We start from the raw sequence: 57,671 nt of genomic DNA on the forward strand, positions 1-57,671 counted from the left end.
GTGCCCGACCGGATATGAGGTGATGCGGCAATGCCGCTCAAAACGTAAACGAGGCCATCCTGTGCGAAGCCTGACGATCACAACCAAACCAAAAGGAGTTCCACCTTGACAACGAGACTCCCATATGAGGGTTGGGGTGGGGGGCTTGGTTTTGGCGTCCCCGCCAAACCTTGCGACCAATCCACTGTGGTCCCCTGTGGGATCGCTGAGAAGCGCGTTCGCCACTGGGCGGACCGGAAGCATGGCTTCCGGTCCGCCTAGCTGCGGCCCCCCCTAAAACGCCTGCTTGCCGGTCTTGGGATCGGGGGCGGAGGCGCGAAAGGCGTCTTCGAGATCGAAGATGGTCAGCACCGGCTCGCCCCAGTCGTAATCGAGATCGACTAGCTGGCCGGGCTGGTCGCAGCTCTCGACCATTTCCAGGGCGTGGACCAGGACCTCTCGTTGCAACTCGACTTCACCGGGCCGCCCGAAGGGGTTGCCCATGGGGTGGTTGATGAAGACCGAGCGCGGCGGCCGCACGTTGGCAGTCAAGTCGCGGCCGGTGGAGACGTTGACGGTGGCGATGCCGCGTTCCTCGACCACCCGGGAGACCAGACCCACGGTCTGGTGGTCAAGGGGTCAGGCCGGCACCATGACGACGACGTCGACCTCGTCGCGCTGGAGTTCATCGGCGAAAGCGGGTGCCGCCACCTCGACGACATGGCCGCGTTTGTAGGTGCGGCCCATGAAGCCGCTCCAGAGCCGTCCGGCTACGCTGCCAATGACGCCATCGCTAGCCAGTTCGCGCAGCCGCTCGAGCGGAAAAATAACATTGATGTCCTTGCGCCCATCACGCGGGTCGTAGTAGGCGTCGTTGATCTGAAAGCCCTCGCCGTCGGTATCCCAGGCGATCTCGTCGAGGCGAAAGTCGTCCTTGGCGATGGGATTGAAGGGCTCGGCGTGGGTATACGAAATGCCGCCGCTGGTCAGCATCGACACCCGGCACTCGGCCAGCGGTTTCGAGAGCCGGCTGAGCGGTGCGTCCTGGTTGACCGTCCAGTCGTAGGCGGGAAAGCCTTTGGACTGGTAGTAGTTGTCGATCAGCGGAACAAAATCGATCGGGTCCATGGCGACACCTCCTTGGCCCATCATAGCACCGGAGAGCCGGCCGCCCAAACCGATTGCCCTCTCTCCGCCAAGCGCCGACAATTGCCGCAATCAGGCCAAAACAGGAGAATCCGCCATGGACTTCCAGGGCTACAAGACGATGCGTTTCGAATACCGGGGCCGTGTGCTGCGCGTCATCCTCGACGGCAACGGGCCCATGAACCCGGTTGACCAGGACCTGCATGACGAACTGGCCCGGGTTTTTGCCGAGGTGGATCGCGACCCCGACAGCGACGTCATCGTGCTGACCTCGGAAAACCGTGCCTTCTGCGCCGGCGGCGACATGGAGTGGTTTCAGGAGATGATCGACCGGCCCGAGGGCTTTCGCGCCATCGCCCACGAGGCCAAGCGCATCGTCTTCGGTCTGTTGGAGATGGAAAAGCCCATCGTCTGCCGCCTCAACGGCGCCGCCGCCGGCCTGGGCGCCACCATCGCGCTCTTGTGCGACATCATCGTGGCCGACGAGAAGGCGCTGATCGGCGATCCCCACGTGCGCATGGGCATCGTCGCCGGCGACGGCGGCGCGGTGATCTGGCCTCAGCTCATCGGCTTCGCCCGGGCCAAGGAATTTCTCATGACCGGCGACATGATCCCGGCCAGCCGGGCCGCCGAGATGGGGCTGGTGAACTACGCCGTGCCGACGGCGGAGCTCGACGCCAAGACCGACGAGATCGTCGACAAGCTGGCCGGCGGGGCGCGCTGGGCCATCCGCTGGACCAAGACGGTAACCAACATCACGCTGCGCGAGATCGCCCACAAGCTGATGGACGCCTCGCTGGCCTACGAGATGATGACCAATCTTACGGCCGACCACCAGGAAGCCGTCAGCGCTTTCAAGGAAAAGCGGCCGCCCAAGTTCAGCGGCGAATAGAGAAGGAGAAGGCAATGTATTTCGCCGATGAGCCCGAACATATTCGGCTCTTGCGCGACAGCATGCGCCGCTTTGCGGAGCGCGAAATGCCGCCCGAGGCCGTGCGGCGCTGGGAGCGCGAGGCCACTTCGCCACCCGAGCTTTTCGCCAAGCTGGCCGAGACCGGCGTCTGCGGCCTCACCGTGCCTGAGGAATTCGGCGGCGCCGGGCGCGACATCGTGGCCGCGGTGGCGGTCATCGACGAGCTCTCGCAGCACGGCACGGCGGCGGCCGGACCCTTCATCCACTGCGCCTTCTACGGCGGCTTGAACATCTCGGAAAACGGCAGCGAGGCGCAGCGCCACGAACTGCTGCCCAAGCTGGCGCGGGGCGAATTGCTGATGGCCTACGGCCTTTCGGAACCGAATGTCGGCGGCGATCTGCCTTCGGTGGAAACTACAGGACGGCGGAGCCGCGACGGCCAAAGCGTGGTCATCAACGGCACCAAGCGCTGGTGCACGGCGGCCCGCATCGCCGATTACATCATCTGCCTGTTGCGCTCCGACGCCGAGGCGCCCCGCTACCGGAACCTCAGCCTGGTGCTGGTGCCGACCGAGGCGCCCGGCATCACCATGAGCGATCTGGAGCACCAGGGACTGCGCTACACCGCCACCTGCGACGTCACCTTCGACGACGTCGAGGTGCCCATCGCCAACGTGCTGGGCGGGCCCGAGGGCTGGAACCGGGGCTGGTCGGTGCTGGCCGGGCCGGCGCTGGACGTGGAAAAGCTGGAGATTACCGCGGTGGCGCTGGGTGTCGCCACGGCAGCCCTCGAAGAGGCCTGGAGCTATGCCCAGGAACGTCGCCAATTCGGCCAGCCCATTTGCGCCCACCAGTCGGTGCGACATGCCCTTGTGGAAGCCCGCACCAAGCTGGCGGCCTCGCGCCACATGCTCTACCACGCCGCCTGGCTGGCCGATCAGGGCCGGCCCTGCAGCGTCGAGACCTCGATGGCCAAGCTCTATGTCGCCGACACCGCGGTCGACATCGTCATCGAATGCCAGCGCGTCATGGGGGCCTATGGTTGCTCGGGCGAGTTCGACATGGAACGGCATCTCCGCGACATCACCCTGATGCCCATCGTCGGCGGCTCCTCGCGCATGCAGAAGAACAACATCGCCAACCGCCTGGGCCTGCCGGGCTAGGGTTTCCGCTTATTGCCGGCTGTCGGACAAGCCCATAATATCGCGGGCCATGAACGAAACGCTCGAACAAGCCATGGCGCGGCTGCGCCGCGAATTCGGCGCCGGCGCCGTCGAGCGTCTGGCCGCGATTCGCCAGAGCCTGAGCCAGCTCGACGATGCCGCCGCCGCTGCCGACGCCCTGGAGACCCTGGAACGCGAAGCCCACAAGCTGCACGGCGGCGGCGCCACCTTCGGCATGCCCCTGGTCAGCCGCCTCGGCGGTTCGCTGGAAGAGCTCGCCGGTCTGGCGCCGGCCGAGCTCGACCGCGGCCGGCTGGCCCGGCTGGTGGCCGCCCTGGGCACCGTCATCGAGGCCGGCGAGGATTTTTCCCCGGCCGACGAGGCGGTCTTGGTGGCCGAGCTTGGCGACGACCTGGTGGCGGAAGAGGATTACTAGAGCGGATAATCTAAAATTTGCCGGTGGCCAGGCCGCGCAGGAAGGCGGCCATCTTGGTGCTGGCATCGCAATACTTCAGCCAGCCGACTTCCGTGACATCCTTGCGCAACGCCGCGCCGGCCGCCCGATAGGCCTTGCTGTGCGCGAAAATGGCGGCCCGGGGTTCGGCCGGGAAGGCGTCGGCCCAGATGCGGAACTCGCGCTTGTCGAGCGCGATGAAGGCGAAGCGGGGCCAAAGATCAACGCTGCCGAGCTTGGTGTCGCTCAGCGTCTTGCGCCCGGAATGGCCGAATTTCCAGTGGAAGTCCTTGAAGGGGATGGTGCAGTTCTTGTCGTGCACGATGTCGATCTCGGCGGCGTAGACCTTGGCCTGGCCGGGATCGGGCCCGCCGCAGCCGGCCAGCGCCAGCAGCGCCAGCAGCGCCGGCAGCACCAGTACGGCCAGCGCCAAGCGCCGGGGCGCGGCGAAGCCCTGCCGCGCAGCGCCGGGCGGGCGGGCAAATAAACGCTCGCTGACGGTTTCCTGGGCCTTCATGGCGATCTCTCCGGTGACGCGGACCGGCGCTATTTTCCGGCCAACGCCGGCGCTTGGCAATCGCCGGCGTTTGCTTCGGTCGTGATGGCCAGTGTATCAACGACAAGTCACCGCGAGTTAGCAGCGTTTGTTGCCAACGTCCCGTGTCCGAGGAGTAAATAATGGCTTTTTTGAAACCCGTTCTGGTGACCGGTGCCGGCGGCTGCATCGGATCATGGGTGCTGGCGCGACTGGTGGCCGACGACGTCGAGGTCGTGGCCTTCGATCTCAGCGACGACAAGCGCCGCCCTGCCCTGGTCATGGACGAGGCGGCGCTGGGCCGCGTGCGCTGGCTGACCGGCGACATCGGCGATGGCGACACCATCGAACGCATCGTGGCCGAAAACGACATCGGCGCCATCATCCATCTGGCGGCCTTGCAGGTGCCGTTCTGCCGCGATGACCCGGCGGCCGGGGCCCGGGCCAACGTGGTGGGCAGCGTCAATATCTTCCAGGCGGCGCGCCAGCACGGCGTGCGCCAGCTTTCCTATGCCTCCTCGGTGGCGGTGCGCGGCATCGGCGACAATCCCTGGCTGGCGACGCTTTACGGCGCCTACAAGAATTGCAACGAGGACTGCGCCGCCGTCTACTGGCAGGACTGGCAGGTGCCCAGCGTCGGCATCCGGCCCGGCACCGTCTACGGCGTGGCCCGCGACCAGGGTATGACCTCGCTGCCCACCGTGGCCATGCTGCACGCCGTCGCCGGCCGGCCCTACACCGTGCCCTTCACCGGCTCGGTGGCCTATGTCTACGCCGCCGAGGCGGCCGACGCCTTCATCCAGGCGGCGTTGGCCTCGCGCGACGGCGCCGCGGTCTTCGACCTCAACGGCGTCGGTGCCACGGTCGACGAGGCGCTGGATATCGTGCGCCGGCTGGTGCCCGGGGCCGAGGTCGATAGCGAGGGCGAGGCGCTGCCCTTCCCGGCCGATCTCTCGGACGAGCCCTTGCGCGAATACGTCGCCGGCTACGACGTCTACTCGCTCGAACAGGGCATCGAGGAAACCGTTGGGCGATTCGGCGATCTGCTGGAGCGCGGGCTGGTATCGCTCGACTGAGCTTCGCAGCACGCCCTATTCGCGCACCATCGTGCGTGACTGCAGCACGCTCCAGATGAAGCCGAAGCCGACGCTCATGGTCGTCTTGTCGCGAAACAGAGGACTTTTTTCGTTGGCGGAGCCCTGATGGAAGTCGGCGCCCAGGCCGGCAAACAGGCGCCAGCGCCGGTTCAGCGGCTTGAACATCACCAGCTGCAGCTTGGAGCCCATATAGCCGCTTTCGGCCTGGTAGGCGGCGCGGCTGGCTGTGGCATAGCGGGCGGGCACGGCGTAGAAATATTCGGCCAGCTTTTCCGTGCCGTAGCTGGCGCTCAGCGAAAGTTTGACCTCGGCGAAATCGAGAAAACGCTCGTGCTGATAGGCCAGCTCCGGCGCGAACACGGCACCCTGGCTGTCGAGGCCGGAAAAATCGGTCGAGAAGACGGCGCGCAGAGGAAATTCCAACTCGACCTTGGCGTCGCGGGCGGCTTTGGCCAGGGTGATCTGCAGCCTGGGCCCGACCTCGCCCAACCAATCCAGGTCGGGCATGCCGCGGCGCGCCGTGTTGTCTTCCGAATCAGCGGGAAACGAGCCCTTCAGGCTGACGTCAAGCTCGACCCGGTCGCTCTTGAAAAAGCGTCCGCGCAGCAAGCCCTTCTTGTCCGAGCGCAGGAATTTGCCGCGGTAGGCGAAATAGGGCAGCGCCAACCACTGGAAATGATTCTGCGCCGCCGCCGGATAGTCGGGCAAGAGGCCACCGCCGGCCATCAGGCCCAACTCCCACAACGGTTTTTCGCCGCCCTCGGCGGCCGCCGGCGCGACCGGCAACGCCAGCAACGCCAGCACCAGCAGCGCCACCAGGAGGCGGGGCGGACCCATCGAAGGAGAGCTCATACCGGGGACTCGCTTGGACTCAAATGTGGCGGACATCTTGGCGGCGGCGCTACGGGGCGACAGTCTCGGCATCCCGGTCAGGGCCGTCAATAGTTCTGGAAAAACCCCACCGGGTCCCGTGAGGGCCCCAAACCGGACTTGCCAATGGCCGAAAAATCGCCCAAAGTCAACGACTTGTGGGAGTTCTTTTGAATTTTTCTGGAAGTAACGGCGTGGAGCACGTGATGGCCAAGCCAAGCCTGGATCAGAAATCCCAACGCATCGACAAGGTGGTCGTGCACATGAAGGAGCGCCTGAGCGGCGACGAAGCCGGTCCGCTCGAGCGTTTCATCCGGCTCTATTACGGGCGCGTAACGGCCGAGAACGTGGCCGAGGCCTCGCTGGAAAACCTCTATGGCGCGGCGCTGAGTCTGTGGAAATTCTGCGAAACCAGGTCCCCGGGTCAGGCCAAGATCCGGGCCTTCAACCCGCGCCTTGGGGAGCAGGGCTGGACCTGCGACCACACCGTCGTCGAAGTGGTCAGCGGCGACATGCCTTTCATCGTCGATTCGCTCTCCTCCTGCCTCAACCGCCGCGGCCACAAGGTCTTCCTCAACGTGCACCCGGTGGCCCGATTGCGCCGCACCGCCAAGGGCCGGCTGAAAGAGCTGTTGGCGCCCACCTCCCGGGCCAAGGGCGGCAGCAACGAATCGCTGATACACATCGAAATCGATACCCAGACCACGGCCAAGGTCCTGCGGGGCATCGAACAGGCCCTGCAAGACGTGCTGGCCGACGTACGCGCCGCCGTCGAGGACTGGCCCGCCATGCTGGCCAAACTGGACGGCACTATCAAGGAGATCAAAAAGAACCCGCCGCCGCTGGACAAGGACGAAGTGTCGGAGAGCCTGGCGCTGCTGCAATGGCTGGCCGACGACCATTTCACCCTGCTCGGTTTCCGCCAATACGAGCACAAGGGCAGCCGAGGCAAGGCCGTCCACCGGGCTATCGAGGGCTCGGGCCTGGGCATCCTGCGCAACCCCTACACCCACGTGCTGGCCGGCGCCAAGGGACTGGGCGAGATATCGGCCGAGGTGCGCCACTTCCTCGATCTGCCGCAGCTCATGATGGTCATCAAGGCCAACGTGCGCTCGACCGTGCACCGGCCGGTCCACATGGACTACATCGGCGTCAAACGCCTCGACAAAAAGGGCCGTCTGATCGGCGAATTGCGTTTCGTCGGCCTCTTCACCTCGGCCGCCTACAACCAAAGCCCGCTGTCGATCCCGCTGCTCAGGCGCAAGATCAAGCGCGCCGTACAGCTTGCCGGCATGCAGAGCGGCGGCCACGACGGCAAGGCCCTGATCAACGTGCTCGAGACCTTTCCCCGCGACGAGCTGTTTCAGGTCGACGAAGATTATCTGGCCGAGACGGCCCAGGGCATCGTCGAGCTGCAGGACCGGCCCCGCATTCGCTGCTTCTACCGCCTCGACCCCTATGGCCGCTTCGCTTCGTGCCTGATCTTCGTCCCGCGCGAGCTGCACAGCACGGAACTGCGCACGCGCTTCGGCGAGGCCCTGGCCACGGCCTTTGCCGGCGAGGTTTCGACTTTCTATACCCACATCGTCGATTCGCCGCTGGCGCGCCTGCACTTCATCATCCGCACCCGGCCCACGCGGCGGCGCCAACCCGATCGCCACGACCTCGAACGCGCCCTGGTCAAGGCGGCGCGCAGCTGGGACGACGATCTCGAGGTGGAAATCCTCGAACGCTGGGGCGAAGAGCACGGCAATCGCCTGGCGCGGCGCTATGGGCGCGCTTTCCCGGCCGGCTACCGCGAGGCCATCAGTGCCCCGGAAGCGGTCTTCGACATCGAGAAGATGGAGGCGCTGAGCCCGCAGCGCGACATGCAGATCGACATCTACCGGCCGCCGCAGGCAGAGCCCAGCGAGGTGCGTTTCAAGATCTTCCACCTGGCCCAGCCGTTACCGTTGTCGGACTGCATGCCGATACTCGAACACATGGGCTTCCGGGTCATGGAGGAACGTCCCTATTGCATCCGCGCCGCCGGCCGCAAGGCGGTTTGGCAGCACGACTTCGGGCTCTTGATCCGGGGTGGGCACGATTTTGACCTCGATGCCACCAAGGAGAACTTCCAGGAGGCCTTCATCAGGATCTGGAGCGGCGAGGTCGAGGACGACGGCTTCAACCGCCTGATCGTACTGGCCGGCTTGGACTGGCGCGAGATCGTCGTGCTGCGCGCCTATTGCAAGTATCTGCGCCAGGCCGCCGTCGCCTTCAGCCAGGCCTACATGGAGGACACCCTGGCCGCCAACCCGGGTATCGCGCTGCTGCTGATCAAGCTCTTCCGCCAGCGCTTCGACCCCCAGCTCTCGGACGAACGCGACGGCCGCTGCGCCGCCCTGGTGGCAAAGATCCAGGCGGCCCTCGACGAGGTCGCCAATCTCGACGAGGATCGCATCCTCAGGCGCTTCCTCAATCTGGTGCGCTCGACGTTGCGCACCAACTTTTTCCAGCTCGCCGAGGACGGCGGCGCCAAGCCTTATCTCGCCTTCAAGCTCGATAGCCAGCGCCTGGCCGAATTGCCCCTGCCCCGGCCGCTGGTCGAGACCTGGGTCTACGCGCCGCGTGCCGAGGCCATCCACCTGCGCGGCGGCAAGGTGGCGCGCGGTGGTATCCGTTGGTCCGACCGGCGCGAGGATTTCCGCACCGAAGTGCTGGGCCTGATGAAAGCGCAGATGGTCAAGAACGCCGTCATCGTGCCGGTCGGCGCCAAGGGCGGTTTCGTCACCAAACGGCTGCCCAGCGAGGGTGGCCGCGAAGCCATCCAGGCCGAGGTCATAGCCTGCTACAAGACCCTGATGTTCGGACTTTTGGATCTGGCCGACAATCTGGCCGGCGGCGCCGTGGTGCCGCCCCGCGACGTGGTGCGCTACGACGACGACGATCCCTATCTGGTGGTCGCCGCCGACAAGGGTACGGCGACCTTTTCCGATATCGCCAACGGTGTCGCCATCGATTACGGCTTCTGGCTTGGCGATGCTTTTGCCTCGGGCGGCTCGGCCGGCTACGACCACAAGGGTATGGGCATCACCGCCCGCGGCGCCTGGGAATCGGTCAAGCGCCATTTCCGCGAAATGGGTATCGACTGCCAGAGCCAGGACTTCACGACGGTCGGCGTCGGCGACATGTCGGGCGACGTCTTCGGCAACGGCATGCTGTTGTCGAAGCACATCCGCTTGGTCGGCGCCTTCAACCATCTGCACATCTTCGTCGACCCCAAGCCCAATGCGGGCAAGAGTTTCACCGAGCGCCAGCGCCTCTTCGCGCTGCCGCGTTCGGGTTGGAACGACTACGACAAGAAGCTCATCTCCAGGGGCGGCGGCATCTTCGAGCGCAGCGCCAAATCGGTCAAGCTGACGCCCGAGATCAAGGCGCTGGTCAAAAGCGACGCCGACGACGTCACGCCCAACGAGCTGATCCGGCTGCTGCTCACGGCGCCGGTCGATCTTTTGTGGAGCGCCGGCATCGGCACCTACGTCAAGGCTTCCAACGAGCGCCATGCCGACACCGGCGACCGGGGCAACGATGCCGTGCGCGTCGACGCCGCCGAGCTCAGCTGCCGCGTCGTCGGCGAGGGCGGCAACCTGGGCCTGACCCAGCACGCCCGCATCGAATTCGCGCGTGGGGGCGGACGCGTCAACTCGGACGCCATCGACAATTCGGGCGGCGTCGATTGTTCCGACCACGAGGTCAACATCAAGGTGCTGGTCGATGCCGTGGTGGCCGACGGCGGGATGGCTGCGAAGCAGCGCAACCGGCTGCTCGCCGACATGACCGACGAGGTTGGTGAACTGGTGCTCAAGGGCAACTACCTGCAGACCCAGGCGATCTCGGGCATGGCCGCCGTGGGCAGCAATGCTCTCGATTCCCAGGTCCGCTTCATGCGCGGCCTGGAGCGCGCCGGCCGGCTCGACCGGGAGCTCGAATTCCTGCCCGACGAGGAAACCATAGACGCCCTGACCCAGGCCGGTGAGAGCCTCACCCGACCCGAACTTTCGGTGCTGCTGTCTTATTGCAAGATGACGCTCTACGAAGACATCCTCGGCTCCGAGCTGTGCGACGACGAATACCTGGTGAGCGATCTCGAGCGCTACTTCCCGGCCACCCTGCGGGGCCGTCTGGCCGGCGCCATCCCCAGCCACAGCCTGCGCCGCGAGATCATCGCCACCCTGGTGGCCAACAGCCTGGTCAACCGGACCGGCGCCACCCTGGTGGCCGATCTCGGCGAGGACACCGGTCTGGGCCCGGCCGACATCGCCCGGGCCTTTGTGGTGGCCCGCGATGCCTTCAACTTTCGCGAGCTGTGGGCGGCCATCGAGGGCCTCGACAATCAGGTGCCGGCCGAGGTGCAAATGGGCATGATCCTGGCCGTCAGCGATCTGATGGGCCAGGCCACCCAGTGGTTCCTGCAGCAGTTGCCGCAGCCCATCGAGATCGCCGCCACGGTGGCGGCCTATGAGCCCGGCATCGCCGCCTTCGCCGGTGACGTTGGCGCCATGCTGGCCGGCCTCGAGTCCCGCACCATGCGCGACAAGACCAAGGCGCTGACGCGCCGCGGCGTGCCCCGCGATATAGCCCTGCGGGTGGCGGCGCTCGACGGCATGCGCTCGGCCTGCCACGTCGTGTATGCGGCGCTGGCCAGCAAGCGGCCGGTGGACGAGGTCGGCCGCATCTATTTCTCGGTCGGTGCCGAACTCGGGCTCGACTGGCTGCGCTCGGCGGCCGAGGGCGTGGCGCCCGACGGCCATTGGGACCGCCTGGCCGTCGGCGCCATCGTCGACGACCTCTACGCCCAGCAACGCGCGCTGGCCACGCGCGTCATCCGGGACAGCAACGGCAAGCGCGACAAAGCCGCCGTCAAGTCCTGGGTCCTGGCCAACCAGACGGCGGTGGATCGCTCGGCCAGCCTGATCGAGGAATTCCGTTCCTCAGGCAGCATCGACATCGCCCGCCTGGCCCTGGCCAACCGCCAGGTGCGGAGTATGCTGACGACTTGATACCGGGGAGGCGTCCATGGCCCAAGCGAATGACGGCGAAACCGCCCCCACACCGACCCGCGGCTTGGTCGCCTGGGCGGGCTACGACTGGGCCAATTCGCCCTTCACGACGCTGATCATCACCTTCGTCTTCTCGGCCTACTTCTCCAAGGGCATTGTCGGCGACGAGGTGCGGGGGGCCGAGTTGTGGGGCTATACCGCCAGCATCGCCGGCCTGGTCATCGCGCTGGGCAGCCCGGTGCTGGGCGCCATCGCCGATGCCGGGGGCCCGCGCAAGCCTTGGCTGGCGGTCTTCACCGCCATTTGCATCGTCGCCTCGGGGCTTTTGTGGTACGCCGGACCGGCGCCGGAATTCATCGCCTGGGCCATGGTCTGGGTCGTCATCGCCACCATCGGCTTCGAATTCGGCATCGTCTTCAACAACGCCATGCTGCCCGATCTGGCGGCGCCTGAACGGCTGGGGCGCTGGTCCGGCTGGGCCTGGGGCCTGGGCTATTTCGGCGGCCTGTCGGCCATGGTGGCGACGCTCTTTCTCTTCGTGCAGGCCGAGACGCCGCTGTTGGATCTGGACAAGGAAAGCGCCGAGCATGTGCGCATCGTCGGGCCCCTGGTGGCGGTTTGGTTCGTCCTTTTCGCCTGGCCGATGTTCGTCTTCACCCCCGATCGCGAGAGCACCGGGCTTGGCCTCGGCGAGAAAGTTTCGCGCGGCCTGGGCAGCCTCTGGGACACCCTCAAGCGGCTCCGCGATCACGGCAACACGGTCAGGTTCCTGATCGCCCGCATGATCTACGCCGACGGCCTGGCCACGGTGTTCGCCTTTGGCGGCATCTACGCCGCCGACACTTTCGGCATGGCCCTGGAACAGGTCATCATTTTCGGCATCGTGCTCAATGTCACGGCCGGCATCGGTGCCTTCGGCTTTGCCTGGCTGGACGATTGGTTCGGCTCCAAGCGCGTCATCTACATCGGGCTCGGCGGCCTGCTGGTCACGGCGTTGGGCGCCGTGGTGGTCGAAGACGTCGCCTGGTTCTGGGTCTGGGGCTCGCTCCTGGGCATCTTCGTCGGCCCCACCCAGGCGGCCAGCCGCTCAATGATGGCCCGCCTGGCACCGGCCGAACTGCGCACCGAGTTCTTCGGCCTCTACGCCCTCACCGGCAAGGCCACGGCCTTCGTCGGCCCGGCCCTGGTGGCCATCGTCATCGCCGCCACGGAAAGTCAGCGCTGGGGTTTGTCGACGGTGCTGGCCTTCTTCGCCATCGGGCTGTTGCTTCTGTTCACGGTCAGAGAGCCCGAGCCTGCTAGGTAATGCCGCAGCGATCCAGCGCCTCGGCCAAGTCGTCGCCGAAGCTCTGGCCCTTGTGGATCACCGGGATCGTCGGCGGCAACTCGCGTAGCGCCGTGTCGCTGTCTTCGAAGCTGGTGAGCAGGGCGAAGGGGATGGCCCGAGTGGCCGGCATGGCGGCCAGGGCGCAGGCCAGGTCGATGCCGCTCAGGCCCTCCATCACGGCCGTGGCGATGATCATGTCGGGGCGTGTGCGCACGATGTGTTCGAAGGCGCCGAAGCACGAGGGCTCGTTGACCACGCGGTAGCCGCAGGCCCTGAGCTCGCGTTCGACGAAGTGGCTGGCCGTGTCCTTGGGCGAGACCAGCATCACCTCGACGTCCGCTTTGCCTACCTCGGCGACGTCGAAGCCGGTCTTGTCGGGCAGCGCCCGCACGATGCCGGCGGTGTTGGGGTCGTCGGGCTGAAAGACGCCGTCGACCACGTCGCGCAGGCGGTCGACGAAGACCTGGGCGTCCTCGATGCTGGGGCCGGCCAGCACCTCGAGCTCGGCCAGGTAGTCTTCCATGCGGTGCGAGATGACGGTGATCAGGGGATAGCCGAAGGTGCCGCCCATGCCCTTGAGGCTATGCACCCGGCGGCGGATCTCCGAGGCCGTGTCGTCGCCGTCTCGGCCGGCCCGCAAGCCGCGCAGCATGGCGTCGATCTCGCTCAGGTGGTCCTCGGCGGTATCGAGGAACTCCTGCCGCAGCTTGACCATCAGGTCGTCGAATTGGTCTTGCGATATTGCCATGTTTCCCTCGCCGTCCACGCGCCCCTCAAGATAGGGCCATAGCACGCTTCGTCCAGGGCGTCAGCGAGCAACTTGCTAGAATTCCCGCGCCGGCGTTTCCTCCCAAGGCATCAGGTGGATGCCGTCGGCCAGTAGCGAGACGGTGATCTCGAGGCCGGGTGCGATGTCCATGCGCCGCGCCACGTGGCTCGAGATGCTGAGGCTGAGCTGCTGGGCCGGGGTGCCGACGTCGATGGTGAGGAGCGTGTTCTCGCCCAGCGCCACGGCTGCGGCCAGGCGGCCGGTGACCGGGTTCTCGGCATCGCCGCGCGAGGGCCGGTCGCGCCGCTGCAGCACGATGCTTTGCGCCGGCACCAGCCACGAGGCCTGCTGCCCGGGTGCGAAAGCGGGATTGTGCTCGGCCTCGAGCTTGATGTCGAGCCAGCGCAGGATGGTGCGGCCACGCCCCGGCTGCTGTTCCAGCACCACGCCCTCGAAGATGTTGCGCCCGCCCACCAGCCGGGCCACCAGGGCGCTCTGGGGCTTGGCCGTGACCTCGAGCGGCGGGCCCTGCTGCAGGGTGCGGCCGTGGTGCAGCACCACCATGCGGTCGGCCAGCGCCGTGGCCTCGTCGAGGTCGTGGGTGACCAGCACGATGGGTACGCTGAGGCTGCGGCGCAAGGCCGCCAGTTGCTGTTGCAGCTTGCGCCGGGTGATCTGGTCGACGGCCGAGAAAGGCTCGTCCAGCAGCAGCGCCCGGGGCTCGCGGGCCAGCGCCCGGGCCAGGGCCACGCGCTGGCGCTGGCCGCCGGAAAGCTGGCGCGGCAAGCGCCGCTCCAGTCCGCCCAGGTTGACCTCGTCCAAGAGCGCCAAGGCTCGGCTCCGGCGCTGGCCACGGGCCAGGTGGCCCAGCGCCGCCGAGACGTTGCCCAACGCCGTCAGGTGAGGAAAGAGGGCATAATCCTGGAAGACGAAGCCGACGCGGCGCAACTGCGGCGATAGATGCATGCCGCCTTCGCTTTCGAACCAGCTTTCGCCCTGGCAGCGCACGTGGCCCCGCGCCGTCCGGTGCAGGCCGGCGATGTGGCGCAGGATGGTCGATTTGCCGCTGCCCGAGGGGCCGACCAGGGCCACCAGTTCGCCCGGCGCGCAGTTGAGTTCGGCCGCCAGCGGGATCGGCCCCGCCTGCTCCAGCGCTACGGCCAGTCCCTGCTCAGGCATGGTGCCGCCTCTGCCGGTTGGCCAGCACATAGACCAGTCCGATGGTGGCAAACGAGATTGCCAGCAGCAGCGCCGACATGGTGCCGGCGAGGCCCTCGTCGAAGGCTTGCACGCGGTCGTAGATGGCGATGGCCACGGTCTTGGTCTGGCCCGGGATCGAGCCGCCCACCATCAGCACCACGCCGAACTCGCCGAGCGTATGGGCGAAAGTGAGCGCCAACGCCGAAACCAGCCCGGGCCAGCCCAGCGGCAGCTCGACCTGCCAGAAGGTGCGCCACTGCGACATGCCGCTGACCCAGGCGGCCTCGCGCACGTCGCCGGGTACGGCCTGGAAGGCCTGCTGGATGGGCTGTACGGCAAAGGGCAGGTTGAAGACGATCGAGGCCAGCAGGAGGCCGTCGAAGCTGAACACCAGGCCGTGGCCGAAGAGCGCCTCGTAGGCTCGGCCCAGCGGCGAATTGCCACCCAGGCTGACCAGCAGGTAGTAGCCCAGCACGGTCGGCGGCAGCACCAGCGGCAGCGCGATCAGGGCCTCGTAGAAGCTCTTGCCGCGCACCCCGCCCCAGGCCAGAACGCGGGCGATCAGAACGGCCAGCGGCAACAACACCAGGCAGGTCCAGAAGGCCAATTCGAGTGAAAGATTGAGGGCGCTCCAGTCCACCGTCAGCCCTCCCTGCCAGGCGCCGCGAAGCCATGGCGTGCCAGCACTTGGCGCGCCGCCGCCCCCTGCAAGTAGTCGTACAGGCGCCCGGCCGCCGGGCCGGCGCCCGGCATCAGCACCATGCGCTGGCGGATCGGCTGGTGCCGTGCCGCCGGGATCAAGGCGAATCGGCCACGCGTCTTGAGCGCCGGCAGCAGCGCCAGCGAATAAGGGATGATGCCGCCATCAGCCGAGCCCGAGGAGGCGAACTGGGCTGCCTGGGCGACGTTCTCGCCGTAGACCAAGGCCGGGCGTAGGCGCTGCCAGAGGCCGGCGTGGCGCAGCACCTGGCGGGCAGCACGGCCGTAGGGCGCGTGTTCGGGATTGGCGATGGCGAAGCGCCGGATGGTGCCGGCGGCCTGAGCCCGGGCCAAGCCGTCGAGGCCGGCCTCGGGCTGCCAGATGGCTGCAAAGGGGGCGAAGAGGCCGATGCGGCCCAGGGCGTAGACCATGCCTTGGTCGCGGCTACGTCCGCGCGCCACCAGGAACGCGACGTAGCCTTCGTCGGCCGAGAGAAAGAGCTCGAAGGGCGCGCCCTGGGCGATCTGGCGGGCCAAGTTGCCGGATGATCCGAAGGTGAAGCGAAAGCGCGAGCCGCCGGCGCCGGCAAAAGCCGCGGCGATTTCGGCCAGCGCGAACTGCACGTTGGCAGCAGCCGCCACCAGCGGCCGTTCCGCCGCCGCCGCAGGTGCAGCGCTGACCAGCAGCGCCAGGTAACAGGAAACCAACCACGGACGGCAGCTTGGCTGACGGAGCGTCATGACCTCGTTCGCATCGCTGGATAAGGACTGTTCGGCCTAATCTTTAGGACTTTTCGCGCCGTCCCGCCAGGGTGCCTCGCCGGCCAGGGCGCTTTCGCCCAGGTCCCAAAAAAGGCCGCTCATGATCTCCAGTCCCTGGCGCAGTAGCGGCTCGAGGACGTGCTCGTCGGGGGCGTGCTGGCTGCAACCGCCGTAGGAGTGCGGCAGCCACAGCGTCGGCATGGCCAGGAGCTCGGCAAAGATGTCGTTGGGCAGGCTGCCGCCGGCATTGGGCGCCACCATGGGCGGGCGGCCAGTGGTCTGGGTCACCGATGCGGCCGCCCAGCGGGCCGCCGGATGGGCGGGATCGAGACGGGTGGCCCGCATGATCGGCATCTCGGTCTGGCGTACCGAAACGGCGGCGAAGCCCTGTTCGTCGAGGTGGCGGCGCAGCGCCGGCACAAAAGTCTCGGGATCGCTGTCGACGGTAAAGCGCATGTGCCCGGTGGCCCGGGCCGTCGGCGGAATGGCGTTGGCCGGCTGGGCCGGGTCGCCGGTCTCGAAGGCCAGGATCTCGAAGGTGTTGAAGGCGATCAGCTTCTCCACCGCGCTGGCATCGGCGTCGGCCCAATCGGCATCGATTTGGGGATCTCCTGGGCTGGTTTCGACGCGGCAGCCAGCCAGCGCGGCGCGCACCGAGGCGGGCAGCGCCGCCGGTTTCAGGGCGGGCACGAGAATTTCGCCCCGCGGCCCCACCACCGAGGCCAGCGCGTGGGCCAACACCACGCCGGCGTTGGCCAAGAGGCCGCCCCAATTGCCCGAATGATGGGCGCCTTGGCGCAGCTTGACCTCGAATTCGATGTTGATGACGCCGCGTGTGCCCAACACGATCATGGCATGATCGCGCACGAAGCGCGGCCCGTCCGAGGCCAGCAGCAGGTCGGCGCTGAGCACCTTGGCCTCGGCCTGGCAGATCTCCCGGAGCCCGGGTGAGCCCACTTCCTCACCGGTCTCGATGAGAATCCGCGAATTGAAGCCGAGCCTGCCCCGGATTTCCAGGACGTTGGCGATGGCGGCCAGATTGATACTGTGCTGCGCCTTGTTGTCGGCGCTGCCGCGGCCGTACCAGCGCTCGCCCTCGCGGCTCAAGGTCCAAGGATCGAGCCCATCGCGCCATTCGCCCTCCATCCCGGGCACGGTATCGCCATGGCCATAGGTCAGCACGGTGGGCAGGGCATCGCCCTCGTGACGTTCGGCGACAAGGAAGGGCACGCCCTCGGTCACGGGGTTCTCGAGACAACGCCAGCGGTAGCCCATGGCCGCGATGGTGGGGCCGATCTCGTCGTTCAGGTATGCCGCCAGGTCGGGCCGGTGCTCGGGCTCGCGGCTCGAGGTGGGGATGGCCACGCGGCGCGCCAGGTCGGCAAAAAAGCCGCCCTCGTCGAAATGGCGCCGGGCCGCGGCCAGGGCGGCGTTGCGTTGGGTGGGTGGGGCGGGGCTCAGTTGGATTTCTGGCGAACCACGAAGCAGCCGTCCTTCATGCCGTCGAAATAGTCGTCCATGGCGGGATGGTAGATGGGCTCGTCGTCGTCCTCCAGCTCGAGGTTCTGTTCCGAGACGTAGGCGATGTAGGGCGACTTGTCGTGGTCCTCGGCGAACAGGTGGTAGAAGGGCTGTTCCTTGCGCGGCCGCATCTCCTCGGGGATGCTCTCGTACCATTCGTCGGAGTTGCTGAACACCGGATCGACGTCGAAGATGACACCGCGAAAGCCGAAGATCCGGTGCCGCACCGGTTGCCCGATGGCGAACTTGGCCCGCGCCCTGATCGAGTTGCTGTGTTCGAGTACTCTCATCATCTCGGGCTGTACCCTGGTGCTGCGGAAAACCATCATAAGGCCGGCAGCCCGGCGCCGCGACCTTTCCTTTGGCTTCCAAGTCCCTCCATAATTGGCTTTTGCTCGGAGGGCAACGACTTAGTGCCGCCGGGGGACGGTGAATATGTCTGCAAATATGCCTAATTGCTCGAAATTCAACTTAAATATTAGCTTTCAAAAGCTCGGGCGAATGGTGGTCGTGCGGCCCGGCTTGACCTCGGCGCGGCTTGTGCGCCGGCCCAGGGCGTGGTGCCAGACCGTGACCTCATAGTTTCCCGGGGGTACTTCGTCGAGGCTGAAGTCGCCGCCGCTGTCGACCTGGGCGTAGTAGGGATTGTTGACCACCAGGACGTGGGCCCGCATGAACTGGTGGGCATCGCACGACACCAGCAGCGCCCCGGCTTCCGGCAAGGCGATGGCCGTGCTGGTGATGTCGCCGCGCTGGGGTTGCGATACGTAAAAGACGGAGTGGCGCAAGTTGTTGCCGAGCGCATAGACATGGATGTTGTGCAGTACCGGATCGGAGTTGATGGCCTCCAGCACGCCGCCGTTGGCCAGCACCGTGATGTTGGGCACGAAGTGGCAGCCGGCCTGATTGATGGTCACCTTGCGGGCCGCGGCGCGGAAGGGTTTGCCGCTCGCGATGCGCTCGATATAGACCACGGCGTCAAGCAGTGCCTCGCCGTTGTTGCGCACGATGGGCACCTGCCGCGTGCCGGTGCCGCAGACGGCGTGATCCTTGGCCACGTAAAGCAATGCGGCCCGGGGACTGGCCGCGCCCAGCAGCACGCGGCCGGTGATGCGGCCGCCCTCGACGACGTTTTCGACCCGGTAAGGTTCAGCCGCCGGGGTCCCGATTTGGGCCCCCGCCAGCAACAGCACGGCCGTCGCGACAACACCACGCAATCCCATCCCTCCGCCTTCTCATCCCGACGCCGCCATCCGGCGCCCGGCCGGCGATCCTAACAGCGCAACAGGTCGCAGAAAAATGCGATATCATCGGCGGCTTTTGACCATCACCGACGAGCCAGCCATGAGAGCTCCGTCCACAGGCGGATGTGCCACGGGCGCCGGTGCCGGGAAGGCGCCGTGAAGTCCCTCCCCAGGCTGCCCTACGCCGGCGCCTTGGGCATCCGCGGGCGTCTGACGCTGTGGTTCGTGTTGGCTGCCCTGGGGGCGGTGGTGATCGGCGGCGCCGTGGTCTACGGCGCCGGCATCGCCTCGATCCAGGGCACCCTGGGCCAGACCTATTGTCAGATCGCCAGCCATGCCGTGGGCGAGTTGGAGAACCGGGCCGCCAACGAGCTGCGCCGGGTGGCCGGCCTGGCCACCGATCAGTTGACCACCGAAGTGGCGCTGGAAAGCAATGCCGTCTACCTCTCGCGCAGTCCCTCCTGGATCCAGCAGCACGTCGCCCGGCTGAATGCCGAATGGCAGCGGAGCGACACCGTCGAGCAGCGCCTGGAGCTGCTCCATCCCCAGCTTTCCTACCGTCTCGGCGTGCTGGCCGGGCTGCGGCCCAAAGTCGTGAGAAGGCTCTCGGTCTACGACCGCAGCGGCGTGCTGGTGGCCACCAGTTTGCCGCCGGCCCGGCGCTCGGCGGCGCCGGCATGGTTCAAGGGGGTAAGCAACGAGCAGAAGCATTTCAGCTATGTCGACTACCTCAAGGTCGACGGTCTGGTGCGCCTGGTGGTGCCGGTCTGGGGCGGCATCGAGGTGGCGGGATATGTCGCCGCCGATCTGACCTTTGTCGCCTGGGCCGGCCAGGCCCGCGACATCCGTTTCGGAGAAACCGGCGAGGCTGTGTTGGTGGACTATGCCGGGGTGCCTCTGGAAGGCCCGGCGCGAGCGGAACTGATCGCCGCCTTGGCCCAGACGCCGCCGGTTTCGGGGGCGGCGGCCGAGGCGGCTGAGGGGGCCGGGAGCGAGCCCTATTGGGTGGCCCTGAAGGAGGCGGCGGGATGGCTGCAATGGCCATTCTGGCAGCGCCTGGCCTGCGTCGCTCCGATCACCTCGGTCAATCTCCTGCGGGCCCGCTTCGAGCTGCCGGAGTGGGCCGTCGTGGTGACCCAGGCACCGGGTGAATCCTACGCCGCGCTGAGCCGTTCGCTGATCTGGTTGGGGGTCGCCGGCATTGCCGGCATGATCGTGCTGGGTCTTGGGGGGGCGCTGTTGGCCCGTCTCATCGCCGCCCCCATCGAGCAACTGCGGGCCCAGGTGCAGCGCTTCGCGGCGGGCGACCGGGCCTGGGCGGAAAGCCCCGACCGAGCCGACGAGATCGGTGATCTGGTGCGCGAGTTCGCCGACATGGCGGGCCGCGTGACGGCCAGCGAAAACGAACTCAGGGCCTATCGCGAAAGCCTCGAGCGCGAGGTCGAGGCCCGCACCCGCGAGATCCGCGACACCCAGGGCCTGGCCGTCATGGGCCGCATGGCCAGCATGATCGCCCATGATCTCCGCAATGCGCTGTCGACCATCAAGATGAACCTGCAGATCCTGGCGCGGCGCCACGCCGAGAGCTTTGATCCCGATCGCGAACACTGCACCATGGGGCTCGACCAGGTAGCCTACATGGACGACATCATGCGCGACATGTTGAGCTTCGCCCGGCCCGAACGGCTGCGCCGCGACTGGTACGACGTGGGCCAGCTGGTCGACGAAGCCCTGGCCGGCGTCTCCCACCTGGCCGAGGCCCGCGGCGTGGCCATCGTGCACCAGGCCGGGCCGGGCCTGCCCAAGGTGAACTGCGACCGGGTCAAGGTGGTCGAGGTGTTGCGCAATCTGATCGAGAACGCGGCCCAGGCGACGCCGCCCGGCGGGCGTATCACGGTGGCCGCAAGGCTATTGGCGGAAAATCCCGAAGCCGAGGTCGAGGTGGTGGTCGACGACACCGGCGAGGGCGTCGCCGAGGCCGTGCGAGAGGAAATCTTCGAGCCCTTTTTTACCACCCGCACCAAGGGCACCGGCCTGGGCCTGGCCATCGTCAAGCGCATCATTGAACAGCATCATGGCGCCATCGATCTGCAAACCCGGCCCGGCCAAGGCACCCGGGTGGCTTTCACCTTGCCCACGACGGCGCTTGAAGGGTAAGTGAAGGCCATGCCCCGGATGCTCATCATCGACGACGAGGTGGCCAGTTGCCGCACTTTGGCGCTGCACTTCCGCGAGCGCGGATTCGACGTCGGCACGGCCCACAGCGCCGAGCAGGGGCTGACTGAGTTGAGCCAGGCCGGGGCCGACGTCGTGGTTTCGGACATCCGCATGCCGGGCCGCGACGGCCTCTCGCTGCTGGCCGAGATCCGGCAGCGCTTCGCCACCACGCCGGTCATCATGATTACCGCCTTCCACGACCTCGATACCACGGTGGCGGCCATGCACGGCGGTGCCGTCGATTACGTCACCAAACCCATCGACCTGGAGGAGCTCGAGGAGGCCATCGACAAGGCGCTCGGCGCCCGGGCCCAGGCCGGCGGCAGTGGTGCCGAAGGCGGCGGCCTGGTTATCGAGAGCGGCGACGTGGCGACCGGGCTGGTGGGTCGCAGCCGGGCCATGCAGGAGGCCTTCAAGTCCATCGGCATGGTCTCGCAGAGCCGCGTCACGGTGCTGCTGCTGGGCGAATCGGGAAGCGGCAAGGAACTGGTGGCGCGGGCCATCCACCGCGCCAGCGCCGAGGCCAATGAGCCCTTCGTCGCAGTCAACTGCGGCGCCCTGGTCGAGACGCTGCTGGAAAGCGAGATGTTCGGCCACCAGCGCGGCGCCTTTACCGGTGCCGTGGCGACGCGCCGGGGCAAGATGGCGCTGGCCGGCGACGGCACGCTGTTTCTCGACGAGGTCGGCGAGCTTTCGCTGCGCATGCAGGGCAAGCTGCTGCGGCTGCTGGAGGCGCGCGAATTTTCGCCCGTGGGCAGCACCAAGACGCTGATCAGCGACGCCCGTTTCATCGCCGCCACCAACGCCGACCTCGAGGCCCGGGTGGCCGACGGCAGTTTCCGCGAGGATCTTTTTTACCGCCTCAACGTCGTCACCGTGGCGCTGCCGGCGCTGCGCCAGCGCCGCCAGGACATTCCGGCCCTGGTCGAGCACCTGCTGCGGCGCATCAATAGCGATATTCACAAGAGCATCCGCCAGATCTCGGCCGAGGCCATGGAGGCCCTGGTGGCGGCACCCTGGCCGGGCAATGTGCGGCAACTGGAGAATGTTCTGACCAAGGCCGTGGTGATGGCCTCGGGCGAGGTGCTGGCGCTGGCCGACCTGCCGGCCGATTTGAATGGCGGCGGCGGCGAGAGCGAAGCTGGGCCGCGGCCGCCGGCTGACGAGCGCAGCCTGCGCGAGGTCGAGCGCCGCCACATCGGACAGGTGCTCGAGGCCACCGGCTGGCACAAGGGCCGGGCCTGCGAGATCCTCGGCATCAGCCGGCCCCGCCTGGATCGGCGCATCAAGGAATACGATCTGCGCCGCTGAGCCGTTTGGCGGCCCCGGAGAGTTGTTCGATTCGTTCCAAGCGCTCCGCCTCGATTGAACGATTCATCGATTCCAACCTGGCCCCGGCTTTCCATTATTGCGCGGCGCCACAAGCAAGGCACTGAAATTAAGGTATATTTCACTAAATCCAGGAAACCCGCAAGATTGGTACGGTTTTTGCGAAAATGCCCTATGCCACAAGGACTAGAGAAGGCCTTCGACATCTCGATCAAGCGGACTTCGGCCCGCCGCCAACGGCGGGCAGGGAGGCGATCGGGTGGCGCGGGGCTTTTTATCTCAAGAGGTACCCAGACATGAGAAATCCATTGCGCACGCCGATCGGCGCCGCCCTGGTTGCGGGATTGGCCCTGGCCGTCCTGGCCGGCGGTGGGTCAGCCGTACGGGCGGCTGATTTCGGTCCCGTCGAAGCCGTCAAGTTCAACGCCAAGAAGGCGGTGTTGGGCAAGCGCCTGTTCTTCGACAAGCGGCTCTCGGGCGATTCTTCGATGTCGTGTTCGACCTGCCACATCCCGGAAAAGGGCTTTTCCGACGGCCTGGCGCTTTCCAAGGCCTATCCCGGTTCCGAGGGCTTTCGCAACACGCCGACGCTGATCAACACGGCCAAGCGGGCAGCCTGGTTCCACGACGGGCGCATCGGCACCAACCTCAACGACGTGACGCGCGAATCGCTGACCGAAGACTACATCATGAACATGGACATGCGCCTGATGCAGGAGCGCATCAAGCAGGATCCGGTCTACGTCAAGATGTTCAAGGAGGCCGGCTTCGGCGAGCCCAGCAACGGCTCGGTGCGCAAAGCCATTCCGGAGTACCTGAAGACCCTGATCTCGCGCAATTCGGCTTTCGACCGCGGCGCGCTGAGCGATGCCGCCAAGAGCGGTTTCGAACTTTTCAAGGGCAAGGCCGGCTGCGCCCGCTGCCACAGCGGCCCGCGCTTCAGCGACGACCAGCCACACAACATCGGCGTGCCCGAGAACCCCGCCATCTGGGGCGATCCCATGCGCCACCACACCTTCGTGGCCTACGCCATCTTCATGGGCGTTGAGAACTACATGAACCTGCGCCGCGACCCGGGCGCCCACGTGCGCCAGCACAAATCGGACGGCTCCGACATCGGCACCTTCATGACGCCGACCTTGCGTGAGCTCAAGCAGACCGCGCCCTACATGCACAACGGCTCGCTGGCGACACTGGACCGTGTGGTCGATTTCTACAACGCCGGTGGCGGCCACGACGCCAACAAGGATGCCGGCCTCAAGCCCCTGGGCCTGAGTGCCGAGGAGCGGCACAACCTGGTGGCCTTCCTCGAGTCACTGTCCGGCGATGCGCTGACCGGCGCCGAGTTCGTCTGGGCGGACAAGATCCCGGCCAACTATCCCGTCATCAAAAACTGGCTCAAGGCCAGGAACTAGGAGCCGAGCGATGAGAGGCAAGACAACGACCACCTTCCTCGCCGCCATCACGGCGACGGCTGCGCTGGCCCTGGCGGGCGCGGCCCAGGCCGATAGCAACCCGCCCCTGGCGGCCCTGGGGCCGCCGCCACCGGCCCCGGCCGACAATCCCTCGACCCCGGCCAAGGTCGAACTGGGCAAGCTGCTGTTCTTCGACACCCGCATGTCGGGCGACGCTTCGGTGGCCTGTTCGACCTGCCACGAGCCGGACCAGGGCTGGGGTTTTTCCGATGACATCTCGCGCGGCTATCCCGGCACCAAGCACTGGCGCAACAGCCAGACGGTGGTGAATTCGGCCTATCTCGGCAAGCTCTTCTGGGTCGGTGCCGCCAAGTCGCTGGAAGCCCAGGCGCCCGGTGCCGCCAAGGGCGCGGTGGCCGGCAACGGCGAAGCTGACATTCTGACGGCGCGCCTGGCTTTCATCCCCGAGTACCGCAAACGCTTCCGCGAGGTCTTCGGTGACGAATGGCCGCTGCTGCGCAATGCCTGGCGTGCCATGGCCGCTTTCGAGCGCACCCTGATCGCCAACCAGACGCCTTTCGACCGCTTCATGCGGGGCGAAAAGGACGCGCTCTCGGAGGAAGCCAAGCGGGGCCTGGCGCTGTTTCAGGGCAAGGCCAATTGCATCGAGTGCCATAACGGCCCGCTGCTCACCGACCAAAAGTACTACAACCTCGGCATCCCGCGCTCGGCGCGCTGGGAGGAGGATGGGCTCTACCAGATCACCTTCCGTTACGAGCAATACGCCAAGGGCGTGACCGAAGAGCTCTATCGTACCATCAAGGACGATGCCGGGCTTTACTATCGCACCAAGCAGCATGCCGATAAGGGCAAGTTCCGCACCGCACCGCTGCGCTATCTGGCCTACACCGCGCCCTACATGCACAACGGCAACTTCTTCGAACTCAGCGAAGTGGTCGAGTTCTACAACGAAGGCGGTGACCAGAACGAGTTCTCGGCCAACAAGACCAAGTTGCTCAAGCCCCTCAACCTCTCGGACGAGGAGCAGGAGGACCTGGTGGCCTTCCTGGATTCCCTGAGCGGCGACGAAATCAAGATCACGTCGCCCAAGCTGCCGCCCTATGCGCCGCTGCCGGCGTCGACGAATTGAGCGGGGATGCAATCATGAAAATCGAAACGCAAACTGTGATTTCCGCCCACCAGGCCCACGACATGGTGGCTTCTGGGGCGGTCCACGAAGGCCACGGCAAGTGCCTGATGAGCCGGCGCCAGTTCCTGCTGACCTCGGGTGCCACCAGCGTCGTGATGGTCAGTGCCGGTCCCGGCCTGGCTGCCGCGCCGGCCGTGGTGTCGGGTTATAAGCGCCAGAAGATCGCCAAGCTGAGCCAGCTCAAGACCGACCAGCCGGTCGATTTCAAATACCCTGACCAGGGAGCCTTCTCGGAATCGATGGTGGTCAAGTTGGGCACGGAAGCCGGCGGCGGCGTCGGTCCGGGCCGCGACGTGGTGGCCTTCAACTATGCCTGCACCCATCAGGGCGGGACTTTGAGCGGCACCTACAAGGGCGACACCAAGTCGCTGGGCGCCTGCCCGCTGCACCTTTCGACCTATGACCTGACGCGCCACGGCATTTTGATCTCGGGCCAGGCCTACCAGAGCCTGCCCCAGGTGCTGCTGGAGTTGAAGGGCGACGATGTTTTTGCCGTGGGCGTCTTCGGGCTGATCTTCGGCCGCTACGACAATCTGTTGGGTTAGGGAGCCAGGAACGATGACAACACCCTATTACATTCCGGAAACCAACGTTCCGCTGCCGCCCAAGGACGCGGACGTCATCACCACCGCCTGCGACTACTGCATCGTGGCCTGCGGCTTCAAGGTCTACCGCTGGCCGGTGGCCGGCAACAACAAGGGTGGCCCCAAGGCCGGCCAGAACGCTTTCGGCGTCGACTTCCCGGTCTCCGCGCTGGGCGAGTGGGTGGCTCCCAACCAGCACAACATCGTGCTGCACAAGAACCAGCCCCACCACATCGTGATCATCCCCGACAAGGCCACCAAGCACGTCAACACGGATGGTGATTCGAGCCTGCGTGGCGGCTGCATCGCGCAAAAGGTCTACAATCCCCAGACGCCGACGCGCGACCGTCTGAAATCACCCTTTATGCGCATCTACGGCATCTTGCAGCCGGTGACCTGGGATTTCGCCCTCGACGTGGCGGCCGAGGTGGGGCGCCATGTCATCGCCAAGCACGGCGACAACGCCTATGGCGTCAAGACGTATTCCTACCAGTACATCGAGAACACCTACGCCATCACCAAGTTCGCGCTCCGCCACATCCGCACGGCCAACTTCACCTTCCATGATACGCCCTCGGACGTGTCGTCGACACCGGGCTTTCGCGACGCCGGCTTCGACAACTTCGGGCCGGCCTACGAAGACTGGATGAACGCCGAAACATTGTTCATGTGCGGCACCGATCCCTACGAGACCAAGACCATCCTCTTCACCCAGTGGATCATGAAGGGCATCCAGAACGGTCAGAAGGCCATCTTCATGCTGCCCCGCCGCACCGCCGGCGTTGCCTATGGCGAGAAGAACGGCGGCCTCTGGCTCGACGTAACCCCGGGCACCGACCTCCTGGTCATCAACGCCATCGCCCGCACCATCGTCGAGAACGGCTGGGAGGATTCGGAGTGGATCAAGAAGTGGGTCAACAACAAATGGGAATCCTCCTCGGGCTTCGGCCAGGGCACGCGCAACACGCCCTGGCAGTGGCGCACCACCTGGGGCAAGTTCCAGACCAAGGGTTTCGCCGACTGGAAGAAGTGGCTCTTGAGCCGCGATGAGTTCAAGGTCGAAAACGCTTCCGCCGTCTCGGGCGTCGCCGCCAAGAAGATCCTGACCGCCGCCGAGTGGCTGGCCAAGCCCAAGAACGGCAAGCGGCCCAAGTCCTCGATCATGATCGAGAAGGGCCTTTACTGGTCCAACAACACCGGCAGCACCGAGGCCATCTCGGCGCTCGGCATTATCGTCGGGGCCGGCGGCCGGCCGGGCCAGGTCATCGGCCGGGCCGGCGGCCATCAGCGTGGCGGCCAGCGTGGCGGCAAATATCCGCGCAACAAGTCGCCCATGAAGGTGCCGGGCCGGCGCCGTCGGGCCCTGGATACCGATACCTGGACCATGGCCGGCCATACACACATGGCCCACGTCATCGGCACCACCTGGATCCAGTCCATGTGCGGCTCGCAGCAACTGGCCAAGCGCTTCCACGAACTGACGCTGGCCAACCCGCATCAGGTGCGTTCCTACGACAAGAGGGACATCATCGAGAGTCTCAAGAAACGGGCCGATTCGGGCGGCATGGTGGTGATCAACCAGGAAATCTATCTGGTCGATCCCATCGGCAACCGTTATGCCGACATCATCTTCCCGGCCGCCACCTGGGGCGAGGACAACTTCATGCGGGCCAACGGCGAACGCCGGCTCAGGCTCTACCAGAAGTTCTACGACGCCCCCGGCGAGGCCAAACCCGACTGGTGGATCATCGCCAACCTGGCCAAGCGCATGGGCTACGACGGCTTCGATTGGAAGAACTCCAACGACGTCGCCGAAGAGGCCTCGCGCTTCTCTCGCGGCAGCCGCAAGGACTTTCACATGGTCAAGGTGGCAGCCAAGCGCGAGGGCAAGACGCTGCACCGGAAGATGGCCGAATTCGGCACCAACGGCATCCAGGGCCCGGTGTTCATGAACGACGACGGCTCGCTGATGGGCTGGAAGCGCTTGCATGACACCACCGCCAAACTGCCCGGTACGGGTCCGGCCGGGGCCAACGTCTTCAACAAGAAGTTGACCCACTTCAACAGCCAGACCGGCAAGTGCAACCTGCAGAAATCGCGCTGGTCGCTGTTTTCCGACTACTGGAACTGGCTGAAGCCCAAGGGCGAGGAAATGTGGTGCACCTCGGGCCGCACCAACGAACGCTGGCAGTCGGGTTTCGACGACCGGCGCCGGCCCTACATCGTGCAGCGCTGGCCCGAGAACTATGTCGAGATGAGCCCCGAGGATGCCAAGGCCCGCGGCATCGAATCGGGAGATATGGTGATGGTCTACTCCGACCGGGTGCCCAGCCTGAAGGAAACCGTGCTCGGTGTCGAAGGCTCGGATTATTCCTTCGCCGGCCAGATGGCCAAGGGCAACGTCGAATTGACCCGGGCGGCGGTGACCGGTGTGGCCATGGTGACGCGCCACATCAAGAAGGGCGTCCTCTATATGGACTTCCTGCACCCGGCCCAGCCGGCCAACGCGCTGGAGGGCCGCATCGTCGATTGGATCAGCGGCAATTATAATTACAAAATGGGCGTCGCCAAGGTGAAGAAGATCGGCGAATCCCCCTACAAGCGTTCCTTCCGCTCGATGTCGTTCGCGCCGCGCGATATCGTGTGAGTCGACTTGCGGGCGGGCTTGGCCGGGATTTTTTCTGGGTCAAGCCCGCCCGATCTTTATGTTCCTTTGGGATTAGAGTGCGATAAGTGATGAACCAGCATGACCCGCTTGCGCTCCAGCACAATGGAACGGCTGACGTCGTGGCCCTGAAGGCCAACGTCGTGGCCGCCCTGGCCGGCCTCCTGGGCCAAGGACCCGACGTGGTGCGCTGCGCCGCCGCCCGGGCCCTGGGGGTAATGGGATCCGAGGCTGCCGTCGAGCCACTGGTGGCGGCCTTGCTGGACGAGGACGAGGACGTGCGCACGGACGCCGCCGGGGCGCTGGCCCGTCTCGGCGCTGCGGCGGCCGACAAGCAGCTTCTGGAAAATTTGCTCGGCGATCCCTGCGCCGACGTCAAGGCGGCCGCCATCCGGGCCCTGGCGGGCTCAAGGAATTCCGACGTCGTGCCTTGGCTGCGCCGCCTGGCGGCTGGCCGTGACGAGGAGATCGCCTGGGACGAAGAGGCCTTTTTCGACCAGGACTGGGACGATTGGGTGGACTTGCAGGTGGCCGCCATCGAGGCCCTGGCCGAAATGGGCGGCACCGAGGCGGTGCCCGATATCGTCGCCGCCCTCGATGACGAATACGCCCAGGACATCACCGAGACCGCCTTCAAGGCCCTGGCGCGCCTGGGCGACGAGGGACTGACTGCGCTCTCGATCTATGCCGAGGGCGGCGACCAGCGCCTGCGCCGGCGCGCCGCGGCGGTCATGGCTACGGCCGGCGGCGAGGTGGCCGAGGCGGCGGTGGAGCGCGCGCTCGGCGATCCCGAGCCGGCCGTGCGCCTGGCCGTGGCCGAGGTGCTGGCCGCCAAGGCGGCCGCCGATCCCCGGCTCGAGGCTTTGCTCGGCGATGCCGATCCCGGGCTGCGCGCCATCGCGGCCGTGCGCTGGGGGGAGCACCACCCGGCCGGCCTGAGGCCGCTTTTCGAGGACCGCTCGGCCGCCGTGCGAACGGCTGCTTTCGCCGCCCTGGCGGCAGCCCCGGCCACTCCCGACGACGAAGGCCTGGCAGATCTCTTGCACCGTAACTTGGCGGCGACGCCGGACCAGGTGCCGGCGGCCGCGGCCCAGGCCCTGGCGGCGCACTTCGGACAGGCGGCGCTCGATGACTTGGCGGCGCTGCTGGCGGACCGGTCCCGTGGACCGGAAGTGCGGCTGGGCGCGTTGCGTGGCCTTGGCCGTCTGGGCCTGGCGGCGGTGCCCGCGCTGAGCGGGCAATTGGCCGATGACGAACGCCAGATCCGCCTCGAAGCCATGACGGCGCTGGCCGGCGTCGCCAAGGCCGAGAGCTGGCCCAACGCCGCCGGCGAGAGCCTGCTGGCGGCCTTGCGCGGCGAGATGGTGGCTGAGCCCGAGCCGGAACCAGAGGCCGAACCCGAGCCGGAACCAGAGCCCGAGCCCGAGCCCGACGAATCAGCCTTCCCGGAATCGACGCTGGCGGCCATCCTGGGCCCCGAATCGCCGCTGCTGGAAGCCCATGGCGAGGTCCGCGGTGGTGCCGAACTGGGTCCCGATGATTTGGAATTCCTCGGCTTGGCCCGCGAGGCCCGGCAGGCCGGCGGCAAGAAGCGGGTGCCGCTGGTGCCCGATGTGGCGACCCACCAGGACGTGCCGCGCTTTGCCGCCAACCTGCTCGGCGATATCGCCCGTGACGAAGTGGCGTTGGCGCTGACGCAAGCTCTGCCGGCCGCCGACCGCGAGTTGCGCATCGAGGCGGCGCGATCGTTGGGCCGCATCGGTGAGGTGCTGGGCGAGCTGCCCGAGGGGGCATTCGAGGCCCTGGCGGCGCTCAGCCAGGATCGTGAGCGCGATCTCAAGCTGGCCGCCGTGCGCAGCCTGGGCCTGGCTCCGCTGGCGCTGGCTGAGCCCTTGCTGCGGGCCGGACTCGAGGACGAGGACGGTTTCGTGCGCCGCGAGGCGGTCTCCGCCCTGGCCCGGCTGGGCCCCGTCGACGGTGCCGTCGACGCCCTTTTGCACGACAACGAGCCCGGCGTGCGCCTGGCCGTGGCGGAGGCGCTTTGCGCCTCGGGCCGCGAGGACGCCCTGGCCCTGCTGATGGATTTCGCCTTTGCCTTCGGCGGCGCCCAGCGCCGCGAGGCCGGGCGGCTGCTGCGCCGCCTCGACGCCCCGGCCGCCAATGCCCGGCTGTTGCAGGTGCTCGAAGACGAAAGCCGCGAGCCGGTCTGGCAGGTGGCCATCGAGATGCTGGAGGAAATCAATGCTTCCGTGGCGGGTGGATAGGGAGGCAAACGAACGATGCCAATGAGGAGAGGATGACAATGAAAGCGCAGACGAAATTAGGCTCTTTGGCGATTGCCGTGGCGGTCGCGGTGGCCTTGGCGGCACCCGCCCAGGCGGCTAAGAAGTACAAGGAAATCGACGTCCAGAACGGCGCCACCATCAGCGGGCGTGTGAGCTTCGAAGGCGCGCTCCCGGCCGACGCGGTGGAGAAGATCCTGATCACCAAGGATCCCAAGATCTGCGGCGAGGGTGAACGCGAAGTGGTCTGGATCGACGTCAAGGACGGCGCGCTGCGCGGCAGCTTCGTCTTCATCAACAAAATAAAAGAGGGCAAGAAGTGGGGCGCCCCGACCGGCGGCAAGTACATCATCGACCAGAAGGGTTGCCGCTTCAATCCCTGGGCCCAGGTGGTGCAGCCCGGCCCCATCACCATCCGCCACTCGGACCCGGGGGCGCTGCATAACATCAACACGCGCGAGATCATCGGCGTGGGCAAGAAGAAGTCGGTCAAGCGCACCATGTTCAACTTCGGCCAGCCCGAGCCCGGCGATATCGAACAGGCGCTGAAGCCCAGGCGCTCAGCCTTCATCGGCATCAACTGCGAGGCCCACAACTTCATGTTCGGCTACATGATGGCACCCAAACACCCCTATGCCGTGGTGGTCGCGGACGACGGCTCGTTCAGCCTTGGCGACGTGCCGCCAGGCAAGTATTCGGTGCGTGCCTGGCATCCCCGGCTCGGCCTCAAGAAGACCAAGATCACGGTGGCGGCCGGAGCCAAGGCGGAAGCCAATTTCGCTTTCAAGGCCAAGTAGCGGCGCCGGACGGGTGCGAGCGGAGAGGACCGTGACGAAGGCGGGGCAGGGGCGAAGCAGGCAGGCGCTGCTGGCGCTGGCGGCGCTGACCCTGGCCGTTCTGGCTGCCTCGCCGGCCTGGGCCCTGGAGGCCAACGAATACCGCCAGGTCCTGGGCCTCGATTCGCGCAAAGTCGTTTGGTTCCTGGCCCAGATGCACCTTTTCTTCGGCGCCTTCGTGCTCGGCGTGCCGCTGTTCGCCGTGATCATCGAAATCGTCGGCTGGAAGAACGGCGACGAACGCTTCGACAAGCTGGCCTACGAATTCACCAGCCTGCTCAGCGTCGCCTATGCCACCACGGCGGCACTCGGCGGCATGCTGGCCTTCGCGCTGTTTACGCTTTACCCGACCTTCATGGGCTTCATGGCCGGAGCCTTCAAGGACGTCTTTTTCGTCTACGCCATCCTGTTTTTTGCCGAGACCTTCTGCCTCTATCTCTACTACTACGGCTGGAAGGCGATGCAGGGGCGGGAGCCTTTCGGAAAAACCCTGCAACTGCTCTTCAAGACGGCCGGCGTGGTCATCGCAGGCCTTGGCCTGCTTTTCCTGTTCGGTCTTATCGGACCCGAGATGCGGGGCGATACCCGGGCCTTCATGGCGCTCTTGTACGTGCTGCCGCTGGGGGCCGGGATATATCTGCTGAAAGACGGCAAGTCGGGCCACATCCTGATCGGCATCCTGCTCAACCTGGCCGGCACCGGCATCATGCAGGCGGCCAACTCGATGGCCGGCTTCATGATGAGCCCGGCCGGCGTCAGCGAGGCCGGCGAGATCATCGGCAGCACCTGGCAGGTCTTCGAGAACGTGCTGGCCACGCCGGTGGCTATCCACCGCATGCTGGGCAATCTCGCCTTCGGCGGCCTGGTGGCGGGATCGTATGCCGCCGTCAAGTTCATCGGCGCCAAAACGGCCGAGGAAAAGGCGCACTACGACTGGATGGGCTACATCGCCAATTTCGTCGCCATCGCCGCCCTGATCCCGCTGCCCTTCGCCGGCTACTACCTGGGCCGCGAGGTCTATTCGACCTCGGCCGTCATGGGCAACAACATGATGGGCGGCGATTTCTCCTGGACCTTCATCATCCAGGCCGTGCTGGTGGGCTCGCTGTTCTTGATCTCGAACTATTACCTCTGGTCCGGCATGACCCGCATCCCGGGGTCCGAGCGCTATTACAAGTTCATCAAGTTCATCCTCTTTGCCCTGATCGTCTCCTTCGCCATCTGGCTGACGCCGCACAACCTGCCGCTGACGGGCTCGGAGGTGGGCGATATGGGCGGCAGCCAATACCACCCGACGCTCAAGTTCCTGGGCCTGATGCCGGCCAAGAACGCGGTGGTCAACCTGATCATCATCTCGACCTTCGTCAGCTTTCTTTTGTATCGCCGCGGCAACAAGGCCGATGCCGTGTCGATCCGGGCCCAGGGGCGGACGCCGATGATCGTCATCGGCCTGGCCGGCGCGGCGGCGCTCTTGATCGTTGGCCAATTCGCCTGGTCGCTGATGACCATGAGCCCGGCCGAGCTCGACCTGCCGGCCGACACGGCGCAGTACTTCCGCACCGTCGGTTGGCTCTTGATCGGCGAATGCGCCATGGTGGTGGTGGCCGTCGGCCTGGCGCTCACGGACCGCGGCAAGTGGGCCCAGGCGCTCTATCTCGCCTACACCGTCTTCAGCGTCGTGCTGTTCCTCGGCGTCTACGGCTTCGTGGTCATGGAGAAGGCCTCGCCCTTCCTGCGCGACGTTGCCGTGGCCCAGTTCCTGCAGCTCATCAGTGCCCTCATTCTGGTCTCCGCCATCGACCTATTCCTGTTCAAGGGCGCTCAGGAGATCGGCCCCCTGCAGTGGGGCAAGATGACCAACCGCAGCCAGTACGCGCTGCTGGCGCTGACCTTCGTCATCACCATGAACATGGGCCTGATGGGCTTCATCCGCTCAGGTTTGCGCGGCGACTGGCACATCTTCGGGGTCATGCGCGACACCTCGGAATGGTCCTACACGCCGACCAACGCCACCATGACCGAGATGGTCAGCCTGGCCGTGCTGGTCTTCATGGTGGGCGTCGCCTTCATGTTCTGGCTGGGCAGCATCGCTGCCAAGAAGGACTAGCCGCATGACCGCCACCATGGCCAGGGTTGCGCTGTTCATGTTTCTGCTGCTGGGCCTTTTCCTGTGGGTCGGCAGCACCATCACGGCCATGACCGGCGGCGACAAGCGGCCCAAGGGCGGCGCCGTCGAGGTCAGCCCCGAGGGCGGCGAGGCCATCTTCTGGGGCAAGGGGCGCTGCTTCACCTGCCACAGCCTGGGCGGCCAAGGGAGCGCCGTGCGCTGCCCCAACCTGGGCCAATTCGGCGACAAGTTCGCGCTGCCCATCGGCGCCCGAGCGGCGGAGCGGGCCAAGGAACGCAGCGCCAAGACCGGCCAGACCTACACGACCACCGATTACCTGGTGGAAAGCCTGGCCGAGCCTGGGGCCTACGTCGTCGAGGGCTACAAGAACGAGATGGCCATCGTCTACGCGCCGCCGATCTCGCTCAATCTTACCGAGATCAAGGCCGTGATCGCCTACTTGCAGAGCCAGGGCGGCGACGTCGACATGGAGGCGCTGAACAAGCCAAGCCCGATCAGCCAGAAGTTCTTCGCCCGCATCAATGCGGCCTCGGCCGCCGGTGGTGGCGATCCCGGTGCCGGCGAGGTGGTCTTCGAGGACAACTGCGCCGAATGCCATGACCTCGGTGGTGAAGACGAGGAGCTGCCGGGTCCGGCGCTTTCGGGCGTCGGCAAGAAGGGCCTCAAGTTCCTGGCCGATGCCATCCTCAGGCCGGCCAAGGAGATCACCAAGGGTTTCGAGACGTATCAAGCGGTGATGAAGGACGGCCGCAAGCACGTTGGCCTGAAAAGCCGTGACGAGGGCGGCGAGGTCGACATCACCAAGGCCAACGGCGACGTCGAGACGCTGGCCAAGGCCGAGATCAAGGAGCTCAAGGAAGACAAGGGCAAATCGATCATGCCCGAAGACCTGATCGAGGCCCTGACGGTCAAGGACTATCAGGACGTCCTCTCGTTCCTGCTGTTGCAAAAGGGCGAGTAAGGCACCATGGCAAAGCTCAGAATCAGTCGCTTCTGGTGGGTCGTGATCACCATTGTGGCGGTCTATGCCTTCGTCAAATGGGGCATTCCGGCGCTCTCGCGGGAAATCACGGCGCTGCCCTTCCCGCTTTCGGTGCCGGGCACCTTGATGTTCATCTACATCGTGCTGACGCTGGTGGCGCTGTTTCTCTTCATCACCTTTTCGGACGACTACCTGGAAGAATTCAGCCGCCCCATCAAGCGTCTGCTGCGCGGCGAATTCGGCGCCATCCCGCGCCTCGTGGTGCTGCTGGCGGTGCCGTTGATCGTCGGCTGGCAGGTTTACGACGTGACCGTGCCCAAGGTCGAGCTGCCCTCGACGCTGCGCATCCAGCACCCCTCGTCGAACTTCCCCAAGAAGTTCGAGAGCATGAACAATCCCTTCGCCAATCCCGATGAAGCCACGGTCGCGGCCTTCATCGAGCAGGCCAAGGACGAGGAGATCGAGTTCATCGCCCAAGTCCAGGGCGACATCGAGGCCTGGCGCGAAGAGATCGATCCAGACAACCCCTACGATTTCATCCCCACCAAGCCCTGGCGTGCCTTTCTCGCCCAGCTCGAAGAGGGCGAGGTCGAGCCGGCCGTGGCCAAGGCGGCGCTGGTGGAGAAGAACCTCTTCGAGGGGCGCGCCCTATATGCCATGAACTGCCGGCCCTGCCACGGCGACAGCGTCGCCGGCGACGGCCCGCTGGCCGACGGCTTCAAGCTCAGGCCGATCAACTTCACCGACAACGGCACCATCGAGACCATCGTCGAGGGCTACACCTTCTGGCGCGTGAGCAACGGCGGCCCCGGCCTGCCCACCGAGGCCACACCCTGGGATTCGGCCATGCCCGAGTGGAAGGTCAGCCTGACCGAGGCCGAGCGCTGGAAGATCATCCTGGCCGAATACGACCTGGCCCAGAAGACGCCGCGCATCCCGGAGAGCCATTGATGGTTTCGCGCATCACCATGGCGCTGGGCTTGGGCCTTCTCGCTTTCGCGGTCTCGCCGGCCGAGGCCGCCGACGTCTCGCAGGATCCCCAGCCCGAGTTCACGGACGAGCTGCGGGCTGAAGGCCGGCAGATCTACTTCCAGCGCTGCAGCTTCTGCCACGGCCTGCTGGGCGACGGCGAGGGACCGGCGGCGCCCTTCATGGACCCCCGGCCGCGCGACTTCACGCTGGGCACCTTCAAGTTCCGCACCACCCAGTCGGGCGAGCTGCCGCAAGATTCAGACATCTTCCGCACCGTCAGCCGCGGCCTCAGCGGCACCGCCATGCAGGCCTTCGACGACGAGCGCATCAAGAACGGCCTCAGCGAGCACCAGCGCTGGGCCGTGATCGCCTACATCCAGACCTTCGCCCAGGAGTTCGACGATGAGGAACTGGACCCGGTCAAGACCGGCAAGGTGGTGGCGCTGCCCAAGGACCGCCCGGCCTATGGCGCCGAAATCGTGGCCAAAGGCAAAGAAATCTTTCTCAAGGCCAAGTGCTGGGAATGCCACGGCAAGTCGGGCCGCGGCGACGGCCAAAAATCCTTCGACCGCAAGGACGACTGGGGCTTTCCCATCCGCATCCGCAACGTCACCCATCCCTGGAAGATCAAGGCCGGCGACCGCGTCGAGGACATCTACATGCGTTTCTCGACCGGCATCAGCGGCACGCCCATGCCGTCTTTCGTCAAGGCCCTGAGCGAGAGCGAACGCTGGCAGCTGGCCAACTTCATCAAGTCTTTGCAGATCCAGCGCACCAGCCACCAGGTGCTGAAGGCGCTGCGCCTGGAGGGCGAGCTGCCCGAGAGCCCGGATGATCCGCGCTGGAAGCAAGCCGAGCCCATGGACGTGATTCTTACCGGGCAGGCCGTGGCGCCGCCGCGCTGGCAAAGCCCGTCGGTCGAGATGGTGACGCTGAGGGCCGTCTTCAATGACAACGAAATCGCTTTCCGGCTGACTTGGGACGACCCCTTCAAGGACACCAAGCACGACGCCGGGCAGGAACTCGACGTCAAGGAGATCAGCGCCAGCGGCATCTACAGTTCATACGTCGACGTCAACGAGTTGGCGGTGCGCAAGCTGGAGACCTATCGCGACGCCGTGGCGCTGCAGTTTCCCGTGAAGCCCACCGAGGGCACCAGGCGGCCGCACTTCCTGCGCGGCTCGGCCTCGGATCCGGTGCATCTCTGGCTTTGGAAAGCCGATGAGGGCGCTGTCGAGGAAGCCGTCGGCCGGGGTTGGCGCCAAGGCCTGAGGCCGCAGCCCGAGGAGCAGCAGCAGGTCGCCGCCAAGGCCGCCTGGGACCAGGGGCGCTGGCAACTGGTGATGAAACGGCCCTTGCGCACCGAGGACAAGAACGACGTCCAGTTCGAGGCCGGCCGCTTCATTCCGCTGTCGCTCAATGCCTGGGACGGCTCCAACGGCGAACACGGTTTGATCATGAGCCTCTCTAGTTGGTATTACGTCTTCCTCGAAGCGCCGACGCCGATCAGCGTTTACCTCTATACCATCCTGGCGATCTTGATCACGGGCGGTCTGGGTTTCTGGTTGATGAGAAAAGCTGAAGCGGAAGACGCCTAGGACGCGCTAGAGTGCGGTCCATCCGTATGGGGAGAGAAGTTTGGGAGAGCGAGTATGAGAATAATTTTTGCCTCATCTTTGGCGCTGGCGCTGAGCCTGGCCGCAAGTGGTCCGGCCCGGGCTGATGCGGCGGCCGGCAAGGCCGCCTTCGCGGCCCAGAAATGCGAGGGCTGCCATTACACCGAAGGGCCGGCCAGGGAGAAGTCGATCGACGATCAGTTGGCCAAGAAGGGGCCTGAGCTGTGGTACGCCGGTTCCAAGTTCCAGGCGCCCTGGCTCGAGGCCTGGCTGCAAAAACCCGATGCCATCCGGCCGCTGAAGTACAACACGCTCGAACAAGAGAACCCCGGCGACCATCCCAAGCTTTCGGGCGGCGATGCCAAGAACGTCGCCGCTTTCCTCATGAGCCTGACCTCGGACGCTGTCAAGGCGGGCAAGGTCAAGGCCAAGAGGAACGCCAAGGGGCGCCTGATTTTCTCCAAGAAAATGCCCTGTTCCGGTTGCCACTCCTCCATCGGCCGCAAGAAGAAAGTCGGCGGCGGGCGTTCCGGCCCGACCCTGGTCGGGGCCGGCCAGCGCCTCAACCCGGACTGGATCCTGGCCTATCTCAAGACGCCCGACGTCTTCAAGCCGATCAAGGCCATGCCCGTGTTCGCCGGTATCCTGGGCGACAAGGACATGCTCAACCTGGCCCGCCACGTGGCCAGCTTCAAGTAGCCCGGCGGGAGGATAGAACCATGAAAAGATTGACCACCGCCGCTGCCTTCTGCACCCTGGCGTTTGCCCTGGCCGTTCCTTCGGCCCAGGCCGCCGATGCCAAGAAGGTCTACAACTTCTATTGCGCCCAGTGCCACGGCACCGCCGGCAAAGGCAAGGGACCCAACGTCACCAAGGACTTTCCCGTCAGCCCGCGCGACTTCACCAATGCCGCCGAGATGGACAAGCTCTCGGACGCCGACATGAAGAACGTGATTCTGGATGGCGGTCCGGCGGCCTCCAAGTCGCCCATGATGCCGCCCTGGTCCAAGACCCTGAAGGGCGACGAGGTTGACGCTCTGGTCGGCTACCTGCGCAAGTTCTGCGGCTGCAAGGGCAAGCAAGGCTAGTAAGGCGCCCGGTGCCGCCGGGGAGGCGGCGCCGCTTCGTTTCAATTTTGGGAGAAGGGAGCCGCCGCGGTCTTGGACACTGCGGCCTTCAGAAAACGAAAAACCACAGAATCAGCACGATCACCACGGCGTTGATCAGCATGCCGGTGAGAATGAAGGTGTCGGCCAGACGTTTCTTGGGGATTTTCATTGAGGTAATGCAGTCTGTGGTTGCTTAATCTATGTGAAGGATATGGTTTCGGAGGCAGGTTAGGTTTCGGGCGCGCAACGATGGCTGGACATGACGATGACTGAAAACAACGGTGCAACAGGCAGTGGATCAGCCAACGCCTGGGCCGGTCCGGCCCTCTTTACGGTCGTTGCCGTGGTCATGCTGGTCTTCTTCTATTGGTTCCTGTCCTAGAGTCAAGGCAGCCTGCAGGGGGGCACAAATGAATAATCCGAGGGATTGCTCATGAAGGACTACGTGGTGCCCTTTGTGGCGGCGTTCGTGGTGTGGGGTCTCCTCTTTCTCGGTCTCGACGTGGTGATCATGAACGCCCAGGGACTGAACCTGATCTATCAGCCGTAGGGGGGACTGGTGACGCACAGCAAGGTTTTGACCGCCTGGCGCCCCTGGGTGCTGGCGGCTCTGGTGGCGACGCTGTTGCTGGCCCTGGTGCCGCTGCTGGGCAGCGCCCTGGATATCGCGTCGCCGGCCCTGGCGGCCGAAGGCGAGGCGGCGGCGGCGGCAAGCGGCGAGCAGGCGGCGGCCCCGGCCGGCCCGACCATCGCGCCGCCCAAACTGAAGAGCACCGACTATCCGGTTGTGGCCGGCGTCAACGGACGCATCTTCGTCTGGCTGGCGGCGCAATTGCACCTCTGGTTCGCGGCCTTCGTGCTGGCCGTGCCGATCTTCGTCTTCATCATCGAAGCCATCGGCATGTACAGCCGCGACCAACGCTACGACAACATGGCCTACGAGTTCATCAAGGTCAGCATCACCGCCTATTCCCTGACCGCCATCCTGGGTGGCCTGTTGGCCATCGGCCTGATCGTTTTCTACCCGCACCTCTTCCAGTACATGTCCGGCGTCTTCAAGGAATCGATGGTCTGGTATGCGGTGCTGTTCTTCGCCGAAAGCGCCTGCCTTTACATCTATTACTACGGCTGGCACTGGCTGCAGGGCGGCTTCCGCAAGTGGGTTCATCTGACGCTGGGGCTGGTGCTGAATGGCGTCGGCACGACGCTGATGTTCCTGGCCAACGCCTGGCTCACCTTCCAGATGAGCCCGGCCGGCGTCGATGCCGCCGGCCTCTATTCCGGCGACGTCTGGGCCGCCATCCACAATCCCTTGTGGAACCCCATCAACCTGCACCGCATGATCGCCAACGTCGCCTACGGCGGCTCGGTGGTCGGCGCCTATGCCGCCTTCCGGTTTCTCTCGTCGCGCACGGCCGAGCTCAGGGCGCATTACGACTGGATGGGCTACACCGCCAACTTCATCGCCATCAGCGCGCTCTTGCCGCTGCCCTTCGCCGGCTACTACCTGACGGCCGAGATCTACGCCTACAGCCAGCAGATGGGCATCACCCTGATGGGCGGCGTCTTCGCCTGGCTCTTCATCATCCAGGCGGTGCTGATCGGCACGCTGTTCCTCTCGGCCAACTATTATCTCTGGTGCGGCATGGGGCGCAGCGACGGGGCGCCGCGTTACAACCCCTATATCAAGTACATAGCCTTCGGTCTGGTGGCCTCGTTCCTGGTCTGGTTCACGCCCCACACCCTGGTGCTGACGAACGAGGAACTGAAGGCTCTGGGCGGGCCCTACCACAAGTACCTGGGGCCGCTGGGCATCATGCCGGCCAAGAACACGGCCGTGAACTACATGATCATCCTGACGGCGCTGAGTTTCCTGATTTACCGCCGCGCCAACAAGATCCCGACGGTAAGCTGGGTCAAGATCGGCAATGCCGTGCAGGTGGCCATGTTCACGGCCGCCGTCGTCAACATCCTTATCCTGGGCGTCTACCACGGCTACTTCACCAACACCGTCTACAAGGTGGCGAGCTCGATCCCCCAGGTGTTGACGACGCTGGTGGTGATCTTCGTCAGTACGCTCATCGACGTCTTCATGTACCGCGGCGCCAAGGACGTGGCGCCGCTGCATTGGGGCCGATTGCCCGAACGCGCCCAGTACGCGCTCTTCCTGCTGGCCGTCTCGTTCACCTGGCTGATGGGCCTGATGGGCTACATCCGCTCGGGCATCCGCCAGCACTGGCACGTGGTCGGCATCTTCCGCGACAACTCGGCCGACGCCTTCACGCCGACCCTGGCGGGCGGTGCCAATATCGTCTCTGTGGGGGTCATCATCTTCCTGGTGATGGTCATCTTCGTCTTCTGGGTCAGCCAGATCAGCGGCCGCAAGACCGAAGTGGCCGGATACTGGAGGACCTAGGCGATGATGAACTTCCTCAAGGTGGCCCTCTTCTCGCTGGTCGTCATCGGCTTTTTCGCGGGCTATTCCAACTGGGGCATCCCGCAGATCGAGCCGGCGGCGCCGCCGGTGGAAGAAGTGCTCGATCTGGGCGCCATGACCATGGACGACTTCATCGCGCTGGGCGGCAAGATCTACAACGGCAAGGGCACCTGCACGCTCTGCCACAATGCCGTCGGCGGCCGGGCGCCCATGCTCGATACCGCCGCCGGCCTGGTTGCCGAACGCCTCAAGGACGCCCGCTACAAGGGCGAGGCCAGCGACGCCGAGGGCTATCTGCTGGAATCGCTGGTCAATCCCTCGGCCTTCGTGGTGGCGGGCTTCGGCAAGAAGGGGACAGCCGATGCCGAAAGCCCGATGCCCGACGTCTCGGGCGGCTCGGTGGGCTTGAGCGAGGTCGAACTGGCGGCCGTGGTGGCCTTCCTGCAGGATCTCGGCGGCACCGATGTGACGGTGGAGATCCCCTCGGGCGCCCAGGCCTCCGACGAAAGCGGCGACGAGGAGGGCGAGCCCCGGGCGGCCTACGCCTCGATCGAGGAACTGATCGCCGAGCAGTCCTGCGGCGCCTGCCACAAGGTGGCCGGCGAGGAAGGCGACGTTGGTCCGGACCTCAACGGCATCGGCGCCAAGTACGATCGCGACTACCTGCGCCGTTCCATCCTCGATCCCAATGCCGACATCGGCCAGGGCTTCGAGGCCGACACCATGCCGGCGGAATACGGCACCACCCTCTATGCCCAGGAACTCGAAATGCTGATCGACTACCTGGCCAAACTGAAATGAGCAGGGGCGCGGCATGAAAATTCCCAGGCTCCTGCTGTCGGTCATCACCGTCCTGGTCTTCTACGCCGCCTTCGAGGTGGTCTTCGGGCTGATCCTCGGGCAGCCCATCCCGGCCAGCCTGATGACCATGTACATGTTCTTCGTGGTTGCCGGCGTCTTCATGACGTTTACCTTCACCGAGGAAGGCGGCCGCGAGATGGTGGCGCCGATCAAGGCGCTGGTCGAGGATCCCTCCAAACGCATGGTGCGCAACGTCGTCTTCGTCATCGTGCCGCTGCTGGCCGGTGGCCTGACGTATTGGCAGATGCAGCCCTCCTTCGAGGCGCCGCTGGAGCTGCGTTCGATCCATCCGGCACCGCCCTCGAGCGCCAAGATCTACGGCAAGCGCTACGATCTGCTGACGCTGGAGAACCCGTTGCGCAAGTTCGAGAAGGAGGATCCCGAGAAGTTCCGCGAATTGGTGGCGGCGGGCGCCACGGTCTACATCGAGAACTGCCAGTACTGCCACGGCGACAAGCTCGATGGCCAGGGGCCCTACGCCCAGGGCCTCAATCCGGTGCCGCTCAACTTCCAGGACATCGGCACCATCGCCCAGCTTCAGGAATCCTACCTCTTTTGGCGCATTGCCACGGGCGGGCCGGGCCTGCCCAGCGAAGCCTCGCCCTGGCTCTCGTCGATGCCGGTGTGGCAGAGCTTCCTCAAGGAAGAAGAAATCTGGCAGGTCATCCTTTTCCTTTACGACTACACCGGCCACCGGCCGCGCTCATGGGAGCATGAATGATGGCTGCGGTGACGATGGATAAAGTGCTGCGGGCGCTGGGCGCCGGTATCGTGCTGGCCGCTCTTTCGGCGGGTGCCGCCCTGGCCGTGCCGGGCAATGCCGAGAAGGGCGAAAAGGTCTACCAGTTCCGCTGCCTGGCCTGCCACGGCGACGAAGGCGACGGCCTGGGCCCGGCTGCCGAGCGCCTCAACCCGCCGCCTCGGGACTTTACGCTGGGGATTTATAAGATCAAGACCAGCGCCTTTGACGAAGACGCGCCCAACGACGACGACATCTTCCGCATGATCAAGGACGGCATGCCCGGAACCGCCATGCCGGGCTGGTCGGACGTGCTCAGCGAGCAGGACATGTGGGACCTGGTGGCCTATCTCAAGGTCTTCGCCGAGATCGAGGAGGCGCCGGAGGGCCAGATCGACTACGGCAAGCAGATCGAAAGCTCGGCCGACAGCATCGCCCGTGGGCGTGAAATTTTCCTCGATGGCGAGCGCTGCTCCGAATGCCACGGCCGTGAAGGCCGCGGTGACGGCATCAAGAAGCTCAAGGACGACAACGGCGCCCGCACCTGGCCCAGGAACCTCACCAAGGCCTGGACCTATCGCGCCGACAACAGCGCCAAGGAGATCTTCCGCCGCGTCACGGTGGGTATTCCCGGCACCCAGATGCCGGCCTTCGCCGATCCCAAGTCGAAAAAGAAACTGAGCATCGAGGAACGCTGGCACGTGGCCAACTATGTGGCCTCGCTGGCCAAGACGGTGGAGGTCGTCAATCCCTCCAAGACGGTGATCGTGGCGGCCAAGCTCGAGGGCGCGCTGCCGGCCAAGGTCGACGACCCGAAATGGGCCGAGGCGGCGCCCGTGACCTTCATGCTGGTGCCCCAGATCATCGCCGAGGACAGGTTCTTCACGCCGGCCCACGACAGCATCACCGCCCGCGCCTTCTATAACGACGAAGCGATCGCCATGCTGCTGGAATGGGACGACCGCACCAAGTCCTTGCCCGGGGACGACAAGGCGGCCCAGATCGCGGACGAGGAGCTGAGCTCCGACATGGTGGCCGTGCAACTGCCGGTGACGATTCCCATAAGCCAGGAGAAGCCCTATTTCCTGATGGGCGACAAATCCCATCCCGTGAACTTCTGGCGCTGGTCCAGCGGCGGCAAGGAGGCGTCCCAGGGCGTCGAGTTGATGAACGCCACCGGGCCCTACGAGTTCGCCGAACGCGACGCCGCCAAGACTGGTCTCACGGCCAGCGGCAGCTACAAGGACGGCACCTGGCGGGTAGTCATGACCCGGCCCTTGCGCACCGATGATGCCGAGGGCGACCTGCAGTTCGAGGAGGGCCGCTTCATCCCCGTGGCCTTCGCCAACTGGGACGGCTCCAACAGCGAAAGCGAAACCAGCCACACCCTGACGACCTGGTACTGGCTGCTGCTCGAGCCGCCGACGGGGACGCGGCCCCTGATCACGGCCCTGATCGTAGTGCTGCTGCTGGCGGCGGCCGAGATCTGGTGGGCGCGTAGCGCCCGTGGGTCCGATGCATGACGCCGAACCCGGCGGCTGACGACGAGGAGTTACGGGACGAGGAACCGGTCCGCGGCGTCAAGACGCGTATGATCGGCGCCGGCTTGATCTTTCTCGGCGTTCTCGACAGTCTGCTCAGTTGGCGGGGCGGTTTCGAGCCCAGCCTGTTTCATTGGTTTCTGATTGCCGCCGGCATACTGGTTTTTGCCATCGGCGCGATCCGGCAGAGGCGGGACGCCGGGTCTCCGTCACCCTAGGAGAGTGTCCATGACTGCACCCGCGTCCAGCCAGCCAGCGCTGCAGGACGGTGCCCAGGCGTCGCCGCCCGACACGGCGCCGGTTTCCTTCAAGCGCTTCATCGTCGCCCTCGATGCTTCCGACCATGCCAACCGGGCGCTGGCCGAAGCGCTACGCCTCTCGGCCACGGCCGAGGGTGAGATCACCGGCATCCACGCCTATGCCGCGGCGCTGCATGACCGGCGCTTTCGCCAGATGGAAGGCGGCCTGCCCGAGCGCTACCTCGACGAAGAGGAAATGTCCTACCAGCGCGACGTCCACGACGACCTGATTACGCGCGGTCTCGACATCATCTCCGACAGCTACCACGACCAGGCCGAGGCCGCCTGCGAGACGGCCGGGCTGCCTTATGCCCGCCTCAGCCCCGAAGGCAAGAACGCGAGCCGCATCGTCGAAGCCCTCGAGGCCGGGGGCCACGACGTGCTGGCCATGGGTGCGCTGGGCCTGGGAGCGGTGCCGGGCAGCCTGATCGGCACCGTCTGCGAGCGCGTGGTGCGGCGCTCGCCGATCGATGTGCTCGTCGTTCGCGATGTCGAACGGGCCATCGGCGAGGGGCCGGTGGTGGTCGGCCTGGATGGCTCGCCACAGTCCTTCGGGGCGCTGCTCACGGGCTTCGAGATGGCCCGCCGGCTCGGCGTCGAGCTGCATGCCGTGGCGGCCTACGACCCCTACTACCACTACGTCGCCTTCAACCGCATCGCCGGCGTGCTCAGCGACGAAGCCGGCAAGGTCTTTCGCTTCAAGGAACAAGAACAGCTGCACGAGGAACTGATCGACGAGGGCATCGCCAAGATCTATCAGTCCCACCTCGAGGTGGCGTCGCGCACGGCCAAGGATGCCGGCGTCGAGCTCGTCACCAAGCTCCTGGACGGCAAGCCCTTCAAGGCCATCGAGGCCTATGTCCGTGAGGTCGGCGCCAGCCTGCTGATGCTGGGCAAGACCGGCATCCACGGCGACGCCATGATCGATATCGGCGGCAACACCGAAAACCTCTTGCGTCTCGCGCCCTGCCACGTCTGGATCGGCCAGGCCAGCCACGTGCCGGCGCTGGATATCGTCGCCGCCGAAAGCATCAGCTGGAGCCATGAGGCCGAGGCGCTGCTCAACCGCGCCCCCGAATTCGCCCGTGGCATGGCCCGCCAGGCGGTGATCCGCTTTGCCCATGCCCGGGGCAACACCTACATCACGTCGGATCTGGTCGAGCAGGTGGCGGCCAAGATGATGCCCGGCCGGGGCCAGGCGGAGGCGGCCGCGGCCAGCCCGGAAACGGTCTGGAGCGCCGCCGCCGAAGCCGAGCTGGCCAAGCTCGATGATGCCAACCAGGCCGCCGGTGTTCGCCTGCGGGCGGAAAAGCGGGCTCGCCGCGAGGGCGCGGCCGAGGTTGGCGCCGAGCACGTGCGGGCCTTTGTCGAGGCGCCGGCCGCGGCCACGCTGCCTTGGGCCGCGGCGGCGCTGGCCCGGCTGACCAGGGTGCCCGAGGCCATGCGCGATCGCACCCGGGCGCGCATCGAAGAGGTGGCGCGCGAGCAGGGCGCCACCGAGGTCACGCTGGCGATCTGCGAGCTGGGCCTCGAAGAGGCCCGCAAGGCCATGCACGAGGCCATGGTCAAAGGCGGTCACACCAAGACGGTCGAAGACGATTGAGCATGGGAGGCTCATGAACGCCCAGGCCCATATCGCCGAACCTCCCTTCCTGGTTGCCCTCAACCTGACGCGGCGGTGCAACCTGGCCTGCGCGCACTGCTACCTCGATGCCGGTACCCGGAGTGACGGGACGGCCGGCGAGATGGGCACGGCCGAGGTAACGGCGCTGCTCGTCGACATCGCGGCGCTGGACGACGAGACCATGGTGGTACTGACCGGCGGCGAGCCGCTGCTGCGCCGCGATATCGAGGATATCGCCCGCCATGGCGCCGATCTCGGCCTGATGGTGGTGCTGGGCTCCAATGGCACGCTGCTCGATGGTCCTCGCGTGGCATCGTTGGCGGCGGCCGGCGTGCGCGGCGTTGGCATCAGCCTCGATTCCCTCGACCCGGCCTACCACGACGGCTTCCGCGGCCGGCCCGGAGCCTGGGAGCAGGCCATGAACGGCATCGACGCCTGCCGCCGGAGCGGGCTCGGATTCCAGATCCACTTCTCGGCCACCGAGGAGAACGCGGCCGAGCTCGACGACATGATCGCCTTCGCCAAAAGTTCCGGGGCGCTGGTGCTGAACGTTTTTTTTCTCGTCTGCACCGGTCGCGGCGAGCGTTTCTCGGGCATCTCGGTGAAAACCTACGACCGGGTGCTGGAACGCCTGACGGAGGCCGCCCACGACGATACGGGACCCCTGGTGCGGGCCAAGTGCGCGCCCCATTTCCGCCGCCTGGCGATCGAGCTCGATCCGGCCTGGGCGATCACGCCGATGCACGGCTACGAGGCCGGTGGCTGTTTGGCCGGCAGCCGTTATTGCCGAGTCACCCCCGAGGGCGAGGTGACGCCGTGCCCCTACATCGAAGAGCCGGCGGGATCGCTCAGCCAGACAAGTTTCGCCGAGATTTGGCAGGGTGCCGAGCTCTTCGCCCGGCTGCGCCAGCCTGAGCTCGGCGGGCGTTGCGGCGTTTGCGAATACCGCCGTGTCTGTGGCGGCTGCCGGGCCCGGCCGGCGGCCCGCGACGGCGACCTGATGGGCGAGGATTTCCTTTGCGGCTACCAGCCCCGGGGCGGTGCCGTGATCGAGCCCCTGGTGCTGGCCGAGAGCGCTCTCGACTGGTCGCGCGAGGCGGAGCAGCGCTTGCGGCGCGTGCCCGCCTTCCTGCGCCGCATGGTGCGCCGCCGGGCCGAGGTTTTCGTGCGCGGCGAAGGCCGACAGCAAGTCGAGGCCGATGACCTCCAGACCCTGGCGCGGCGGCGCTTTGGCGAGGCCGGCCCGCCGCGGCCCGAATTTGACGGAGAGCGCCGTGAGCTTTGACGCAGCCATCATCGGCGGCGGCATCTCGGGCCTGGCCACGGCCGAGGAACTGCGCCGGCGGGGCCGCTCGGTGGTGCTGTTGGAGCGCCAGGTGGCGGCTGGCGGCAAGGCCTTTTCGGAACGCCTGGGCGGCTTTCTCATGGAGCACGGACCCAGCACCGTCGGTGCTCACGTCGCGGCGGCCACCGACTGGTCGCAGCGCCTGGAGTTGGAGACCGAGCGCTGCGAGCTGGGCCCCGCCGTGCGCCGGCGCTATCTGGTGGCCGGGGGGCGTCTCGAAGGTATGGCCAGCCATCCCTTCAGCCTGCTCAGCTCGGGTTATCTCTCGCTGCCGGCCAGGCTTCGGCTGCTGGCCGAGGTGGTGCTGCCCCGCGGCCGGGAGGGCGACGACGAATCGGTGGCCCAGTTCGCCCGCCGCCGCTTCGGCCGCGAGGTCGCCGAGCGCCTGGTCGATCCCCTGGTCGGTGGTATCTACGCCGGGCGGGCCGACGAGATTTCGCTGCGTGCCGCCTTTCCGGCGCTGCATGAGCTGGAGCGCCAGTACCGTTCCGTGGTGCTGGGCGTGGCGGCGCGGCGCTGGCGCGGCGGCCGCATGCCGGGCGGCCGGCTGTTTTCCTGGCGCCACGGCGTGGCCAGCCTGCCCCGGGCGCTGCAGCGGAACCTGGGCCAAGCCTTGCGTACCGGCATCGCCGTGCAGGGCCTGGAACGCGGGCGCCGGGGCTTTAGGCTGCTGACGCCAGAGGGTGAGCTTGAAGCCCGGGCCGTGGTCATTGCCACCCAGCCCCACATGACGGCGGCCCTGATCGAGAAGCTGGACCCGACCGCGGCCGAGGCCGCCGCCGGCGTGGCGGCGCCGTCGCTGGCCGTGGTTTATCTCGGCTACCGGCGCCAGCAGGTCGAACACGCGCTCGACGGGCTGGGCTTCCTGGCGGCGGCCGACGAAGGCCGGGCCCTCAACGGCGCCCAATTTTGCTCGACCATGTTCAGCCACCGGGCGCCGGCCGGCCACGTCGCCCTGGCCGCCTATTTCGGCGGTGCCCGCAATCCTGATCTGGGCTTGCTGCCGGCCGACGATCTGGTGGCCTTGGCGCGGCGCGAGTTTGGCGATCTGGTCGGCGCCCGCGGCGAGCCGGTGCTGGCGCGGGTGCGCCACTGGCCGCGCGGTTTGCCGCAATACGCTGCCGGTCACGTCGAGCGGGTGCGGGATTTGGCGGCGCTGCCGCAGCGCCTGCCCGGCCTTTTCCTCACCGGCAACTATTTTCGCGGACCCTCCGTGGCGGCCTGTCTGGAACTTGCCGATGAGACCGCGGCCCGGCTCGACGGCTTCCTCGCCGGGCTAGGCGAGAGCAGCGACCGGGCCCCTATCAAGGCTGCCGCAAGCCGCTGATCGGCGTCTTCGAAGGCCGGAAAGTGACGCCCTTTTTGGGCGTTATTTTTTTGTCTGTGCATAAATATTCCATCTTTACCTACCTTTAGACACAATATATGGTATGCCACATGAAGAATCTTGCGTAGCCCATTGTGAAGGGGGAGAGTTCGGATGTCGCTCTTGGAAGAAGCTCCGGCGCCGCTCGGCCACAACAGTATTCCCTGCAGCGAAGAGCTGGTGAGCGACCGTGGGGGACGCAACAAAAAGCTGATTTTTCTTTACGAAATTCGGTCGGAGGCTTTGCAAACCGTCGAGCGCGGCGAGATCGAAGCCGAGCACGAGGAGGACGCCTGGCGGCGCTTGCGCCTGCAACGCCTGGCGCCCAGGCTGCGCTCCAACACACGCATCTGGAGCAAGGTCGATGGCGAAAATGGCGAGCAGCGGAGGCGTTCGAACAAACTGCGGCGCCTGCTGCGCGCCCTGGCCAGCCACCACCGTTGGCTGACCGGCGGCGAGGGCGAACGCGCCGATCTCAGCGGTCTCGACCTGTCACGGGTATCGCTGCGCAATCGCGACCTGAGCCACGCCAACCTGGCCAGCAGCGATCTCAGCGAGGCCGATCTCAGCGGCATCCGCCTGGCCGGTGCCAACCTGGCCGGGGCAAATCTCTCGCGGGCCGACCTTTCGGGGGCCAACTTGCGCGACGTCGATCTCAGCCATGTCAATTTCTGCCAGGCGGTGCTGATCGGCGCCGATCTCAAAGGCGCCGACCTGTGGCGCGCCAACCTCAGCGGCTGCGTCATCGCGCCGGCCAACCTGCACAGCGCGCTGGGCTGCCGCAAGGCGGTGGGGATGCACGAGGTGGAAGCCCCGGTTTCCTGAATTTTCTCTCCATTGTGATATCGTCCTGGCATGAACAGGACAGATCGTCGGCGCCGGAAAAAGCTGGCAACCAAGGGCCGTTTCAAGCCCGGCGACGATCTGACGCCGGCGCTCAAGCAGGCGGCCGAGTGGCACCGCGCCGGGCGGCTGGTCCAGGCGGCGGGGATCTACCAACGTGTTCTCGCCGCCGATCCCGATCAGGCCGACGTGCTGCACCTGTTGGCCACCATCGTCTATGAGCAGGGCGATGCAAAACGGGCGGTCGAGCTTTCCCGTCGTGCCGTGGCGCAGGCGGCGGCGAACCCCGACTACCTCAATATGCTGGGTACGGCGCTGCTCGCCCTGGGCCGGCTGCCGGAGGCCGAGACGAGTTTTCGCCAGGCCATCGCGGCGGCGCCGGGCGGAGCCGAATCGCACAGCAATTTTTTGGCTGGTGCTGCGCCGGCAGGGGCGTTTGTCCGAGGCCGAGGAATCGCTCGGGCGGGCCCTGGAACTGGCTCCGGAGTCGACCAAGATCCGCAACAACCTGGGCGTTACGCTCCTCGACCAGGGCAAGCCCGTGGCCGCTGCGGCGATCTTCGCCCAGGTGCTGGAGCGCGATCCGGGCTATGCCGCGGCCCACAACAATCTGGGGCTGGCCCTGCTCGAGCGTGGTGACAGCGCCGCCGCCATCAGCCAGATGCGTCAGGCCATCGCTCTCGATCCCGGACTTGCCGACGCCCATTGCAACCTGGCTTCGACGCTGCTCGGCGAGGGCCGGCTGGATGGCGCAACGGAGCATATCGAGAAGGCGCTGGCCTTGGTGCCGGGCGATACCCGGGCCGAGGAGGTGGCGCTCAGGCACGCTTTGTTTAGCTGTCAGTGGAACCGCGCCCGGCAGCTGACGGCATCGATCGGGGCCGCCACCGATGCCTCCCTGGCGGCCCGGCGCCGGCCCGCCGAAAGCCCCTTTCTCAGCGTCATCCATGATCCCGACCCGCGGCGCAACCTGGCCATCGCCCAAGCCTGGTCGGCCGACCTCAACCAGCGCAGCGCCGCCGTCCTCGCGGGCAAAAAGGATCCGGCCGGATCTGCCCGCTCCGGATCCGAGCGCCTCGTCGTCGGCTACCTCTCCAACGATTTCTTCGAGCACGCCACGGCGCGCCTGATCTCCGGCTTGTTGGAGGCCCACGATGGCCGCCAGTTCGATATTAGGGCCTACTCCTACGGCCCCGATGACGGCTCCGAGCTGCGCCGCCGCATCACTGCCGCCGCCACCGACTTCGTCGACCTCAGGGATTTCGACGACGCCGATGCGGCGCGCCGCATTGCCGACGACGGCGTCGACATCCTGGTCGATCTCAAGGGTTACACCCGGGGCGGACGCCTGGGCATTTGCGCCTGGCGGCCGGCGCCGCTGCAGCTCACGTGGTTGGGCTTTCCCGGCAGCACAGGCGGCGATTTCTTCGATTACCTGATTGCCGACAGCATCGTGGCGCCGCCGGCCGAGGCCGAAATGTTCAGCGAGACCCTGGCTTATCTGCCGGATTGCTATCAGCCCTGTGATGGCGGGCGAGAGCCACCGGGCGCGCCGGACGCGCCGGGTGTGCGGCGGGGCCAGCGCTCAGGGCCGATCTTGGCTTGCCCGAAGAGGGTCTGGTTTTCTGCTGCTTCAACCAGACTTACAAGATCGAGGCGGCGATGTTTTCCCGCTGGATGGCGGTGCTGGAGGCGCTGCCCGGATCGTCGCTCTGGCTGCTCGACGGCGGTCCCGGCTGCCGCGACAGTCTCGGCGCCGCGGCCCGGGCCGCCGGCATCGATCCCGGGCGCCTGCTGTTTGCCCCCAGGATCGCCCAGGCGGCCCACCTCAGCCGCCTGGCCGTCGCCGACCTGGCCTTCGATACCTTCCCCTGCAACGGCCACACCACGACCTCGGACGCGCTCTGGGCCGGTGTGCCGGTGCTGACGCTGGCCGGCCGTCACTTCGCCTCGCGGGTCTCCGAAAGCCTGCTGCGGGCGCTGGAAATGCCCGAGCTGGTGGCTGCCGACCTGGACGCCTATGGCAAGCTGGCCATCAGCCTGGCGGAGGACGGCGAACGGCTGGCCGCCGTGCGCGCCAAGCTGGCGGCCAAGCGAAGGACGGCGCCGCTTTTCGACACGCCGCGCTTTGCCCGCAACCTGGAGGCGCTTTATCGCCAGGCCTGGCAGCGCCAGCTCGACGGCCAGCCGCCGGCGCCGCTCAACCTTGCAGCACCCTGATCGGCTTGCCGGCCATGAAAGCGGCGATGTCTTCCACCATCTCCGGGTAGAAAGTCTCATAGGTCGCTTCGGTGACGTAGCCCAGGTGCGGCGTCAGTACCACGTCGGACAGGCTGCGCAGCGGATGGTCCGGCGCCAGTGGCTCCTCGTCGTAGACGTCGAGCGCGGCGCCGGCGATGAGGTTTTCCTTGAGCGCCGAGACCAGCGCCCATTGCTCGATGATAGGGCCGCGCGAGGTGTTGATCAGCACCGCCGTCGGCTTCATCAGGGCCAACTCCCTGGGTCCGATGGTGCCGCGCGAGCGCTCGCTCAGCACCAGGTGCAGCGTGATGATGTCGGCCGTTGAGACCAGCGCTTCCTTTTCCAGCAACGTGGCGCCGCACTCGGCCGCCCGCTCGGCCGTCAGGTTCTCGCTCCAGGCCACCACGTTCATGCCGAAGGCGTTGCCCACCTTCGCCACCTGGCTGCCCAGCCGCCCGAGCCCGATGACGCCCAGCGTGCGCCCCTTGAGATCGAGGCCCAGCGTGGTCTGCCAACCGCCCTGGCGCATGGCTTCGTGCTCCACCGGAATGGAGCGGCAAAGCGCCAGGATCAGGCCCCAGGTGAGTTCGGCCGTGGGGTGGGCGACGCCGCCGGTGCCCGAGACGGTGATGCCCAATTCGGCCGCCGCCTCGAGGTCGATGGAGGCGTTGCGCATGCCCGTGGTAACCAGCAATTTGAGATTGGGCAAGCTCTCCAGCAGCGAGCGCGGGAAGGGCGTGCGCTCGCGCATGGCGGCGATGGCGGCAAAGGGCTTAAGCCTGGCCACCAGGGCGCTCTCGTCGCTGATGGTGTCGTTGAAGACGGTGATCTCGGCGCCCTCGAGCACGCTCCAGTCGGCGATCCTGAGCGCCAGGTCCTGGTAATCGTCGAGGATCGCTATCTTCATGGCGGGGCCGGGCTCGCTGTCTCAGACAACTTGTTTGTCGCGGCCGGCCCAATAGGGTTCGCGCAACTCTCGCTTGAGAATCTTTCCCGAGGGATTGCGCGGCAACTCGGCCGTGAAGTCGACCGATTTGGGGGCCTTGAAATGGGCGATGCGCTCGCGGCTGAAGGCGATCAGCTCCTCGCTGGTGAGTTCCGCCTCGGGCGCCTTGACGATGATTGCCTTGACCGCCTCGCCCCAGCGCTCGTCGGGTACGCCGATGACGGCGGCGTCGGCCACCTCGGGATGCTGGTGCAGCACGTTCTCGACCTCGGCCGGATAGACGTTCTCGCCGCCCGAGATGATCATGTCCTTGACCCGGTCGTGGATATAAAGATAGCCCTCGTCGTCGACATAGCCGGCGTCGCCGGTGTGGAACCAATCGCCGCGTACCGCCCGGGCTGTATCCTCGGGCAGGTTCCAGTAGCCCTTCATGTTGAGCACGCTTCGCGTCGCCACCTCGCCGATCTCGCCAATGGGCAGCTCCTGGCCGTCCGGGCCGACGATGCGCAGCTCGACGCAGGAATAGGGCTTGCCGCAGGATTTGAGCCGCGGGCTCTGGCTGACGTGCTCGGCCGGCGGCAGGAAGGTGACGGCACCGGTGGTCTCGGTCAGGCCGTAGACCTGGGCGAAGTCGCAGCCGAACACCGGCATGGCCTTTTCCAAAAGCTCCAGCGGCATCGGCGCGGCGCCGTAGACGATCAGCTCGAGGCTCGAGAAATCGGTCTTTTCGACGCCGGGAACCTGCAACAGGAATAGCACCACGGCGGGCACGTAGAGCACCTTGGTGATACCGTCGCGGGGGATCGAGGCCAGGATCTCCGGGGGATCGACCTCGCCTATGATGATGGCCCGGGCGCCGGAAAAGAAGGCCATCAGGCCCCAGGCCGTGCCGCCGATGTGAAAGAGCGGCAGGACCACTTGCGTCACGTCGTCGTCGGACCAGGTACCGAGCTCCTTGGCGCCTTCGTGGACCTGCCAGAAAAGGTTCTCGTGGGTGGTCTCGGTGCCCTTGGGATGGCCGGTGGTGCCCGAGGTGTACATCTGCACGGCGGTGTCGCCGGGCTCGGGCGCGCTGTTGGGCTCGCCTGAACTCTGGCCGGCCAGCCAGTCCTTGTAGCTCGGCCATTCGGTGTGGCCGCCATCCAGCGCGATGATCTCGCGGATCGTCGTGAGCTCGCCCTGGATGCCCTCGACGACCTCGTAGAAGTCCTGGTCCACGAACAACACCTCGGCCTGGGCGTCGTTGATGATGAAGCTGATCTCAGGGGGCGCCAGGCGCCAGTTGACCGGCACCAGGGCGCCCCGGGTCTTGCTGGCGCCGAAGAAGATCTCGAAAAAGAGATCGCTGTTCTTGCCGATCTGGGCCACCCGCTGGCCCGGCCCGATGCCGGCTGCGGCGAGACCGTTGGCGACTTGGTTGGAGCGCTCGTGGAATTGGCCGAAGCTGGTCTCGCGGCCGGCGAACTCCCAGGCCACGCGGTCGGGCCGCAGCTGCGCCTGGCGCCGCGTCATGTCGGCCAGGGTCTCGATCTCCATACCACCGTCCCTCCCCTTGGCGTCTCCAACGGCTGCCGAGTGTACCTCTTCAATCGCCGCTTGCCAGCCCCTCGAACAGCGTCGTGATGCGCTGACGCTGGTTCTCGTCCAGGGTCCCCAGCAAGACCAGCCGACTGCCCGCCGCGGCGTTCGCGGCCTCGCCGATCTGCAAACGCCGCCCGACCAGTTGCACCAGACGCGGCCGCTCGGGGGCCGGGGCAAAACGCACGATGCCTTTGCCCCGCAGCACGCCCGCCGGCAGCTCGGCCAGGGCGGTACGGAATCGGGTCTCGTCGAGGCCGCCGGGCCAGGTCAATTCGACGCTGGCAAAGGGATGTTCGGGCTCGTGATGGTGACCGCCCTGGGGCACCTTTTCGAGGCCGCGGCCGAGCAGCAGCGCCAGCGGCGCCGCCGCGTACTCGGTCTCGACGAGCGCCGCCTCGGGCGCCAACTCGGCCAGCCAGGCCCGAAGCTCGGCCCGCGCGGCGGCATCCACCAGATCGCACTTGTTGAGCAGCACCACGTCGGCTGCCTTGAACTGGCGCTCGACGGTGTCGCTGAGGCGGGGATCGGCGGCGCGTTCGCGGATCTCGGCGGCGTCGGCCAGCACGATGGTGGCGTCGGGGGTGAGTTCGGGATGCAGGATCGCGACCTCGGCGATGGGCCTGGGATCGGCCACGCCGCTGGCCTCCACCAGCAGGTGCTCGGGTTTGTCGGCGCCTTGCATCAGGCGCATGACGGTGATCAAGAGGTCGTCGCCCAACGAGCAGCAGATGCAGCCGTTGGCCAGCGTGATGGTGTCGCCGCCATGCTCGACGATCAAATCCCCGTCGATGGCCAGGTCGCCGAAATCGTTGACCAGCACGGCATAGCGCACGCCGCCGGCCTGGCGCAGCAGGTTGTTCAGCAGCGTCGTCTTGCCGGCCCCGAGAAAGCCGCCGATGACCGAAAGCGGAACCAGGGGTGCCATGACCGGCGGCGGCTAATCGGCGGCGGCGAAGACCCGGCCGCCCAGCACCGTGCCCCAGACCGGTACGTCACGTAGTGTTTCGGGCGCCACCAGCAGTGGGTCGTCTTCGAGCACCGCGAAATCGGCCCGCTTGCCGACCTCGATGGAGCCGATCTCGTGGTCCAGCTTCAAGGTATAGGCGGCGCCCTGGGTGATGGCGTAAAGGGCGTCGGCCGTGCTGATGCGCTCCTCGGGCCCCAGCACCTGGCCCGAAGCCGTCAGGCGATTTACGGCGCACCAGGCGGTAAAAAGCGGCCCCAAGGGCGTCACCGGGGCGTCGGAATGGATGGCAAAGGGCACGCCCCAGCGCTTGGCCGTGTTGGCCGCATCCATGCGCTTGGCCCGATCGGGTCCCAAGGTGGTGGCCAGGTGCTCGTCGCCCCAATAGTAGATGTGGTTGGCAAAGAGATTGACGCAGATGCCGAGGCGCGCCATGCGGCGGAACTGGGCCTCGTCGGCCATCTGGCAGTGCTGCAGGGTGTGGCGGTGGTCGGGCCGGGGCGAACGCGCCAGCACCGCCTCGACGGCCTCGATGGCGAGTTCCGAGGCCTCATCGGCGTTGGCGTGGATGAAGACCTGCAGGCCGCCGTCATGATAGCCGCCGAGCACCTCCTCGAGCTCGTCCGGCGTCACGTTCCAGACGCCGTTGGCGGCGCCGTTGTAGTAACCCGGCCACTTGAGCCGCCCCGTGAAGCCCTGGATCGAGCCGTCGGTGACCAGCTTGACGATGCCGAAGTGGAGTTTTTCGTGGTTGAGCTTCTTGAGCTCGTGCACCCTGGCCACGCCATCACGAGCCGGCATCGAGGAGCCGCCGAAAGCCGGCACGATACGAAAACGAAAATCCTCGCGCCGGGTGCATTCGAGCATGCTGGCGACGGCCTCGTCGGGGGCTGCGTTGTAGAGATCGGTGGCGGTGGTGACGCCGGTCTGGCAGGCGATGCGGCCGAAGTTCTCCAGCGACTGGGGCTCGCCCACCTCGGAGAAATAATCCACCCCCATGGTGCTCAGCGCCATGAACTTGGCGGCCATCTCCTGCAATTCGCCGTTGGGCTCGCCGGCCGCGTCCTTGACGATGCCCTCGACGTTGGTGGCGGCCGTGATGTTGGCTCCCTCCAGGACCGCCGAGTTGACGTTCATGATGTGGAAGTTGGAATGCACCACGGCCACCTGGCGGCGCTGGGAGACGGCGTCGAGATCCTGGCGGTTCATGCGCCGGCCCTCGAAATAGATGGGATCGAAGCCCCAGGCCACCAACGGCGCGTCTGCGTCCGGCATTTCGCTTTCCACCTGGCAGAGCCGCTCGACCACCGCCTCGATGCTGGTCAGGCCTTCGTGTAGCTGGCCGTCGGGTCCCGTGCGGGCATGGGAACCGGCGTACTGGTAGCGCCAGATGCTGCCCTCCATGAGGTGGCAGTGGCCTTCCACGAACCCCGGCAGCAGCACCTTGTCGGCAAAGCGCTCATCGAGCGTGTAGTCGCCCCAGCCGGCCAGCTCGTCGAGCCGGCCCACGCCCAGGATACAGCCCTGGCGCACGGCCACATGGCTGGCCTCGGGCTGGTAGCGGTTCATGGTGATTATTTTGCGCGCGCTGAAGACGGTGGTCTCGCCGGACATTCTTCTTCTCCGCAAACTGGGGATCGGGCAGTGTGTGCCGCCGCCGATCATGAACCTAGGACCAAGCCGCCTCAAGCGTCTGGTCCAGGGGCTTGGGCGCGGCTATATTTGGCGCCCCGTGAACCAGCATGCCGGAGAATCCCTGTGAAGTTCGATACCAAAGTCGTGCGCGCCGGAATCACCCCCGACCCCACCACCGGCTCGATCGTGCCGCCGATCTACGAGACCGCCACCTACGTTCTGCCCGAAGTCGGCCGCGACAAGGGTTTCGACTACACGCGCTCCTCCAACCCCACGCGCCAGGTGCTGGAAGCCAACCTGGCGGCCATCGAGGGCGGTGCCCATGGCATCTGCTTTTCCTCGGGCATGTCGGCCGTCGACACCTGCCTCAAGCTCTTGAGCGCCGGCGACCACGTGGTTTGCTCCGACGACGTCTACGGCGGCGTCTCGCGCCACTTCAACAAGGTGCTGGCGCGCTACGGCCTGACCTTTACTTACGTCGATTCATCGAGCCCCGACCTGGTGCGACAGGCCGTGCGGCCCGAGACCAAGATGCTCTGGGTCGAAACGCCGACCAATCCGCTGCTCAAGGTCACCGACCTGGACGCCATGTCGGCCATCGCCAAGGAACATGACCTCTACTTCGGCGTCGATTCGACCTTCGCCACGCCGGTTTTCCTCAGGCCGCTGGAGTTCGGCGCCGACATCGTCATGCACTCGACCACCAAGTACCTGGCCGGCCACAACCAGATCATCGGCGGCACCCTGATCACCAACCGCGACGACCTGCGCGACGAGTTCAAGTTCATCCAAAAAACCATCGGCGCCGTGCCCAGCCCCTTCGACTGCTGGCTGACGCTGGCCGGCATCAAGACGTTGCATTTGCGCATGGAGCGCCACGCCGCGAACGCCCAGAAGGTGGCCGAATACCTGGAAGCCCACGCCAAGGTGGCCTCCGTCAGCTACCCCGGCCTCCCCTCCCACCCCCAGCACGCCGTGGCCAAGGCCCAGATGTCGGGCTTTTCCGGCATGATCTCGTTCGAGCTCAAGGGTGGTATTCCGGCCGGCACGACGCTGATGAACACGGTCGAGCTTTGCGCCCTGGCCGAAAGCCTGGGCGCCGTCGAGACCATGATCACGCATCCGGCGACCATGACCCACGCCGAGGTGCCGGCCGAGGACCGTCACGCGCGTGGGCTAAGCG

Annotated in this window: 46 protein-coding genes and 1 pseudogene (1 of these 47 running past the window's edge); 32 read left to right on the plus strand and 15 right to left on the minus strand. The window is 66.3% G+C overall.

Translation table 11 applies throughout. The features are described 5' to 3' along the window. Nucleotides 1–273: 273 nt before the first annotated feature. Nucleotides 274–600: a hypothetical protein gene (locus QGG75_07410; protein MDP6067063.1), complete on the minus strand. Its 327-nt coding sequence runs from the start codon at nucleotides 598–600 to the stop codon at nucleotides 274–276. Nucleotides 601–618: 18 nt separating this feature from the next. After that, nucleotides 619–1,107, minus strand: a complete 489-nt coding sequence (locus QGG75_07415) for a glycine/sarcosine/betaine reductase selenoprotein B family protein (protein MDP6067064.1) — start codon at nucleotides 1,105–1,107, stop codon at nucleotides 619–621. Nucleotides 1,108–1,222: 115 nt separating this feature from the next. Here QGG75_07415 and QGG75_07420 point away from each other — a divergent pair, with 115 nt between their 5' ends. The 3 genes from QGG75_07420 to QGG75_07430 are packed head-to-tail and all read left to right on the plus strand — an operon-like array spanning nucleotide 1,223 to nucleotide 3,637. Beyond that, nucleotides 1,223–2,017 (plus strand): enoyl-CoA hydratase-related protein, encoded by a 795-nt coding sequence (locus QGG75_07420; GenBank protein MDP6067065.1) that lies wholly within the window; start codon nucleotides 1,223–1,225, stop codon nucleotides 2,015–2,017. 14 nt (nucleotides 2,018–2,031) lie between these two features. Continuing rightward, nucleotides 2,032–3,201 carry an acyl-CoA dehydrogenase family protein gene (locus QGG75_07425; protein ID MDP6067066.1) on the plus strand — a complete coding sequence of 390 codons (1,170 nt, stop codon included), beginning with the start codon at nucleotides 2,032–2,034 and terminating at the stop codon, nucleotides 3,199–3,201. 49 nt (nucleotides 3,202–3,250) lie between these two features. Beyond that, complete coding sequence (locus QGG75_07430) at nucleotides 3,251–3,637, plus strand: Hpt domain-containing protein (protein ID MDP6067067.1); 387 nt, start codon at nucleotides 3,251–3,253, stop codon at nucleotides 3,635–3,637. Between the two features lie 10 nt (nucleotides 3,638–3,647). Here the strand turns inward: QGG75_07430 and QGG75_07435 are convergent, their stop codons facing one another. Continuing rightward, nucleotides 3,648–4,172, minus strand: coding sequence for a hypothetical protein (locus tag QGG75_07435; GenBank protein MDP6067068.1), 525 nt, complete (start codon nucleotides 4,170–4,172; stop codon nucleotides 3,648–3,650). A gap of 161 nt (nucleotides 4,173–4,333) precedes the next feature. Here QGG75_07435 and QGG75_07440 point away from each other — a divergent pair, with 161 nt between their 5' ends. After that, complete coding sequence (locus QGG75_07440) at nucleotides 4,334–5,266, plus strand: NAD(P)-dependent oxidoreductase (GenBank protein MDP6067069.1); 933 nt, start codon at nucleotides 4,334–4,336, stop codon at nucleotides 5,264–5,266. Between the two features lie 15 nt (nucleotides 5,267–5,281). Here QGG75_07440 and QGG75_07445 read toward each other — a convergent pair whose 3' ends face one another. Beyond that, nucleotides 5,282–6,124, minus strand: a complete 843-nt coding sequence (locus tag QGG75_07445) for a MipA/OmpV family protein (GenBank protein MDP6067070.1) — start codon at nucleotides 6,122–6,124, stop codon at nucleotides 5,282–5,284. A gap of 239 nt (nucleotides 6,125–6,363) precedes the next feature. Here QGG75_07445 and QGG75_07450 point away from each other — a divergent pair, with 239 nt between their 5' ends. Further along, entirely contained in the window at nucleotides 6,364–11,199 is a 4,836-nt protein-coding gene (locus QGG75_07450; protein ID MDP6067071.1) for an NAD-glutamate dehydrogenase, read from the plus strand. Nucleotides 11,200–11,215: 16 nt separating this feature from the next. Further along, a complete protein-coding gene (locus QGG75_07455; protein ID MDP6067072.1) occupies nucleotides 11,216–12,505 on the plus strand; it encodes an MFS transporter in 1,290 nt (429 codons plus the stop codon). On the opposite strand, the gene QGG75_07460 is transcribed toward QGG75_07455, so the two are convergent. From QGG75_07460 to QGG75_07490, 7 genes are all read right to left on the minus strand, one after another. Further along, a complete protein-coding gene (locus QGG75_07460; GenBank protein ID MDP6067073.1) occupies nucleotides 12,498–13,274 on the minus strand; it encodes an Hpt domain-containing protein in 777 nt (258 codons plus the stop codon). The genes QGG75_07455 and QGG75_07460 overlap by 8 nt on opposite strands. A 75-nt stretch (nucleotides 13,275–13,349) precedes the next feature. Next, on the minus strand, nucleotides 13,350–14,474 hold the full coding sequence (locus QGG75_07465) for an ABC transporter ATP-binding protein (GenBank protein ID MDP6067074.1): 1,125 nt from the start codon (nucleotides 14,472–14,474) through the stop codon (nucleotides 13,350–13,352). Next, complete coding sequence (gene modB, locus QGG75_07470) at nucleotides 14,467–15,135, minus strand: molybdate ABC transporter permease subunit (GenBank protein MDP6067075.1); 669 nt, start codon at nucleotides 15,133–15,135, stop codon at nucleotides 14,467–14,469. Before modB ends, QGG75_07465 begins: the two co-directional genes overlap by 8 nt. A gap of 2 nt (nucleotides 15,136–15,137) precedes the next feature. Continuing rightward, nucleotides 15,138–15,935 (minus strand): molybdate ABC transporter substrate-binding protein, encoded by a 798-nt coding sequence (gene modA / locus QGG75_07475; protein ID MDP6067076.1) that lies wholly within the window; start codon nucleotides 15,933–15,935, stop codon nucleotides 15,138–15,140. Nucleotides 15,936–15,971: 36 nt separating this feature from the next. Next, entirely contained in the window at nucleotides 15,972–17,417 is a 1,446-nt protein-coding gene (locus QGG75_07480) for a M20 family metallopeptidase (GenBank protein MDP6067077.1), read from the minus strand. Then, nucleotides 17,414–17,767: a heat shock protein HspQ gene (gene hspQ, locus QGG75_07485; protein MDP6067078.1), complete on the minus strand. Its 354-nt coding sequence runs from the start codon at nucleotides 17,765–17,767 to the stop codon at nucleotides 17,414–17,416. The genes QGG75_07480 and hspQ overlap by 4 nt, the downstream gene beginning before the upstream one ends. Nucleotides 17,768–17,962: 195 nt before the next feature. After that, a complete protein-coding gene (locus QGG75_07490; GenBank protein MDP6067079.1) occupies nucleotides 17,963–18,694 on the minus strand; it encodes a hypothetical protein in 732 nt (243 codons plus the stop codon). Nucleotides 18,695–18,877: 183 nt separating this feature from the next. Here QGG75_07490 and QGG75_07495 point away from each other — a divergent pair, with 183 nt between their 5' ends. The 25 genes and pseudogenes from QGG75_07495 to QGG75_07615 all read left to right on the plus strand — a co-directional run bounded on the left by QGG75_07495 (nucleotide 18,878) and on the right by QGG75_07615 (nucleotide 51,341). Then, the gene (locus QGG75_07495) at nucleotides 18,878–20,878 is read left to right on the plus strand and encodes an ATP-binding protein (protein ID MDP6067080.1); all 2,001 of its coding nucleotides are present in this window, start codon (nucleotides 18,878–18,880) and stop codon (nucleotides 20,876–20,878) included. Nucleotides 20,879–20,887: 9 nt separating this feature from the next. After that, on the plus strand, nucleotides 20,888–22,249 hold the full coding sequence (locus tag QGG75_07500; protein ID MDP6067081.1) for a sigma-54 dependent transcriptional regulator: 1,362 nt from the start codon (nucleotides 20,888–20,890) through the stop codon (nucleotides 22,247–22,249). A gap of 314 nt (nucleotides 22,250–22,563) precedes the next feature. Then, nucleotides 22,564–23,682 (plus strand): cytochrome c peroxidase, encoded by a 1,119-nt coding sequence (locus QGG75_07505; GenBank protein MDP6067082.1) that lies wholly within the window; start codon nucleotides 22,564–22,566, stop codon nucleotides 23,680–23,682. Nucleotides 23,683–23,692: 10 nt separating this feature from the next. Continuing rightward, nucleotides 23,693–24,832, plus strand: a complete 1,140-nt coding sequence (locus QGG75_07510) for a cytochrome c peroxidase (GenBank protein MDP6067083.1) — start codon at nucleotides 23,693–23,695, stop codon at nucleotides 24,830–24,832. 62 nt (nucleotides 24,833–24,894) lie between these two features. After that, complete coding sequence (locus tag QGG75_07515; GenBank protein ID MDP6067084.1) at nucleotides 24,895–25,437, plus strand: arsenate reductase (azurin) small subunit; 543 nt, start codon at nucleotides 24,895–24,897, stop codon at nucleotides 25,435–25,437. A gap of 13 nt (nucleotides 25,438–25,450) precedes the next feature. Beyond that, nucleotides 25,451–28,123 (plus strand): arsenate reductase (azurin) large subunit, encoded by a 2,673-nt coding sequence (locus QGG75_07520; GenBank protein ID MDP6067085.1) that lies wholly within the window; start codon nucleotides 25,451–25,453, stop codon nucleotides 28,121–28,123. A gap of 140 nt (nucleotides 28,124–28,263) precedes the next feature. Continuing rightward, nucleotides 28,264–30,405 carry a HEAT repeat domain-containing protein gene (locus QGG75_07525; GenBank protein MDP6067086.1) on the plus strand — a complete coding sequence of 714 codons (2,142 nt, stop codon included), beginning with the start codon at nucleotides 28,264–28,266 and terminating at the stop codon, nucleotides 30,403–30,405. A 77-nt stretch (nucleotides 30,406–30,482) separates the two neighbouring features. Beyond that, nucleotides 30,483–31,220: a carboxypeptidase-like regulatory domain-containing protein gene (locus tag QGG75_07530; GenBank protein MDP6067087.1), complete on the plus strand. Its 738-nt coding sequence runs from the start codon at nucleotides 30,483–30,485 to the stop codon at nucleotides 31,218–31,220. Between the two features lie 31 nt (nucleotides 31,221–31,251). Beyond that, nucleotides 31,252–33,366: a cytochrome ubiquinol oxidase subunit I gene (locus tag QGG75_07535; GenBank protein ID MDP6067088.1), complete on the plus strand. Its 2,115-nt coding sequence runs from the start codon at nucleotides 31,252–31,254 to the stop codon at nucleotides 33,364–33,366. Between the two features lie 4 nt (nucleotides 33,367–33,370). Beyond that, the gene (locus QGG75_07540) at nucleotides 33,371–34,348 is read left to right on the plus strand and encodes a c-type cytochrome (protein MDP6067089.1); all 978 of its coding nucleotides are present in this window, start codon (nucleotides 33,371–33,373) and stop codon (nucleotides 34,346–34,348) included. Between the two features lie 6 nt (nucleotides 34,349–34,354). Next, on the plus strand, nucleotides 34,355–35,320 hold the full coding sequence (locus QGG75_07545) for a cytochrome c (GenBank protein ID MDP6067090.1): 966 nt from the start codon (nucleotides 34,355–34,357) through the stop codon (nucleotides 35,318–35,320). Beyond that, nucleotides 35,320–36,939: an ethylbenzene dehydrogenase-related protein gene (locus QGG75_07550; protein MDP6067091.1), complete on the plus strand. Its 1,620-nt coding sequence runs from the start codon at nucleotides 35,320–35,322 to the stop codon at nucleotides 36,937–36,939. Before QGG75_07545 ends, QGG75_07550 begins: the two co-directional genes overlap by 1 nt. A gap of 54 nt (nucleotides 36,940–36,993) precedes the next feature. Next, nucleotides 36,994–37,656: a cytochrome c gene (locus tag QGG75_07555; protein MDP6067092.1), complete on the plus strand. Its 663-nt coding sequence runs from the start codon at nucleotides 36,994–36,996 to the stop codon at nucleotides 37,654–37,656. 20 nt (nucleotides 37,657–37,676) lie between these two features. After that, entirely contained in the window at nucleotides 37,677–38,045 is a 369-nt protein-coding gene (locus QGG75_07560; protein MDP6067093.1) for a cytochrome c, read from the plus strand. A 580-nt stretch (nucleotides 38,046–38,625) separates the two neighbouring features. After that, nucleotides 38,626–40,482, plus strand: coding sequence for a cytochrome ubiquinol oxidase subunit I (locus QGG75_07565; protein ID MDP6067094.1), 1,857 nt, complete (start codon nucleotides 38,626–38,628; stop codon nucleotides 40,480–40,482). Nucleotides 40,483–40,488: 6 nt separating this feature from the next. Then, a complete protein-coding gene (locus tag QGG75_07570) occupies nucleotides 40,489–41,304 on the plus strand; it encodes a c-type cytochrome (protein ID MDP6067095.1) in 816 nt (271 codons plus the stop codon). A 13-nt stretch (nucleotides 41,305–41,317) separates the two neighbouring features. Beyond that, complete coding sequence (locus QGG75_07575) at nucleotides 41,318–42,085, plus strand: cytochrome c (protein ID MDP6067096.1); 768 nt, start codon at nucleotides 41,318–41,320, stop codon at nucleotides 42,083–42,085. Next, complete coding sequence (locus QGG75_07580) at nucleotides 42,085–43,626, plus strand: c-type cytochrome (GenBank protein MDP6067097.1); 1,542 nt, start codon at nucleotides 42,085–42,087, stop codon at nucleotides 43,624–43,626. The genes QGG75_07575 and QGG75_07580 overlap by 1 nt, the downstream gene beginning before the upstream one ends. Beyond that, nucleotides 43,623–43,862, plus strand: coding sequence for a hypothetical protein (locus tag QGG75_07585; GenBank protein ID MDP6067098.1), 240 nt, complete (start codon nucleotides 43,623–43,625; stop codon nucleotides 43,860–43,862). Before QGG75_07580 ends, QGG75_07585 begins: the two co-directional genes overlap by 4 nt. Before the next feature lie 10 nt (nucleotides 43,863–43,872). Continuing rightward, nucleotides 43,873–45,546 (plus strand): universal stress protein, encoded by a 1,674-nt coding sequence (locus QGG75_07590; protein ID MDP6067099.1) that lies wholly within the window; start codon nucleotides 43,873–43,875, stop codon nucleotides 45,544–45,546. Between the two features lie 13 nt (nucleotides 45,547–45,559). After that, a complete protein-coding gene (locus tag QGG75_07595; protein ID MDP6067100.1) occupies nucleotides 45,560–46,852 on the plus strand; it encodes a radical SAM protein in 1,293 nt (430 codons plus the stop codon). Beyond that, a complete protein-coding gene (gene hemG / locus QGG75_07600; protein ID MDP6067101.1) occupies nucleotides 46,842–48,239 on the plus strand; it encodes a protoporphyrinogen oxidase in 1,398 nt (465 codons plus the stop codon). Before QGG75_07595 ends, hemG begins: the two co-directional genes overlap by 11 nt. Nucleotides 48,240–48,392: 153 nt before the next feature. Beyond that, on the plus strand, nucleotides 48,393–49,103 hold the full coding sequence (locus QGG75_07605) for a pentapeptide repeat-containing protein (GenBank protein ID MDP6067102.1): 711 nt from the start codon (nucleotides 48,393–48,395) through the stop codon (nucleotides 49,101–49,103). Nucleotides 49,104–49,350: 247 nt separating this feature from the next. Beyond that, nucleotides 49,351–50,625: pseudogene (locus QGG75_07610) on the plus strand (tetratricopeptide repeat protein). A 98-nt stretch (nucleotides 50,626–50,723) separates the two neighbouring features. After that, nucleotides 50,724–51,341, plus strand: coding sequence for a hypothetical protein (locus QGG75_07615; GenBank protein ID MDP6067103.1), 618 nt, complete (start codon nucleotides 50,724–50,726; stop codon nucleotides 51,339–51,341). Here QGG75_07615 and QGG75_07620 read toward each other — a convergent pair. The 4 genes from QGG75_07620 to QGG75_07635 are packed head-to-tail and all read right to left on the minus strand — an operon-like array spanning nucleotide 51,322 to nucleotide 56,467. Beyond that, a complete protein-coding gene (locus QGG75_07620; GenBank protein MDP6067104.1) occupies nucleotides 51,322–52,269 on the minus strand; it encodes a D-2-hydroxyacid dehydrogenase family protein in 948 nt (315 codons plus the stop codon). The two genes, QGG75_07615 and QGG75_07620, sit on opposite strands and share 20 nt — an antisense overlap. Before the next feature lie 21 nt (nucleotides 52,270–52,290). Next, entirely contained in the window at nucleotides 52,291–53,844 is a 1,554-nt protein-coding gene (locus QGG75_07625; GenBank protein MDP6067105.1) for a fatty acid--CoA ligase, read from the minus strand. A gap of 49 nt (nucleotides 53,845–53,893) precedes the next feature. Continuing rightward, nucleotides 53,894–54,814 carry a GTP-binding protein gene (locus QGG75_07630; protein MDP6067106.1) on the minus strand — a complete coding sequence of 307 codons (921 nt, stop codon included), beginning with the start codon at nucleotides 54,812–54,814 and terminating at the stop codon, nucleotides 53,894–53,896. A gap of 12 nt (nucleotides 54,815–54,826) precedes the next feature. After that, entirely contained in the window at nucleotides 54,827–56,467 is a 1,641-nt protein-coding gene (locus tag QGG75_07635) for an amidohydrolase (protein MDP6067107.1), read from the minus strand. Nucleotides 56,468–56,611: 144 nt separating this feature from the next. Between QGG75_07635 and QGG75_07640 the strand changes: the two genes are divergently transcribed. After that, nucleotides 56,612–57,671, plus strand: partial view of a PLP-dependent aspartate aminotransferase family protein gene (locus QGG75_07640; protein MDP6067108.1) — the 5' portion only. Its footprint extends 83 nt past the window's final position; only the first 1,060 of its 1,143 coding nucleotides appear in the window; it begins with the start codon at nucleotides 56,612–56,614; the stop codon falls past the right edge of the window.

The organism is Alphaproteobacteria bacterium (assembly GCA_030740435.1).
GTDB lineage: Bacteria > Pseudomonadota > Alphaproteobacteria > UBA2966 > UBA2966.

Excerpts from the sequence above, each read along its gene's own strand:
- QGG75_07415 (MDP6067064.1), bottom strand. The coding sequence starts at position 1,107 with ATGGACCCGATCGATTTTGTTCCGCTGATCGACAACTACTACCAGTCC.
- QGG75_07420 (MDP6067065.1), top strand. The coding sequence starts at position 1,223 with ATGGACTTCCAGGGCTACAAGACGATGCGTTTCGAATACCGGGGCCGT.
- QGG75_07425 (MDP6067066.1), top strand. The coding sequence starts at position 2,032 with ATGTATTTCGCCGATGAGCCCGAACATATTCGGCTCTTGCGCGACAGC.
- QGG75_07430 (MDP6067067.1), top strand. The coding sequence starts at position 3,251 with ATGAACGAAACGCTCGAACAAGCCATGGCGCGGCTGCGCCGCGAATTC.
- QGG75_07435 (MDP6067068.1), bottom strand. The coding sequence starts at position 4,172 with ATGAAGGCCCAGGAAACCGTCAGCGAGCGTTTATTTGCCCGCCCGCCC.
- QGG75_07440 (MDP6067069.1), top strand. The coding sequence starts at position 4,334 with ATGGCTTTTTTGAAACCCGTTCTGGTGACCGGTGCCGGCGGCTGCATC.
- QGG75_07445 (MDP6067070.1), bottom strand. The coding sequence starts at position 6,124 with ATGGGTCCGCCCCGCCTCCTGGTGGCGCTGCTGGTGCTGGCGTTGCTG.
- QGG75_07450 (MDP6067071.1), top strand. The coding sequence starts at position 6,364 with ATGGCCAAGCCAAGCCTGGATCAGAAATCCCAACGCATCGACAAGGTG.
- QGG75_07455 (MDP6067072.1), top strand. The coding sequence starts at position 11,216 with ATGGCCCAAGCGAATGACGGCGAAACCGCCCCCACACCGACCCGCGGC.
- QGG75_07460 (MDP6067073.1), bottom strand. The coding sequence starts at position 13,274 with ATGGCAATATCGCAAGACCAATTCGACGACCTGATGGTCAAGCTGCGG.
- QGG75_07465 (MDP6067074.1), bottom strand. The coding sequence starts at position 14,474 with ATGCCTGAGCAGGGACTGGCCGTAGCGCTGGAGCAGGCGGGGCCGATC.
- modA (MDP6067076.1), bottom strand. The coding sequence starts at position 15,935 with ATGACGCTCCGTCAGCCAAGCTGCCGTCCGTGGTTGGTTTCCTGTTAC.
- hspQ (MDP6067078.1), bottom strand. The coding sequence starts at position 17,767 with ATGAGAGTACTCGAACACAGCAACTCGATCAGGGCGCGGGCCAAGTTC.
- QGG75_07500 (MDP6067081.1), top strand. The coding sequence starts at position 20,888 with ATGCCCCGGATGCTCATCATCGACGACGAGGTGGCCAGTTGCCGCACT.
- QGG75_07505 (MDP6067082.1), top strand. The coding sequence starts at position 22,564 with ATGAGAAATCCATTGCGCACGCCGATCGGCGCCGCCCTGGTTGCGGGA.
- QGG75_07510 (MDP6067083.1), top strand. The coding sequence starts at position 23,693 with ATGAGAGGCAAGACAACGACCACCTTCCTCGCCGCCATCACGGCGACG.
- QGG75_07515 (MDP6067084.1), top strand. The coding sequence starts at position 24,895 with ATGGTGGCTTCTGGGGCGGTCCACGAAGGCCACGGCAAGTGCCTGATG.
- QGG75_07520 (MDP6067085.1), top strand. The coding sequence starts at position 25,451 with ATGACAACACCCTATTACATTCCGGAAACCAACGTTCCGCTGCCGCCC.
- QGG75_07540 (MDP6067089.1), top strand. The coding sequence starts at position 33,371 with ATGACCGCCACCATGGCCAGGGTTGCGCTGTTCATGTTTCTGCTGCTG.
- QGG75_07545 (MDP6067090.1), top strand. The coding sequence starts at position 34,355 with ATGGCAAAGCTCAGAATCAGTCGCTTCTGGTGGGTCGTGATCACCATT.
- QGG75_07550 (MDP6067091.1), top strand. The coding sequence starts at position 35,320 with ATGGTTTCGCGCATCACCATGGCGCTGGGCTTGGGCCTTCTCGCTTTC.
- QGG75_07555 (MDP6067092.1), top strand. The coding sequence starts at position 36,994 with ATGAGAATAATTTTTGCCTCATCTTTGGCGCTGGCGCTGAGCCTGGCC.
- QGG75_07560 (MDP6067093.1), top strand. The coding sequence starts at position 37,677 with ATGAAAAGATTGACCACCGCCGCTGCCTTCTGCACCCTGGCGTTTGCC.
- QGG75_07570 (MDP6067095.1), top strand. The coding sequence starts at position 40,489 with ATGAACTTCCTCAAGGTGGCCCTCTTCTCGCTGGTCGTCATCGGCTTT.
- QGG75_07575 (MDP6067096.1), top strand. The coding sequence starts at position 41,318 with ATGAAAATTCCCAGGCTCCTGCTGTCGGTCATCACCGTCCTGGTCTTC.
- QGG75_07580 (MDP6067097.1), top strand. The coding sequence starts at position 42,085 with ATGGCTGCGGTGACGATGGATAAAGTGCTGCGGGCGCTGGGCGCCGGT.
- QGG75_07585 (MDP6067098.1), top strand. The coding sequence starts at position 43,623 with ATGACGCCGAACCCGGCGGCTGACGACGAGGAGTTACGGGACGAGGAA.
- QGG75_07590 (MDP6067099.1), top strand. The coding sequence starts at position 43,873 with ATGACTGCACCCGCGTCCAGCCAGCCAGCGCTGCAGGACGGTGCCCAG.
- QGG75_07595 (MDP6067100.1), top strand. The coding sequence starts at position 45,560 with ATGAACGCCCAGGCCCATATCGCCGAACCTCCCTTCCTGGTTGCCCTC.
- QGG75_07605 (MDP6067102.1), top strand. The coding sequence starts at position 48,393 with ATGTCGCTCTTGGAAGAAGCTCCGGCGCCGCTCGGCCACAACAGTATT.
- QGG75_07620 (MDP6067104.1), bottom strand. The coding sequence starts at position 52,269 with ATGAAGATAGCGATCCTCGACGATTACCAGGACCTGGCGCTCAGGATC.
- QGG75_07625 (MDP6067105.1), bottom strand. The coding sequence starts at position 53,844 with ATGGAGATCGAGACCCTGGCCGACATGACGCGGCGCCAGGCGCAGCTG.
- QGG75_07630 (MDP6067106.1), bottom strand. The coding sequence starts at position 54,814 with ATGGCACCCCTGGTTCCGCTTTCGGTCATCGGCGGCTTTCTCGGGGCC.
- QGG75_07635 (MDP6067107.1), bottom strand. The coding sequence starts at position 56,467 with ATGTCCGGCGAGACCACCGTCTTCAGCGCGCGCAAAATAATCACCATG.